Below are 46,967 nucleotides of genomic sequence, written 5' to 3'. Positions count from 1 at the left end.
ATGCAAACAATGTAGTTAAGGACTTTGAGGTGGGAGTAGACCGCATCGGTATGGGTGGCATTACTTCTAACCAAGTAAATTTGGTGAGCCAGAACGGTAATACCTTAATTCAAGTGGGTACTACTGATGTGGCTGTGTTGGAGGGGGTGAGCCAAACTGAGCTTAACCTCAGCAATGCCCAGCAGTTTGTCTTCATCTAATAGGTTGTCAGAAAGTGCAGCTTAACGACTGCCCCTTTGAGGAATCTTTGTAGAGACTTTCATGGAAAGTCTCTGCTTTCCTACAGATACCACATGACTAGAAAAAAAAGGATTTGGAGTAATTTCATTGGTACATCACCACCCTAGCTCTTGGGCAAATATTCCTCACCAATGCTCTAGAACTCGGTGAAACACTTTCCCCACTCTCAAATAATTTCTTGGTCAGGGTGAAAATGCTTACTTATGGAATATGAGTTTGTATCAAAAATCGTTGTAATTGAACTTTAATTTTTAACGTAACTAAAAATTAGAAACGACCGAAATGAGTATAAGTGCAGCAACAGAAAACATTGTCAACACAGCAGAAGCTCAAACTAGTAACATTACTGACATAGGTGTGACTGAGCCAACGGTCAACATTGACGCAATTACCGATGAAGCGATTGTCAATGCAGCAGCCACAGCCAGAAATTTGACACTCACTGGTACGGGGAAACCCAGAGCAACTGTGACCTTGGGCTTGGTCAGTGGAGTAGTCCTCACTGGCGAGAATAGCGCAATTGTCCAGGAAAACGACACTTGGTCTGTGAAGATTGACATTGCGAATATCCCCGTCTTGGCTTTGGGAGGACAGGTGCTCAAGGCTACCCAAACTGATGAACAGGGAAATGTCACCGCCGAGACTACACAAGCTATACTCAATGAGTCAGAGTTTACTAGAATCTTTGGTACTGCGGGTGAAGATGAACTGTTTGCTTATAATACAGGAAATGTTCAGGTATTTGGCTTTGCAGGCGATGATACTCTTGACGCTGCTGGTTCCCTAAGGCAGGTAATCTTATTTGCTGGACCAGGCAACGATACGCTGATCGCTAACAACAATCATACCCTCTACGGCGGTGATGGGGATGATGAGTTATTTGCCTCAGGTGGTATTGGTGGGAATAAGTTACATGGTGACGCCGATAACGATACTCTGATTGTGGTCGAAGGTAGCAACAATGAACTCTACGGCGGAGACGGTAATGATAGGCTGACAGTCTCAGATGGCGGTGGGTTTAATCGTCTGTACGGGGACGAGGGGGACGATGTTCTTGATACTTCTAGCGGTACTGGCAATAATCAACTATTGGGCGGATCTGGCAATGACCGCCTCATTGCAGGGGCAGCCACAGACCAACTCTTCGGCGGTCCAGGAAATGATTATCTGTTTGCTGCTAACGGCAGCATTTTGAGTGGGGGCGAGGGAGCGAATAGTTTTTACCTTGCCAATGCCTCGATTCCTACTGAGTCTGCCATGGTCAAGGATTTTAAACCAGGGAGCGATCGCCTAGTAGTTGCTGGTCTACCTGACCTCACTGGGATAGAGCTGTTTACAATCAATGAGAATGCAGACACCTTGGTGACTGGTTTGTTGTCTGACAGAAGGGTGAACTTAGCATATCTCGTAGGTATCCAGGCCACTGCATTGGTAGCAGGCCGTGATATATTTTCTCAGCAGCAAGATGGTCTTTTAGAGCGTATAAACATCAACATAATTGCACCAGTTGACCCAGAACCCGTTGACCCAGAACCAGTTGACCCAGAACCCGTTGACCCAGAACCAGTTGACCCAGAACCCGTTGACCCAGAACCCGTTGACCCAGACTCAATCAAGCTGATTGGCGATGGTTTTCAAATCATCGAGACTAATTTTATTGACATTCTCAATAATACAACTCTTCTGCAAAGATTGACACAGGAGGTTCCAGATGCTGAGTTATATGGACCACTGTTGTCATTCACCATTGCCCCTGATTCTGCCTCCAATCTAGACATCTTTTCTAGGAAGATTCATCGGGTAGAGCTAACCTTTGATGAAAGGCCTTCAGAAGCTACCGACTACAACACTTTTATCAAACTAATTGATAATGAGTTCTCCATCTTTGACTATAATGCCAACACAGGCCTAGGTGCGGTGCTGCGAGACCGGGATGGTAACGGTCTTGTTGACGGGGCAACCCTGTTCCTCAAAGATAATGCCCAGGGAGATTCAGATCCAACTCTTGGGGTCATCCGTGACCCTGGTGCCCCGTCTGTGATTAGGATTAATCAAAATAGTCCCCTGACTGTGACTGTTACAGATAGTCAAAACGACCCCTTGACGGCAATCTTTGGCACTACCTTTAAATTCTCCCTGGAAGGTTCAACCTCGTCATCTCAGGTGCTAGAAGCCGTCTTCCGTGACGGTACAACTCAAACCATTTTGACCACTTTGGGTGATGCTTCTGGTGTACCTCTCGGTAGCGGTTCTATCCTTGCCAATCTCCAGTCATCCCTGGGTACTGAGGACAGCGACGGCAGAACAGTACAGTTTCAACTACGAGAAATTGGGACTAATGTCATTACTGAGTTAACTGTTGGAGATGTTACTCCAACTAGCTTTAGGCTCGTAGGTGCTAGTTTCAACATTACGGCGGAGAAGATTCGGGGAGTTAATGTCAATAATTATACTCAAACACTTGAAAATAATGATGAGCGCCTGAAAGCTATTAGTTTGAGAGACCTGATTCCCAATGCTACTGCTGGTGACACCATCACTATTGAGGTTGAAGCTACCCTGTATCGGGAAGCAGCTTTTGACAATCTGGTGGGTTTTTACTTAGGGGAAAGAAGTACAGGCGCAGTTGTCGATCCACTGACGGGTCTGAGTGTAGCCGAGCTTGGTAATCGTCATGAATACTTAAGTGCTGTGCGTAATAATTCAGTGGTGACTGGTACTGTTGGCAATAACCAAACCGGAAAGTTTCTCAACAATGGTAGATTTCAATTACTCAGCACTATTGACCTATCTTCCTATGTCCTGCTGCCATTTTTGGTTACCAATGGTGATACGAACTCGGTCAAATCTGACTTTAGTAACCTCTATGTCGCCAGTATCGGTACTAACCTTGACCGCATAAACCATATAAGATCTTTGGGAAACAATATCTTCGGCTTTGAGGATTTAGCCGGAGGTGGTGACAACGATTTTGATGACATCATTATTGAGGTAAAAGGACTAAGGGTGGTATAACCTAACCCATTTGTCACTGTCCAAGGCAAAACCACGGAGATTAGACATTCAGCTTGTCACTTGTTTGTAGCCTCTCAATTAATCCTAGCGCTCGTCGGTGGCGATTGCACAAATTGCAGTACCAGGGGAAATCGCCACTTTTTAATAGGGGAATTTTTATGTTTTGATTGGAGCTTGTTTGTACCAATGCTTTCATAACAAATTCTTCAAAACTCCGATATCTAACTTTAAGAGGCTATTTATAAAGTAAATCTAAAAATGGTTTGCTTTGAGAAATTGCAAAGATAGGATAGGTTTAAAACAGTATAACTACTTAGGAAGAAATGGCTCGGAAAGCTTATTCTACCGACTTTAGGGACTCAGAATGGGAAATTCTCCCTCCCTTAATTCCACCAGCTAAATCTGGAGGTCATCCTCCCACAACTGATATGGGTGAAGTGTTTAATGCTATCTACTATCACTTGAAAACAGGGTGTAAATGACATATGCTTCCTGGGGACTTTCCGCCAAACTCAACAGTATACAACTACTACCGCAAATGCCAAGGTTAAAGGGGCTGGGAAAAACTAAACCATACATTGCGTAGTCAAGTTCGCTCAAAATTAGGTAAATCAACACAACCTACTGCCATCGCGGCAAACAGCCAGTCAGTAAAAACCGCTGAAAAAAGGGAGATGTGTACGGCTTTGATGGAGCTAAAAAGGTAAAAGGAAGAAAACGACAAACTATAGTTAATAGCCTGGGACTGTTGTTGAAAGTCGTTGTCAGCCAAGGAAATGCCCCAGAAAGAATACTTGCTGCCTATGCTTTGATAGAGTTACTAAAATAACGTCCAGAATTACCAGAAAAAGTGGAAGTTTTATGGGTAGATTCCGGTTATGACGGTGATAAATTTGCCCTTTGTGTCTGGTTGATGATTCAACCTCATATTGAGGTAATACGGCGTACTAAACAAGAATGGAAGGTTTTGCCCAAACGTTGGGTAGTAGAAAGAACATTCGGTTGGTTGAACCAGTACCGTCGTCTCACTAAGGATTATGAGCATCTGCCAGAAATGAGTGAAACTGCCATATACGTCGTCTTGTTGTCTAAAGATTTACTTTACAAATGCTCTCTAATATAGGCAATTCCATACTCCCTTAAAAATAAAAGAGGCAGAAAAATCTACCTCTGTATTGGGGGAAAATTAATTCAACTTTCCCAAGATTAATTAAGCTTTTCCAGTTTTAGTATCTGCTGGGTTTGTGAACAATAAAGCTGAGAACTTGGCACTGCTTGATGTTGTCAAAACCAACAACACGGATATAGCAGTTGCTGTATTGAGAACGGCAAGCTTGTACTTCGCTAAGTACTTCTTGAGTGGATTTAGCACCAAACAAAGGTAGTTTCCACATTGTCCAGAATAATTCTGTTGGCTCAGAAGTTTCGTTGAACTCAACAGCTGGGATGTAACCTTGATTCAAAATGTACTGAATTTGCTTGGCAATTTGAGCATCAGAAAGAGGTGGTAAGTAGGAAAGGGTTTCGTAACGACGCTCTTTTGGTAAAGTTTGCATAGCTTTTGGTAATGGGTTGCGATTGATATTACTTTGCGGTCATGAGTCAACAGTTATCAATTAAAAGTGATTACTGTTCACTATTGGGATCTAAACTTGTCTGATGTTCTGATTGTAGACTGGGGTGAGATGTATCTATTTGTGTAATGCGTTCTAGGTGCTGGCGACGTTGTTCCATATTGCCTTGCTGAATGCCTGTGAGAACCATTTCCGGAAGGAATTCGGCGACTTCTACCGCTATATGTTCTCTGACAGTCATAATCCGTAATGCCAAGTCTGGCCTTTCAAGGAACAGTTGCTCAAGATAAGCTTCTCCGTCTTGAATTTTATCGGCGGAAAAGTTATGTAGCCAAAGTGCCAATGGAGGGTTAGTTTCGCCTAGCTGTGCCAATACTGTTTTAAGCGCTTGATAAGTCAGATAGCTTTGAAGAGTCTTGGCTGTATCCTTAGCAATTTTCTTAAGATTCATGTTTGACCCCAGCCCGTAAAAAGTAAAAAGCGAAAGTAAAAAGTCAAAAGAAAGAATGAATATTTTCTTTTACTCTTTAACTTTTTACTGGTTACTTAAGGATCAGACAGTATCCATTGCCTCGAACTCGAATTTAATTTCTTTCCACAGTTCGCAAGCAACAGCTAGTTCAGGACTCCACTTAGCAGCTTCGCGGATAACATCGTTACCTTCACGAGCCAAGTTACGACCTTCGTTACGAGCTTGGATACAAGCTTCTAAAGCTACACGGTTAGCGGTTGCACCAGGTGCGTTACCCCATGGGTGACCAAGAGTACCACCACCAAATTGTAGTACCGAGTCATCACCGAAGATTTCTACTAGTGCGGGCATGTGCCATACGTGAATACCACCGGAAGCAACTGCCATTACACCAGGCATAGAAGCCCAATCTTGGGTGAAGTAAATACCACGAGACTTGTCTTGCTCAACGTAGTTTTCGCGCAACAGGTCAACGAAGCCCATAGTAATGCCACGTTCACCTTCTAATTTACCAACCACTGTACCAGTGTGGATGTGGTCACCACCAGACATACGCAGAGCTTTAGCCAATACACGGAAGTGAATACCGTGGTTTCTTTGACGGTCGATTACAGCGTGCATGGCACGGTGAATGTGCAGCAACAAACCGTTATCACGACACCAACGAGCCAAAGTGGTGTTAGCGGTGAAACCTGCTGTGAGGTAGTCGTGCATGATGATGGGCATTTTGAGTTCTTTGGCGAACTCAGCCCGCTTCAGCATTTCTTCACATGTGGGGGCGGTAACGTTGAGGTAGTGGCCTTTGATTTCACCGGTTTCTGCTTGTGCTTTGTGGATAGCTTCTGCTACAAACAAGAAGCGATCGCGCCATCTTTGGAATGGTGCGGAGTTGATGTTTTCGTCGTCTTTGGTGAAGTCCAGACCACCGCGCAAGCATTCGTATACAGCGCGTCCATAATTTTTAGCAGACAAACCTAATTTGGGTTTAATGGTACAACCCAGCAATGGACGACCATATTTGTTTAATTTGTCGCGTTCTACTTGGATACCGTGAGGAGGTCCTTGGAAGGTTTTCAGGTAAGCTACAGGAATCCGCAAATCTTCTAGACGTAGCGCACGCAGGGCTTTAAAACCAAATACGTTACCCACGATGGAGGTAAACATGTTGGTTACAGATCCTTCCTCAAACAAGTCTAGAGGATAGGCAACATAAGCGATGTACTGGTTGTCTTCACCAGGAACCGGTTCAATCTCATAGCAACGACCTTTGTAGCGGTCTAGGTCTGTGAGCAAGTCTGTCCACACAGTTGTCCAAGTACCAGTGGAAGACTCAGCAGCTACAGCAGCACCTGCTTCTTCTGGGGGAACTCCAGGTTGGGGAGTCATCCGGAAGGCGGCGAGAAGGTCTGTATCTTTAGGTGTGTAATCTGGGGTGTAGTAGGTTAGTCTGTAATCTTTAACCCCGGCTTGATACCCTGATTTGCTCTGGGTCTTCGTTTGAGCGTAAGACATAAATTCCCTTCCAAGAAGTCACTCTTTAATTACTTAATCAAATCATGTTCTGTGCAACTTTCTCTCACTTTCCCTTTTTACCCTGACTAAATTGGGGGAAAAATTGGGAAAAACTTTTTGTTAGAGGTTAGCTTTGGCGAGTCGATTTTTTTAGCAACGAACATTTGTTAACATTTAGCAACATATGTTCTCCCCAAAATGGGGTGCATGAACTTACACTTCCGCCTTTTCCTCATCCTGTGAATAAAAATTCTCTTTTATTTCTTTCTCTTGCCCCGCTAAATCTTTGGATTTCCAACCAAAACTCCGCAATTGGGGGAATGTATGAGGTTATTTCCCTACACATGGGGACATGAGGGGCTTGGGCTAGCTAACACCTATTCCCCTATCCACATTCCTGATCTGTACCTTAATGATGGTAAACAGACCAAGGAAGAATTTACTTGACAGAAATCCACTAGAGTGGTAATCGAAAGAAAAAGAAGTTGCACAGTACATAATTTGTAGCTTGTCTCACAATATATCAAGAATTTAATAAGTTATTCTTTGAAAGTTTTTAACTTATGTATTTAAATTTGTTATTACATAAAGTTTTAAACATTTTATTAAGTTTAATTTACAAAAATTATCTCTGACTGTAGGGGAGTGGGGACTAGGGAAGGATGGCTAATTGGAAAAAATTGGTCAGTGAAGTTTAAAATACCCTGACTGGGGGCGCAAGATCAGCTGGGTAGTTTGTGGGTGGGGACTTATGAGGGACTAAAGCGAGTAGACCTGAACACCAGTGCAATTACAGCCCAGAATTTATTATTGCCTTCTAAGCGAGTGTTGTCGTTGTTAGTTGATAAACCGGGTTATTTGTGGGTTCCCATGGTTGACACTCTCTTACCTAAAGGAGAGGGGATTCTACATGTACCGTCAAAACTTGCTCAACCAGGCTTGCCCCAAGGAAAGTAGAGGCTTCAACTCTTGTAACATTAATATACCTGACGGCACCCTACGCGAACGGGGATGCCCTCCACTGTTTTTTCTAGATTGAGAATATTTACTGCTGGGTTTACAAGAAATCAAGCGGAAGCGTGAAAGCCCCTGAAAAGCTGCAACATAGTTGCGCGCTTTGTGCTTTAGACAGAGGATGAAACGCGACACAGCAGGCTAACGCCTGCTTTTTCCTTGTCAACCACCAAACTATCAAACCATTTTTCCATCAACGCCGTAATAGTTTTATTTATTTCAGCAGGATATATCCCTCTTCTGTCACTTTTCGAGAATAAAGAATATAATATTTAAAAGAAAAAACCCTGAAAAGTAAGTAGCGCAATGGATGTAGAATTACAAATCCTCAAACATTTGGCAAGAGATATCCACCCAACAGTTGCAGTCGATAAATATCGTGCAGAGTACAAAGAGCTATTTAAAGAAGTAAGGAATTATGGTTCTTCCGGTATTTTTATGGTTACTAGGGAAATTTATTAACTTTTAATGACTATAATTGAGTGATGTCAATGTCTGTAATATATACTCTGCAAGCATTTAAAAAATATCTAACATACTTTAATTATTATACATATCATATATTACAAATATCCTAATTTTTTAGGCGATCGCCATGAAGTTTACTGTAGAAAAATCTTGAATCTTACCTATATGAAAGTATTAGATTTTCAAGAAATTGAAGGGGGAAAGTAATTATAACACTAGAAAAAGGGGTGAGTCATTGGACTTGTGCCTCCTGTGGACAAATTACTCATAGTGTACATCAGAACCACTGGCGGATGATCCATGATTTACCTTGGAGTAAAAAACCAGTTCTATTAAAAATAAATCGTCGCCAATTTAAATGTCACAAGTGTAAAAAAGTTTTTAGTCAAAACCTAGATTTTGTAGATAAAAGTAAAGGATATACGAAAAGATTAGCGATGGATATAGTGCAACAGGTATTAAATAGTAACATACGCAGTGTTGCCGAAAGAAATGATTTATTCCCCGTAGCAACAGTTTAGAATACCCTCGCCTTTAGGCGAGGGGAGAGGTAAAGATTGAATCCAAATACAGGATCTGTATCAGACGAAGTTACGGGGCTACCTTCTAGTTGACTTCTTCCTCTTGAGCCTGACATCGGTAATAAATTATGGATTAGCACTCATGAAGGTCTGGCTTAGTTAATGCCTAAAATGGACAGTGCAAAACCTCATCTCGCTTTTAGTCGGGCGGTGAAGTGAAGAATGAAAATCGGGGAGTGGGGACAGGGAAAAAATTAGTATCCTCATCCTTAATACCCGTTCGTGACATTCTCCTCGCTCCCTAACAACTCATTCCTACTATGCACTTTTAAAGATGGCAATTACTACTCAGCAATTAATTCAATGGAAACAACAAGGGCGAGCAATCGTAGCGTTAACAGCCTGGGATTATGTAATCGCGCAACTGATTGATGCGGCTGGGGTAGACTTAATCCTAGTGGGGGACTCGATGGCAGTTGTTTTAGGGTATAAAACAACGCTACCAATTACCCTAGAGGAAATGCTGCATCATGCTAAAGCTGTGTGTCGTGGTGTAAAACAGGCTTTAGTTGTAGTTGATTTACCGTTTTTAACTTACCAACAAAGCATCTCACAAGCGATGCAATCAGCGGGATTAGTGCTAAAGGAGACAGGCGCTCAAGCGGTGAAATTAGAAGGTGGTTATCCAGCAATGGTGGAAACTATTGGGCGGTTGGTAGAAGCAGGAATCCCGGTCATGGGTCATGTGGGTTTGACACCCCAATCAGTACATCAACTGGGACTGCGACAACAGGGAAAGACTCAAGCAACAGCAGAGAAAATTTTTAATGAAGCGATCGCTCTGGAACAAGCAGGTGTATTCTCTATAGTGCTAGAACATATTCCCGCAGATTTGGCAATGCAGATTACACAAAAATTGACTATTCCCACCATTGGCATTGGTGCGGGTATTCATTGTGATGGACAGGTGTTAGTTACCTCAGATGTGCTTGGTCTAGCAGAGAAGCACCCACCCTTTGCCAAAGCTTACACAAATCTGCGAGAAACAATTAGTGAAGCTGTACAAGATTATGCATCAGAAGTGCGCGATCGCCAGTTTCCCTAAATAGAATAAAGACCTCCTTTCCAATGGAAAGGAGACTATTTGAGTAAAGATATTTAACATGGAAGTAAGTTGGTAATTGTGGATAGATTTTATCCTGGTAATAAGACTTGCTCAAGTTGCAAAGTGAAAAAATCATCTCTGTCACTATCTCAAAGAGTGTTTAAATGTGATCACTGCAGCTTTTTTGTGGCGGAGACTTAAATGTTGCCATAAACCTGAAATAAGAAGCGGTCAGATTGACCGTGTTAACCCGTGGACTACATAGTGCCGACACTTCTGGAGTGAAGCAGGAAAACAGGTTGACAAATGCGTTAGCATTTGTCAACCTTTTTGAATCGGATTAGAATTCTTACCAAAAGAATTACTAATTCGTAATTCAAAGGCCATAAAGGCCTACTGATGACAATAATAAATACTTGACTTATGGACAAAAATATGCAATGCAAATAATAGATGTTATAACGGGAAAAGAAGAGCATCCAGCTTTGTTAACACCTCGCCAACTGACTTTGACATATGGGCAACTGCGATCAAATGTAGTTTCTTTAGTGGCAGAACTTCGCAGTTTCGGTTTAGGTCTAGGTGATCGCATTGCCATTGTCATGCCTAACGGTTCGCCGATGGCGTGTATTTTTTTAGCTGCTAGTCTGTGTGGAACTGCCGCACCCCTGAATCCTAAGTACAAACAAGAAGAATTTGCTTTTTACTACGAAGACCTGCAAGCTAAAGCAGTAATTACCTTTCCAAGGACTCCAGAGGATGCTATTGCTGCCATTAATCCCAACATGCTGCTCATCCATGCCATAACTGATACTGATGGTAAATTGAGTTTGGCATTAAGCACAGAAGTGACTCACCCACAAAGGGAATCTTCTTGGCCTGGGGTTCCCGGAGATGATGACGTGGCGATTATCTTGCACACGAGTGGAACTACTAGCCGTCCTAAACGGGTACCAATTCGCCATCGTCATCTGATCGCCTCTGCCCGAAATATTATCAGTGTCTACAACCTCACTGCTCAAGATAGAAATTTATGCCTGATGCCACTATTTCACATTCACGGATTAGTGGGGTGTTTGCTGTCTACTTTGGCATCGGGAGGGACATTTATCTGTCCCCCTGGGTTTAATGCCTTGGAATTTTGGCAGTTGGTGGATGAGTACAAACCCACTTGGTATTCTGCTGCACCTACCATACATCAAATTATTTTAGCGAGAGCTAGTCGCAACCAAGATATTGTTAAATCCCATAGCTTGCGCTTTATTCGTTCTAGCAGCGCACCTCTACCGCTGGTAATTGTTGAACAAATGGAAGCAGCTCTCAATACCCCAGTGGTGGAATCATACAGCATGACGGAAGCTGCACACATGATGACTTCTAACCAGTTACCGCCAAAAATCCGCAAACCAGGGAGCGTTGGTTATGGGGCGCATGGTGTGGAAGTAGGGATTATGGATGAAAATGGCAATTTGCTTCCCCAAGGTAGCCTAGGTGAAGTAGTGGTAAAGGGAGCAAATGTGATTGATGGCTACGAAAATAACCCCCAAGCTAACGCCACGGCCTTTGTTCATGGTTGGTTCCGTACAGGTGATCAAGGCAAATTGGACGAAGATGGTTACCTTTACCTGACGGGCAGAATTAAAGAATTAATCAACAGAGGTGGTGAAAAAATTTCGCCTTTAGAAATAGATGATTTGTTGCTGCGTCATCCTGCTGTAACTGAAGCCTTGGCTTTTGCTGTTCCTCACAAAACCCTGGGGGAAGAAATTCATGCTGCCGTTGTCCTTAAGAGCAATACCAGTGAACAGGAACTAAAATTGTACTGTGGGAAAGTGTTAGCAGCATTCAAAGTGCCCAAGGAGATTCACATTCTGGAAGCATTACCCCGTGGCGCAACTGGGAAACTACAACGGTTGAACATGGCTAAGTTCCTAAAGTTAGGTATTGAATGATGAAAATCTGTATTGTGGGTGCAGGTGCGATTGGCGGGTATTTAGGAGCTAAACTAGCTTTGGCAGGGGAAGATGTTACTTTAATTGCCCGTGGTCAGCATTTAGAAGCAATTCAAAACAAGGGATTAGAGCTAATAATGGCGGATGAGTCAAGTTATGTAGTGAATCCATCTTTAGCTACTAATAATATTCATGAGGCAGGATCTCAAGATGTGGTGATATTGACGGTGAAAGCTCAGAGTCTACCTGCCATCGCCCCTAATTTATCATCTATGTACCATTCTGATACTACAGTAGTTACTGCCCAGAATGGTATTCCTTGGTGGTACTTTCACAAGCATGGCGGTGAATATGAAGGGCAGCAAATTAAGGCTGTTGATCCAAAGGGGATAATTGCGGCTCACATTGATATAAATCGGGTAATTGGTTGTGTGATTTATCCTGCCGTAAAAATAGAGTCACCAGGAGTAATTCGTCATATTGAAGGCGAACGCTTCAGCTTAGGAGAAATTGACAACTCGAAAACCGAACGTATCCAAAAACTAACCGAGTGCTTGAAACGGGCAGGATTAAAAGCACCTGTGCGCTCTAAGATTCGCACAGAAATCTGGACTAAGTTATGGGGAAACTTGGCTTTTAATCCCATCAGTGCCCTGACTCGTGCCACTCTGGAACAGATTTCTCAATACCCCTTGACTCGCGCACTGGCAGGACAGATGATGATTGAAGCCCAAACCATTGCCGAAAAATTGGGTATTGAGTTCAGTATCAGTTTAGAACAGCGCATTAATGGGGCTGAAAAAGTCGGTGCTCACAAGACTTCTATGCTTCAAGATATCGAAGCGGGTCGTCCCACAGAGGTGGAGGCAATCTTAGGAGCAGTAATTGAACTCGGCAAACTAACCTACACCCCCACACCCTACATGGATACGGTCTATGCTAGTGTCAAACTACTAGAAAGAATTCTCATCTCTAGTCCTGAAAACACCTAAGAGGATGTTTTAAGAGTTATGGTTAATGTATCAAATATTGTTTTACCCGCCTTCCCCGTTTCCTGTTCCCTGTTCCCTAAGATAAAAGTTACCTGTTGAAAAGTTATAAAACAACCTCTAAAGCGAGGTTGTACTTTTTTTAGAAAAATATTAGGTTTTTAGCCCTAGTCATGGTTTATATTACCGAAGGGTGGCACAAATAACCACTCGTCTTACAATACCAGGAGGCAATGCCAGACTATCTCTGCAATTGATAATTTGATACTTATAACCTAACAGGTGAGTGAGGACGAGGTTGATACTAAAATACGTAATTTTTGCTCAATTGCCACAGATAAAGACTAAACTAAAAAGTCTTGTGCAGCAAAACCTGTAAATTTAAAACAAATCAAGTAATTATGTCCAAGGTTCTCGTCTCCGATCCTATCGACCAAGCTGGAATTGACATTCTTACCCAAGTTGCAAGTGTAGATGTCAAAACAGGTCTAAAACCAGCAGATCTCATCGAAATTATTGGTGAATATGACGCGCTGATGATTCGCTCTGGTACGCGGGTTACGCAAGAAATTATTGAAGCTGGCACTCAGTTAAAAATCATTGGTCGTGCTGGTGTTGGCGTTGATAATGTCGATGTGCCCGCAGCTACTCGCCGAGGAATCGTTGTTGTCAATTCCCCAGAAGGTAACACCATCGCTGCAGCAGAACATGCCTTGGCGATGATGTTATCGTTATCTCGTCATATCCCTGATGCTAATGCTTCAGTGAAACGGGGTGAGTGGGATCGCAAAACCTTTGTTGGGGCAGAAGTTTATAAAAAAACTCTCGGTGTTGTTGGCTTGGGTAAAATCGGTTCCCATGTGGCGACCGTGGCCAAGGCCATGGGAATGAAGCTCCTGGCTTACGACCCTTTTATCTCGACAGAACGAGCAGAACAAATTGGCTGTCAGTTGGTGGATCTGGATTTGCTGATGCAGCAAGCAGACTATATTACGCTGCACATCCCGAAAACACCAGAAACAACCCACTTAATTAATGCCAAAACTCTGGCAAAAATGAAGCCCACAGCCAGAATTATCAACTGCGCCCGTGGTGGAATTATTGATGAGGCTGCTTTGGCAGTAGCCATTAAAGAAGGTCGAATCCAAGGTGCAGCCTTGGATGTGTTCGAGTCAGAACCACTAGGTGAATCTGACTTGCGATCGCTCGGTAAAGAAATCATCCTTACGCCCCATTTGGGCGCTTCCACAACAGAAGCACAAGTGAATGTAGCAATTGATGTTGCTGAACAAATTCGTGATGTTCTGTTAGGACTACCAGCACGTTCAGCAGTCAATATACCTGGATTAGGCCCGGATGTACTGGAAACACTCAAGCCTTACATGCAGCTAGCGGAAACCCTTGGTAACTTGGTGGGACAACTCGCTGGTGGACGGGTAGAATCACTTAATGTGCGACTACAAGGGGAACTAGCAACCAACAAAAGTCAGCCCTTGGTTGTAGCCTCGTTAAAAGGACTACTTTACCAAGCCCTACGGGAACGGGTGAATTATGTGAATGCCACAATAGAAGCTAAAGAACGGGGGATTCGGGTGATTGAAACTCGGGATGCTTCGGCTCGCGACTATGCCGGCTCGTTACATTTGGAAGCTACCGGTACTCTAGGTACTCATTCTGTGACAGGAGCTTTGTTAGGTGACAAAGAAATTCACTTAACTGATGTTGATGGTTTCCCCATCAATGTACCTCCCAGTAAGTATATGCTGTTTACCTTACACCGTGATATGCCAGGAATTATTGGCAAACTCGGTTCGCTACTGGGCAGCTTTAATGTCAATATTGCTAGTATGCAGGTAGGGCGTAAGATTGTCCGTGGTGACGCTGTGATGGCTCTCAGTATCGATGATCCCTTACCAGATGGTATCTTAACAGAAATTGTTAAAGTACCCGGAATTAGGGACGCATACACCGTCACTCTATAAAGTGCTTCCTAGTTGAGTAAAAAGTCCTGAGTCAGGAACAATGTCAGGAGACACTCATACTTCTTAACTCAAAAATCTCTTACAGCAAATTAACTGCGGCGAGGTAGCTCCCAAATTCTGTTTATGGGGGCTATCCCCGGACGAATTTATTCGCCGTCAAGTGTGTTTTTGATTTTGAATATGCATTTTGAATATACATTTTAACTACTAGTAATCAGGACTCAGGACTAAAAAATGGCAAACACTTGGTGGGAACTAAAAGTTTTATGTGAACCAGCGCTGGAAGATTTAGTCTTTTGGCGACTGGAAGATTTTGGTAGCCGTGGTACGGCAAGTGAAAGTAAAGGTAACTCCTGTATAGTCAAAGCTTACCTACCAAGGTTTCAAGTACAGTTATTAGATTTGGCTGCCCTGTCTTTGCGGTTGCGTCAAGATGCTTTGTGTGTGGGATTGTCTATTCCTACCCTGGACTGGGATTTAATTGATGAGGAAGATTGGGCTACCAGCTGGAAACAATACTGGAAACCTGAAGAAATAGGCGATCGCTTCTTGATTAATCCGGCCTGGCTACCGTTACCAGATATCTCAGAACGCCTTGTGATTCGTCTTGACCCTGGCGTAGCATTTGGGACAGGTAACCATGCTACTACCCAATTGTGTTTGGAATCCCTAGAAATGCTTTTAAACCCGGTACCTTGGGCTTCTGTGGATAACAGTGTTAAACATCAAGCCATGATAATTGCCGATATTGGCTGTGGATCTGGGATACTTTCTATTGCAGGATTGCTATTGGGCGCTGAAAAAGTTTATGCAGTAGATACTGACCCCTTGGCGGTGGAATCAACCTTGAGCAACCGGGCTTTGAACGACATTAGCCCAGAACGTTTGGTATCAGCGGAAGGTAGTGTAGACATATTGGCCAAACTGGTGGGTCAACCAGTTGATGGAATTGTCTGTAATATTTTGGCTGATGTAATTATTCAGTTGCTTCCACAAATGAGTGCCATTGCGAAACCTAGTACTTGGGGAATCTTTAGTGGTATTCTACTGGAACAATCTCAAGCTGTTGCCGATGCCTTGGAACAAAACGGTTGGATTGTTGCTGCCCTATGCAAAAAGAAAGAATGGTGTTGCTTAAATGTACGGCGTTCTTAGTTTAAATCTCATTAATTCGATGGAGCAACAAAGAGCAAATACCAGTTTGAATGAAGTTTCTGCACCAGAAACGCAAGACGTAAATTTAGATTGTTCATTGGCAGGGTATGATTACTCATTACCGAATGAACTAATTGCCCAAAATCCTGTATTTCCCAGGGATAGCTCGCGTTTATTAGTAGTTAATTCTCCAACGACAGGGATAAAAACTGCACCCTTACACCATATTTTCCGAGATTTACCAGATTTGTTGCGTGCGAATGATTTATTGGTCATTAATGACACAAAAGTTATTCCGGCTCGGTTATATGGTCATAAATCTACAGGTGCAGAAATAGAGGTTTTGCTTTTAGAAGAAAGACAATATAACTGCTGGCTGGCTTTAGTTAAACCAGGAAAACGGTTTAAATTGGGAGCAAAGATTTTTTTTGCCCCCAGGAGATTAGAGGCGAGAACAGAACAAGATTGTCACCCACACCCCAATCGATTAACAGCTACAGTTGTAGAAACAGATACAGCAACTGGAGGGCGTTTACTACATTTTGATGTGCCGGAAGGAAAACCTTTGGTAGAGGTTTTGGATCAATTCGGTGAAATACCTCTACCGCCCTATATCACAGCATCAACTGCGGCTGATGAACAATATCAAACAGTTTATGCCCAAAAGCCAGGAGCCATCGCTGCGCCTACAGCCGGATTACACTTTAGCCCTGAGTTGCTGTCCAAGTTATGTGATGGCGGAGTTAATCAAGGTTTCATTACGCTACATGTTGGCGTAGGTACATTTCGCCCTGTAGAAATAGAAGACGTAACAAATCATCAGATGCATGAAGAGTGGATTTCTGTTCCCCCCGCAACAGTGGAGCAAATACGCGCTACTAAAGCGGCTGGAGGTCGAATTATAGCCGTGGGGACAACGGTAGTCCGCGCTTTAGAAGGAGCAGCCCAATCTGGGGATTTACAAGCATTTTGCGGGAAAACAGACTTATTTATCCATCCCGGTTACCAATGGCGGGTGATAGATGGTTTAATTACAAATTTCCACCTCCCACGTTCTAGTTTGTTGATGTTGGTCAGTGCGCTGATTGGTAGAGAACGCCTGTTAAATATATACCGAGAAGCAATCGCCTCGAAATATCGCTTTTACTCCTTCGGAGATGCTATGCTAATTCTCCCAGAAGGCAGAGGGGTAATCAGTTAGAGGATATTTTAAAAGTTGTGATTAATGTATCAAATATTGTTTTACCCGCCTTCGCCGTTCACCGTTCCCTGTTCACTAACATGAAAATTACCCCTTCAAAACTTATAAAACAACCTCTTAGAAAATTTTAAATTTTTCTTTCTTGGTTAAATGGTAAATCCTCATTAACCGCTGCCATTTCTTCCTGTTCTAGTTGATTGACTTCTTGAATGTAACGGCAAAGAATTTGTTTTAAACGACCATTGTAAAAACGGTGCAAACTGTGGTTAGGCATAGCGGGAAAACCGCGACGTTTTTTGTGTTGTCCTCCAGCACCAGGATCAAAGGTTTGGATGCCGTTAGCGATCGCCCACTCAATCGGTGTATAGTAGCAAGCGTCAAAATGTAAGCAATCTATCTCTTGAAAACTACCCCAGTAGCGTCCATAAAAGCGATCGCCTTTAAATAAACAAAAGGACATACCCACCGGTTGAAGTGGTTCTTGTTGTGGATATGCAGCAAAAAAAACCACTCGATGGCGATAGTTAGAGTGTAACCGTTCAAAAAACTGCTTAGTTAGATATTTACTACCCCACCAGCCAAACTTATCACAAGTATCAGCATAGAACTCATACATCAAAGGAAATAAAGACTGAGGAATTGCATCACCGGTCAAAGGTTGTAGACGTAAACCCACATTTTCTACAGCTTTGCGTTCTCGCCTGATATTTCGACGCTGATTAGCGTTGAATATTTTTAAGTAATCATCAAAAGTTTCAAACCCAATATTCTTCCAAATGTAGCTGTGGTGTAACCAAGCTGTAAAACCTTGCCGTTCAAGGACTGTCCGCCATTGGGGATCCACATAAAGAAAATGACAACCAGAAATCCGATGCCTAGAGCAGAAAGAATCAATTTCATGCACCATTGTCGCAGTAATTTCATCTTCATCCTCACCCGGGGCAATTAGGAAGCGATAACCTTCAGCCGGGGTAAAAGGTGTCATTCCTAGCAATTTAGGATAATACTGTACACCAATGCGATGGGCTAAATCTGCCCATTGGTGGTCAAAAACAAATTCGCCATAACTGTGTCCTTTCACGTAAAGTGGGGCAACTGCAATCAAAGTACTATCTCGCCAAAGTGTTAAATGATTTGGCAACCAGCCGGCTTTAGCTGTAGCACTTTGGGAGATTTCCAGATTATTGAGCCAATCCCATTCTAAAAACGGGGTTTGGAGTGGCATTGCTAAAGCATCCCAAGCATCTTGGGGTACTTCCGCGATTTTGTTGATCCAAAGGCTAGAGTAGCGAGGTTTGATTTCTTTCACCTGACCAATGAGTAATGACTAATGACCAGCGTAATCTAATCTGCTGGACGTTGCAGCCGATAGTGAAGAAACACTTCTTGCTCAACTTGATGAACTTCTAAAAGTTCCAACCGCGGAGCTAATTCAGATAAAAATCCTACGCCTTCCACTGGTGTTGGTGCAGAGGCACCACCTAAAATCAGTGGACAGACTGTCAGCCAGAGTTCATCAATTAAATCTGATTGCAGCATGGAAGCTACTAATTCACCCCCTCCCAATACAGCTAAACGTGTTATATGTAGAGATGCCATGTGTTGCAAAGCAGCAGACGTATCAACATTTCCCGTTGGTGTGTCAAAAGCCATAATCTGATCAAATTTGGGAGGACACTTCTGTGGCAGTGTTAACCCTGTTGAGTGAAGTATCTGATGTCGTTTTTGCCAAGAACGTGCCCCCATTGTTGTGGTCAGCAACCAACGTTCAATTGGCTGTTGAAAAAACTTAATTTCCGGATTGAGGTCAGCAAATTGTGTAATGACTATATGAACTGGCTGGGCGGACTTACCCTCTTTTATTCGATGTTGCAGCAGAATTGGTTGCGATACGGTCAGCGTTGTACCGTAGGCGCGAAGAGTGCCAGCACCTAGTAAAACGGCATCAGAGGCAGCGATTTTTTTTTCCAGGTGTGCTTTATCAGCCCCTGAGCCGAACCGAGCGGCTCCTCGCCTGAAATCTGCTATTTTGCCATCTGCACTCATTGCCAAAACTACTGTGGTATGAGGACGACGTTGCATCATTGGGTTGGTTTGATAGTCTTGAGATTTTGCTTGTTAGTGGGTTGATTGGAAAAAATATTTGCCCGTAAGCTACTATTTACCAATTTCATAAGTTTATCCATATGCAACAGCAATTACTTTCACATCTACTCTATAAAAGTTTTGGTATAGCAGATTCCTTGTTATACCCTCAATATCTATTACTTTTGGAAGTTGACAAGAAGACTCTCATAACTTAGCAGAATATCTCAAGGGAGCTGTTCTAATTGCATATCGTTACTTTTGTGGTTTACAGATGCGAAGTGAGATACTCGATGGCTAAGGCTCGTCAATCATCCTTTCGACGTATTTTAGTAACAAGAATTTTACTTGTGTTTGTCCCTGTTTTATTACTGGGGGAGGTTGTGGCTTTGAATAAGGCAAGGTCTAGCCTACTGAAAACTGCGCGTCAAAATCTCACAGAGAGCGCCATCTTAAAAGGCGAAAAAATTGCCAATGCGATCGCGAACCTCAAAACTCTGTTACTAACAGTAAGTCAAACAACGGTTACTCAGTCTGGTTCGTCTCAGGAGGTAGAACAATATCTCACTCGGTTAGCAAAACAATTACCAAAACATGTTGAGTGCCTAGAACTAACTAATCTGCAAAGGCGTAAAATTATCGCCAGTAGCTGTGGTAACCAAGAAATTAGCGAATGGAAATTATCTATTCCTGACGAGGGAGAAAAAATTGCTATCAAAAAAATATTACCTCCAAAGGCAGGAACCACAGGTAAAAAAAATCCCCATAATCAATTGCAATTGCTGCTATCTACCCCAGTTTACAGTCGCACTGGGAAACTGTTATATACGTTGAGTATTCAATCAGCAGTGTACAAACAAACTAAAAATCAGCCTGGCTCTTTAACAGGCTCTACCCTAGTAATTGCTGAAAACGGAATGATATTAGCACACCCATCAATAGAATTAGTTGGGAGTAATATTCAAGAAGATCCAGATGCTGTCGAATTGCAACGAATTATCAAAAATGCCATTACTGGAGAAAGTAATTCCATAAATCTACCTTCTCAAGAAGGGAAGGAACTAATAGTTGGTTACACAGCTATTGCCAACCCCATTACAAAAGAAAAAGGGCAAAAATGGATAGTTCTGGCTGTGACAACTGTAGATAATGCTCTGCTTGGTTTGGAAGAAATTAAATTGATTTTAATAGTTCTCACAGTTGGTTTGATTGGTGCGAGTTTGTTGGCCTCTTTATATCTGGCCCCTTACTTGGCAAGTCCTTTAGAAGAATTGCGAGACTATGCCTTAAATCTTCACAGCCACCACGCCGTTCAACCAGTACCAGGCAACTTCAAAATCCGTGAACTTAACCAACTAGCCCAAGCAATTGACCAAATGGTTGAGAGACTCAAAGCCTGGGCAGAAGAACTAGAAATTGCTTGGAAAGAGGCAAAAACCGCTAACCAGATTAAAAGTCAGTTTTTGGCTACCACTTCTCATGAATTGAGAAATCCACTAAATGTAATTATTAACTGTGTGCGCGTGGTTCATGATGGTTTGTGCGATAGCCGGGAAGAAGAAATAGAGTTTCTCAAACGTGCTGACGAAACAGCTATTCACTTGCTAAGTATTATTAATGAGCTACTTGATATTTCTAAAATTGAAGCAGGTAAGCTTTCCGTTGTTACAGTACCCATTGATTTGCGAAAAATACTGCTGGAAGTCATTAATTTACAATCAGTAAATGTGCAAAATAAAGGTTTGCAGTTAAAAACTGATTTAGGTAGTAACTTGATCCCCGTACAAGCAGACCCGGCTAAGTTAAAGCAGGTACTAATTAATATTATTGGTAATGCCACTAAGTTTACTGATGCGGGAAGTATCACAATTGCTACGACAATTTCAAAATATGGTGATAACAAATCTCAGGTATTTGTCAGCATCACAGATACAGGTTTAGGTATAGAACCTGCCCAGCAGCACAAACTATTTCGCCCCTTCGTGATGCTAGATGGCGGCACAACACGTAAGGTTGAAGGTACGGGACTAGGACTAGCGATTTCTCGAAATTTAATTGAACTGATGGGAGGTAGCATTACTCTGGAAAGTGCGGGTATCAACCAAGGTACAACTGTGAAAATTACATTGCCGATAATTGATAGCTGCTTATTAACTGCTTCAGCAGGAGAAGGGGGTTTTAATAATCGCGGGGTTGCTTCTGGCGAAGAGGGGATAAGGGCAACCAGCTCATACCCCATTAATCGGGAAGAGACGCTGGAAGAAGGACCTCATAAATCAGAATTAGACCCACAAAATTCCGAATTACCATTTGTAGAGGATAGTTACAGAGTTTTGCAATTAGGTGAGATACCTAAGCATACCCCACTCTAAAGAAACGGGGCTTTAGCCTCAGATTTGAATCATCGACAACGGAGACAATTGCCCCTCCCATGGACAACTCATCCCGCAAGTTTCTCTAAGGCTGACAGACTTCTCCAAAGCAGCAATATTAACAGCCGCTTTGACATCAGCATCACATTCAAATCCACAATGTCCACACTGAAAAACCTTGCGGGTCAAAAAAAATTTACCCCTAACTGGGTGAATATGTCGGCATCGGAACCAACTTTAAGATGTGTAGGGGGGGGTGGAATAAAAACCACAGGCACAGCGGCAATATTAGCCCTGTAACCCACAAACAAGCAGGTTCTTAGATGAAGAAATTAGAAACCCGTCAAAGAATAACAGCTTGGCCGCCCTGATTGAGCGATGTGGTCAGACCAGAGAGAATCTGTACTAAGGTAGTACCTACCCAACCAGAAGAAATATCCGGGGGAGTATTCTGAATAATACTGAGAATAAAGAGATCGCAAACTCGCTGCAATGGCTCGGCTGTGGCAAATTCCAGTACCTCTCGTTTTTGATTCACGGGCAGAAACTGATTTGCCTGACGTTCAAACTCGCCATGTAACAGAGTTAAGGGTGATGAAGGTGACATTTCATCAAAAATCAAGCAACCACGGCTACCGACAATTGCCAGTCTTCTTTGTTTATCAGGATTTCCCCAGCATAGGTGAATATATGCCTGAAAGTTATGGGGATATGTCAGTGTTACCCAGACTAAATCTGCCAAGCCTGACGGAAAGTGGTTAAATTCTCCATTGCCCACTCCTTGTAGCCACACTGTACCAGTAGCCTGTACTTTTACAGGTATTTGACCCAGCCAATTGTTAAAAATGGCAATATCATGAATAGCTAAGTCCCACAAAGCATCAACATCTTGCCGGACTGGACCTAAGTGGGTACGTGTTGCATAGCCATAGCGTAAATTGCCTAATGTACCTACCTTAACTACAGTTTGCCCTTCCTGAACAGCTGGATGAAATAAATAAGTATGGTCAACCATGAGTATTAAATGCTGTTTTTCTGCTAATTGGCAAAGTTCCAGGCATTCTAGCGGGTCTAAAGTTAAGGGTTTTTCTGCCAAAACATGGTATCCAAGATTCAGGGCTTGCTTAATTAAAGCATAGTGGGTAGTAGCTGGAGTTGCCATCGCCACTGCTGTCAGCCCTGGTACTTGCTGTAAAGCTGACCACTGAGTAGTCAATAATATATTTTCGTCTAAGTTAAACTGTTGCTTTATTGCCGCCAATCTTTCTGCTTGGGGGTCCAGAACAGCTACTACACTTGCTTGAGGATGTGCTAAAAAATTACGCAACAAATGTACTCCCCAGCGTCCTATACCAATAACAGCGATTTTCATGGAATTTAGTTATTACTTACTCAGGTATTAGTTTAATTCCTGGAAAGTTGGAAAAGAAAGAAATAAGAAATTGTTTTAAAAGTTTTGATTAATCTATTAAATATTTTCCTACCCATATTACCCGTTTTACCTGTTCCCTAAGATGAAAATTACATGTTGAAAAGTTATAAGACAACCTCTAAGAAATTATTTGAAAATATTGAGTCTAGGGATTTTCTTGGTGAGAAATTGCTAAGAATGCTATTTTAGCTGCAGCTTGTTCAGCAGCCTTAATTGAGCGTCCTTTACCTTCACCTAGTTTGTTTTCATGTAGCCAAACTTCAGCAGCAAAACGCTCCTGATTTTGATTAGTTGGATGAACTTCAGTGATGCGATATTCAGGTAAAACTTTAAATTGTGCCTGTGTCCATTCTTGAAGAGCTGCTTTGTAGTTAAGTCTAGCCGGATCACGGCGAATTTCCGTTGCTAGCTTTTTTAAGTGGAAATCTAGCCAAGGACGAATTAATTCCAGATTGTTAGTGCTGAGGTAAAGCGCACCAAGAACAGCTTCAAAAGCATCTGCCAATCGTGATTCTTGCCCAACTTTATCGCTCGTAGCACTACCTGCTACTAGTAAGTATAATTCCAAACCATATTCTCTTGCCAGTTGAGCGAGCATGCGATCGCTGACCAAAACTGAACGAATTGCGGCGAAATCACCTACTGGACAATCAGGATACGTTTCCCACAAAACCACTGCCGCGGCTATTCGTACCACTGCATCACCAACAAATTCCAATTGTTCATAATTTGCCGATTCAGAAACAGTAGGATGAGTCAGTGCCAAGTCCAACAGTTCCCACCTGATGGGTAAACCTGTTGGCAAACCTAACTTTCTCACTAAATTTTCGAGCTGTCGCTGACGGCGTGGATAAACAAGTGTCATCAAGGGAGATGGGGGAGATGAGGGGACTGGGGATTGGGGGCTGGGGACGAGCATTTTTTACTCAGTACCCAGCAATCCCTTGTAGCTAGGGGATTGAGTACGTTTATACTCAATATTTAAAAATAGGGAAGAGAGTCGGACATAAGCCGGGTTCTGTTCTCACCAGTATTTTTCAACACCTTTGAGGGCAGTCATCTATCTGGGACGTTTGTTACCAAACGCCTCTAGCGGCTCTATTTTAGGAAACTGGTAAAAGACCAACCATAGTTTCCTTTCGCCTTGCTCCCAACCGGGGTTTACCGAGCCACAACCTCTCGGTTGTGCTGGTGCGCTCTTACCGCACCTTTGCACCCTTACCATTTTCAGTTATCAGGTTTTGACTGTTGACTGAAGATGGCGGTATCTTTCTGTGGCACTATCCTCGCGATCGCTCGCACTGGGAGTTATCCAGCAAGTTTGGTCTTTCGGGAGCCCGGACTTTCCTCAAACCAGTCACTTTGACTGATCTGCAACCGCCTGCGCCTACTCCCTCCCTAACTCCAGTGTAATCTGGGATGGCATGATGTGTCTGGTTCGGATTACCTACTTTTTATTCCAAGGCAGAGCATAAGTCCAGGGTAATTTCTTGATGGTGAAGGGGCAATTGATGATGCACATAGGGGGGATGTTTACACCAGGAGCGAGACCTACACGTACTTCAGAGATGCGTAGCACCAGCTGTAGTGAAAATTGCAACTCCTTTCTTCCGTTCATAAAATCGTTATATAACTTTTTTTGTCCTTTACTTAATCCACTAATGTTAATTATGGGTTTTGTAGCTGAGTAGGTTCCGCTTGTTTGGTCACGCTCCAAAACATCTTCTGCTGTGACGGTTTCCGAAAGGGTTTTTTGGGGAGCAATCAAACTAGGACTTTGTGGTACAGCTAAGTCGCGGGTTAAGTCTGGTGATTTGCGAATCACTCGCCGTGATTGCTTACTATGTTCGACAACTAAAGAGCTATTATCCCAGTCAACATATATGGCAATATCCTTAGATTTATTCTCAATACTCAGCGATAAATATTTGAGATCGTCTACGGGATATGAGGATTGAAATTTAAAAGAAATGCCAATTTCATCTTGAAGATTTTGTGTTTTGAGTTGTTCCTCTACGACTGCTTTTTTAAATTCAAACTTAACTTTATTGTCAATAGATTCGACCATACGATTAAAGACGTAGGAAATGCCAATAATATAAATGGTCAAAATAACTAAATTTTGGTCACCATTTCTCATATATCAGAATATTAACTCCCTGTAATATTTTTTCTGTAGTATGCAAGAAATTATCATATCCTTGATGCTCGATAAAAAAAACAGTTTGCCGTAACCAGACAAACTGCATACAAAATCAAAATATTTACATGAGTAAGCAGAGGTTAGAACATACCCATGCCACCCATGCCACCCATGCCGCCCATACCACCCATACCACCCATGTCAGGGGCAGGAGCTGCGGGTTTCTTCTCTGGTTTTTCTACAACAATGGCTTCGGTGGTAATGACCATACCAGCAATAGAACCAGCGTTCTGCAAAGCTGAACGTACTACCTTAGCAGGATCGATGATGCCAGCTGCAATCAAATCTTCAAATTTTCCAGTAGCGGCGTTGTAACCAATATTGAAATCGGTTTCCTTTACTTGAGAGACAATGACGGAACCTTCGTCACCGGCATTGTCTGCTATTTGACGTAAAGGAGCTTCCAATGATCGTCTGACAATATCTGCTCCGATTTTTTCTTCTTCGCGAAGGCTGTCTTTGATTGCGTCTATTTTTTTGGTCAGGTTAATCAGGGTTGTCCCACCACCGGGAACTATGCCTTCTTCCACAGCAGCTTTGGTAGCGTTGAGTGCGTCTTCAATCCGTAGTTTGCGGTCTTTGAGTTCGGTTTCTGTAGCTGCACCCACTTTAATCACAGCGACACCGCCAGCTAGCTTGGCAATACGTTCTTGTAGTTTTTCTTGATCGTACTCTGAGTCAGTTTCTGCCAATTGCTTACGAATTTGAGCAATGCGGCTTTGTACCTCTGGTTTGGTATCGCCAGCAGCGACAATTATGGTGTTTTCCTTGTCGATGCTTATTTTCCGGGCAGTTCCCAGCATTTCTACAGTAGCGGTGTCCAAGCTCAAACCGATTTCTTCAGAAATCATTTGTCCATCGGTAAGAATGGCAATGTCTTGTAACAGTGCTTTGCGGCGATCGCCAAATCCGGGTGCTTTGATAGCAGCCACAGTGAGTACACCCCGTGCTTTGTTGACTACCAAGGTTGCTAAAGCGTCTCCTTCTACATCTTCAGCAATAATCAGTAAGGGTTGACCGAGACGGGCAACTTTTTCCAAGACTGGAACTAAATCCTGAATGCTGCTGATTTTTTTGTCGGTAATCAAGATCCGAGGGTTGTCAAATTCTACTAATTGTCTCTCCTGATTGGTAATGAAGTAGGGAGAAATATAACCTCTGTCAATCTGCATCCCTTCCACTACTTCCAGTTCGGTGGTTAGGGATTTGGATTCCTCAACAGTGATTACACCGTCTTTGGTAACTCTTTCCATAGCTTCGGCAATCATCGCCCCGACTTCTTCATCATTACCAGAGGATACAGTCGCCACTTGAGCGATCGCACTGCCTTGTACTGGCTGTGCTGCTGCGGCAATTTCTTCTACCAGCGCTTCAATGGTTTTGTCGATCCCCCGCTTTAAGCTGATGGGGTTAGTACCAGCTGCGACGTTTTTTAAACCTTCTCTAATCATCGCCTGTGCTAAAACTGTGGCAGTGGTGGTACCATCACCGGCGATATCCTTGGTTTTGGATGCCACTTCCTGAATCAGTCTTGCACCTGTGTTTTCTAAAGGATCTTCTAATTCCACTTCTTTGGCAACTGTGATCCCATCATTGACGATTTGGGGTGCGCCAAATTTTTTTTCTAAAAGGACATTACGACCTCTTGGACCCAACGTAATTTTTACCGCGTCAGCTATGGCGTTGACACCCCGTTCTAGCGATCGCCGTGAATCTTCATCAAATGAAATAATTTTTGCCATGTTTCATTTCTCTAGCGCTTCCATTAAACAATTTAGCACTCACCAGGGCAGAGTGCTAATAACCCAAATAGCTGAAACAATAAATGCAAATAAAAAAAATTGGGTAATATTACAATTGATACTCATATAGGACACTAGCAGTAATGCTTGAATTTGGGAATGAATTTATACAACTTTCTTAAATCCCTTGGCATTGCCGACCCTAGCGGCTCCGGCTGGTTGGCAGTGGTATTCACATTTGTTTTGGCTTGGCTGGTAACGTGGCGTTTGATTCCAACAGTACGCAAATTTGCCTTGCAGGTGGGTTGGGCTGACCAACCCAATGCTCGACGACTTAACCGCGAACCTTTGCCTAATGCAGGGGGTTTAGCCATCTATGCAGGAGTTATTGCCGCAATGGTATTAGCTACCCTCTTACGACCCATCGCTCTGCAAAATGTATTGGCTCAGGTGCTAACTATCCTACTAGGAGGTTCAGTCCTAGTGCTGGTTGGTTTTATTGATGATCAGTTTGGTTTACCGCCTTCTGTCCGCTTATGGGCGCAGATTGTTACCGCATTGTTGCTGTATGCTAACGGCATCACCATCGAGGTTGGTTTCCACACGCCTATTGACTCGCTTCTTTCCATGACGGTGACAGTACTTTGGGTAGTCGGTATTACTAACGCCATCAATTTGATGGATGGCATGGATGGATTAGCGGGGGGAGTCAGTTTTATTACTGCTATGAGTTTATTGGGGGTTGCAGCCCAATTTCCCAATCGAGCAGCAGCTATTTTAGTACTGGCAGCTTTAGGGGGTGCAGCACTAAGCTTTCTGCGTTACAACTTCCACCCATCCCGGATTATCATGGGCGATGCGGGGGCATACTTTTTTGGTTATGTGCTGGCTGCAACCAGTATTTTAGGTAACCTGCAACAAAATACGATCTTTGCTCTGGGACCGACAGTATTATTTCTTCTGTTGCCAGTAGTAGATACTACACAAGTGTTTATACGCAGGTTATTAGCAGGAAAAAACCCTCTCAGTACTCCAGGTAAAGACCACCTACATCACCGTTTATTGGCCTGGGGATTTTCTCAGCCCCGTGCTGCCTTTACTCTTTGGTCAGTTACTTTAGTTTTTAATTTACTAGCAATGAGAATACAAGGTGTGACTTTGGTGGTGATAGTTCCCACTGCTATTAGTATCATTCTGCTATTGGGCTTTACCGTTTGGCAAAGAACCTTTAATAATTCCTAATTGCATCACCATGCCACTATCAACGTTAAAGACTTGTCCACTATTGAATATGAGACTTAAGTGTAAACCCTACTACGAAACAAAATTTGGTGCTGCTTATCTGGGAAACAGCCTAGAGCTAATGGCTGGTGTTCCTGATGAAAGTGTAGATTTAATTTGCACATCTCCACCATTCGCATTGGTACGTAAAAAAGAATACGGAAACGTTGACGCTGATGAATATGTGGAATGGTTTAAAGACTTTGCCACGCAATTTTACCGTATTCTTAAACCAACAGGCTCATTGGTTATTGATATTGGTGGTAGTTGGGTTAAAGGAATGCCTGTGCGTTCTCTTTATCATTTTGAATTGGTAGTTGCTCTGTGCAAATTAAAAGAGAAAGGTGGATTAGGCTTTTATTTAGCTCAAGAATTATATTGGTATAATCCTGCTAAACTGCCTACTCCGGCTGAATGGGTGACTGTCCGTCGGGAAAGAGTTAAGGATGCGGTAAATACAGTTTGGTGGCTATCAAAATCACCCCATCCCAAGGCTAATAACAGAAGGGTTTTAAAGCCTTACAGTGCAGCAATGAAAAATTTATTGAAAAATGGTTATGAAGCCAAATTAAGACCTTCAGGACATAATATTTCCCACAAGTTTGGCAATGACAGAGGAGGAGCTATTCCACCAAATATTATTGACGGGCGCGAGGATGAAAATAAAGATGAGATAGGACAGCCAACAATCGTAAAAGAAATGTTTTGGGAAGATTCCATACAAGCTGTTAATACTATTTCAGCTTCGAATACTGCCTCTAACGATTATTATCAAAGGCGATGCAAAGAAGAAGCTTTTAAACCACACCCTGCAAGATTTCCTCAAGCTTTACCAGAGTTTATTATCAATCTGTGTACAGAACCAGGTGATATCATATTAGACCCTTTTGCAGGTTCTAATATGACAGGTCGGGTAGCAGAAACCTTACAAAGAAATTGGTTTGCTTTTGAGATTCATGAAGATTACATCAAAAGCTCAAAGTTGAGATTTGAAGAAGATGCTCCTTTGCTTGTTGAACCTCCATCAGATTTACCACCACTCATATCAGAAAATACTGATAATAACAATCAGGAAATAGAGTTAGGACTGTTTTAAAACAATCTCAATTTCATCAAATGTAAGAGAAAAAAATTAAGAAGGTTTACTTGTAAACATTCAGAAACGTTGAATGTTGATACAAAACTTTACATTGTTGATTATAATTAAGTCTACAAAGGGTGAAATTGTCAACATAACATCATATCCTCAAACCAATGAACTTAGCGAATTTTATCTAATAGTGTGTTTCCCCATTGTTCAGGAATACATGAAAGCTGTAAAATAAGATAATCTATCAAACTCACATATATTTGTATCGTATCAATACTGGATAATCATTTTTAGGCAGTTCCCTCAAGATATTTTTGACAATCTTGGGAAATGAGTTTATAATCACTGCTAATTAAAGTATTTTAATCCTTCGCCCAAAACTTAACATGTTTTGGGCTATTTTTATCAGCTTTTTCTTAACATTCAACACTTCTGATTGGTTGTATAGTTTGTGTAGGTGCTTGTATCTTAGTCTGGATGGGAAAATTAGTGATTACAAAATTACTAGACTTTAAACTACTCCCTTCCCGTCAAAAGATTACTTATATTTTTCTCTGTATCCTCTGGGCTTCTGTGGTTGGTTATTAAGAATGTAAGTAGTTTAACAATGGGAAGGGAGTAGTCGTTACATCACCATCCCACCATCAACGTTAAAGACTTGTCCAGTGATGTAGGCGGCCGCAGGATCTGCAGCGAGGAAGCGCACCATCCCAGCTACTTCTTCTGGTTGACCGTAGCGACCTAAAGGAATAAATTTCAAAATATCTTCGGTGTTGTTGAGATTGCTGGTCATGTCTGTGGTAATGAAGCCAGGGGCTACGGCGTTCACTGTAATACCGCGAGAAGCTAGTTCTTTGGCGACGGTTTTAGTAAAGCCGATGACTCCTGCTTTGGCTGCACTGTAGTTCGCTTGACCAGGGTTACCCATTTGTCCGGCAACGGAGGCAATATTGATAATCCGTCCAGAACGTTGTTTGAGCATGATTTTACTGACGGCACGTGTGCATAAGAAAACACCAGTCAGATTTGTGTCAATTACAGCTTGCCAATCCTCTATCTTCATGCGTAAAAGTAGTGTGTCGCGGGTAATACCTGCGTTATTGACAAAAATATCAATGTGCTGGAATTTCTCCATGACCGCTTTAATTAGTGTATCAACTTGCTCGGCTTTGGATACGTCAGCTTGTAGGGCGATCGCCTGACCTCCAGCTGCACTAATTTCTGCAACTACTGTGTCAGCAGCACCGCTAGAACTGGCATAATTAACTACTATATTTGCTCCTTGGGATGCTAGATCGAGGGCTATCGCTCGTCCTATTCCCCGTGAAGCACCTGTAATAATTGCGACTTTTTCCGCCAAAGTTTGCAAATTTTCTGGCAAAATTTCCATAAATTATTCCTCAGTTTTTAAAATAACCGCGCTAATGATCTTATGGTGATTTGTGCCTATAAGTTAAAGATTTTAGATATATATCCTTCCTGAATCAGACATCTATACCTTTGGGAATAGTGCAAAATTTAGCAACAATAAAAACAAAATGATGATGTGCCGATTCTTGGAGGTACACATTACCATTAAAAGCAATCAATAAAAATTTGGTGTGTATCACATGGCGACAAAAAAACAATTCAACAGTTTTGAAGAAATGTTATCTGGTTCTGACCTACCAGTCTTGGTAGATTTTTATGCTGATTGGTGTGGCCCTTGTCAGATGATGGTGCCAATTTTAGAGCAGGTTAATGCCCAACTGCAAAATCGTTTGCGTATTGTCAAGATTGACACCGAAAAGTACAGCGGACTAGCAACTGAGTACCAAATTAATGCCTTGCCAACCTTGGTACTATTTAAGCAGGGTCACCCAGTAGAGCGAATCGAGGGCGTGATGGAAGCAGAAAAATTGGTGCTACGTCTCAAAAATTTCATTTAAGAAATATTAAGATAGAGACGCGAAATTTTGCGTCTCTAGATTCTAAAAAATTAATTTTTAGGGGCTAAATGTTAAAAGTAATTAAAAAATTTTGCTAAAAGTTAAGTCTTAATTAAAAAACGACTTAGTTATCAACCAATAGGGTTGAGTTGAGAAAATTGTCAGTTGGGTAGAACGAAGCCAAAGTCAACAAAGTCCTCTAAATGTTGGGTTCCTCTTTGAGGAAGCTGTACCTACTTTCCTCAAGACTATGAAATTTTGAGTAAAAGATAGCTTTGCTACTTTTGTGATCAGCTAGTGACTTTATAGTTAGGGTGCTGTCATATTTTTAAATCATAAGTCCTACGGATACGCTACCGTTAAAATACTGAGATGCTGTGAATTTTATTGACAAGTTTCTCATGCAAAGCAGTGAAAGACAAGCTGTGTAGTTGGGCAAAATGCTAAAATTTCCATCCTACTGAAGTATCTTTTGCCCGATCAGGTGTACTACTGTGTGATGTTAATTAACAAGTCTGACTTTGAGCTAACAAAATAAACCTCTCGTATCACGCTTTCGCGAGGACTGCTATTGTATCAACTAACAATGAACTTAGATACAAAAAAGCTTCAAGAATAAAAATTGGGTAAACCTCCCCATAAGAAAACGGGGGCTTTTACCCTACCGGGAACAGCGATCTATTTACGAAGATAGAAATGTAGGATGGGCGTTAATCCCAAGTAGAAACTATGGAATATTTATATTACCTGGCTAATGCGAGTCTCACTGTGAGGATTGTACAACATCTGCACGCCAGACCCCACATGCCGATTTCTTTCGTCACCGTAATTCATCAAATTGATGGCTGGGTTGTGAGGATAAAGCTCAAAGATCCAGTTTCCCCCCAAGAGGATGGAGACTTTCGCGCTTTTCTCAATGAATTAGGAATTGGCTATGTGCCACCGATGCGGGTGCAAATGGCACTTTGGAGTTTAGAAGCAGGACAATGCCCCGTAGAGGTCATGCGCCGCTATCAAGTAGCCATCGTTTCCCATGGTAGCCCGGAGAGAGAAGAGATTGAAACCTTCCGGCAACAATTCGTTCGGGGGCTGGGTTACTGTCCAGAAACACTTGCGTAGTTTAGCTACCTTTAAACGCTCCAACATCAGGCCTCAATTGAAGAGTCAAAAGCTGCTGGTAGATATTCTTGCAGATAAAATTGGTATCCATCTGCTGATAAGCTAGCTACAGGTTCTGGAGTCCATGTCAGCTGAGTGCGCTGTTTTGATATTCGCTGAAAGTAGACAATAGCAACATCAAAGCGACATGGGTAATCAGCTTTTTCAGGATACTGAGCTAAAAATATTCTCGCCGTCCGCCAAATTTTTGCCTGCTTTTGTTGTGTGATGGCACTTTTACCCCCTAAATCCCAATTTCCTCGACTACGGGTTTTCACTTCGACAAATGCTACTGCGGGTAATTGGTTAACCAAGAGTTTTTTTTCACCGTCTAGCTGTTTTTGATGCAGCTGGGCGATAATGTCGATTTCTCCCCAAGGGCTGGAAAAGCGACGATGCAAAATCGTCCAGCCTTTTGAATGTAACCATTGTGCTACCAAATCTTCTCCTAGTTGACCAGTATTGAGAGATTTCATAAAAATTTGTATAATGCCGGGTTATTAAGTATCTTTGATACCATAGCTAAAATAAAGAACGTAAATTTTATTACTCCAAATTGACCAGGGGGTATTATGCGCCATTTTTGCATTGGTATTTCGTGGTTTTGATTTAGGTAGAATATTTTTGACTTGAATAACTTTTAGACAACAGGGAAACAATATCGAGATAATGAGAGGGAGGGGAATTTGCCACTGGTTAACAATATGATGAATACTACATTCAGTAATCGAATTTGGGCCAGCATACTCAGTGTATTGCTTTGGGTATTACTTGGCATTACAGCAATTTTAGGGTATAGTCCCACTGCTGTAGCCCTAGAATATAACAAAGAAATTTTGACAGAAGCTGATTTTTGCGGGCGTGATTTAAGAGACTCTAGTTTTACCAAAGCTAATCTCCGCCAAAGTAACTTTAGCCATGCTAATTTGCGCCGTGTCAGCTTTTTTGCAGCCAATTTAGAATCAGCAAATTTAGAAAGTGCTGATCTCTCATTTGCCACTTTGGATTCAGCCCGACTCATCAAAGCTAATTTGACAAACGCGATTTTAGAAGGTGCGTTTGCTGCTAACGCTCGGTTTGATGGTGCAATTATTGATGGCGCAGATTTTACTGATGTCCTCCTGCGCCCCGATGAGCAAAAGAAATTGTGTCAACTTGCTCAAGGTACTAATCCAGTGACTGGGCGAGATACAAGGGAAACTTTGTTTTGCCCCTAGGGAAAGAGGCTATTAATTTTTTTTACAAAGAAGTGGGAGTAGGAGTAATATTCCCCCTCTGTTGGTTGTCCTGTTTTCAAAAATTAAAACTTGATGGCTCGGTGGTATGAGATCATTAAAGACCGTCAGTATGTCAAAAAACGATTCATGCAGTTTTAATAAAATGACACAAGATCAGAAGTCAACTGTCGTGATCACGGGTGCTTCCTCTGGGGTGGGTTTGCAAGCCGCGAGAGCGCTTTCTCAAAAGGGATGGTACGTGGTGATGGCCTGTCGGGATTTATCGAAGGCGGAAAATGCTGCTAAATCTTTGGGAATGTCGCCGGACAGCTACACAGTCCTACATATCGATTTAGCTTCTCTAGAGAGTGTTCGGCACTTTGTCAATGATTTTAGAGCAACTGGCAAATCTCTGGATGCTTTGGTTTGCAATGCGGCAATTTATATGCCTTTAATCAAGGAGCCATTGCGAAGCCCAGAAGGATATGAGCTGACTGTGGCTACAAATCACCTTGGTCATTTCCTTCTGTGTAATCTCCTTTTGGAAGATTTGAAAAACTCACGAATGGCTACGCCAAACAAGCTACTAGAGCCAAGGCTGGTAATTTTGGGAACTGTGACCCACAACCCGAAAGAGTTGGGAGGGAAAATTCCCCCCCGTCCAGATTTAGGGAATTTGCAAGGTTTTACCGCCGGATTTAAAGAGCCGATTACGATGGTTGATGGCAAGAAGTTTGAACCTGTCAAGGCTTATAAAGATAGCAAAGTCTGTAATGTTTTGACTATGAGAGAGCTACATCGGCGCTATCACGAGTCACACGGTATCACTTTTAGCTCTCTTTATCCTGGTTGTGTGGCTACGACTGCTCTATTTAGAAATCACTATCCCTTGTTTCAGAAAATTTTCCCAATTTTCCAAAAGTACATTACTGGGGGGTTTGTGTCTGAAGAGGAGGCTGGTAATCGGGTTGCGGAGGTTGTTACTGATCCCGCATATAGCCAATCTGGTGCTTATTGGAGTTGGGGAAATAGACAGAAGAAAAATCGTAAGTCCTTTGTTCAAGAGGTTTCTAATGAAGCGAGCGATGATGATAAAGCTGAAAGTCTGTGGGAGTTGAGCGCGAAGTTGGTGGGATTAGCATAACGGCTAAATTAACTTACAACTGAATATGGGCCTCAAAGCCATATTTTCCACCGGTGGACGGTCAATAACGGAACCATCTAGACAAGGCCTGCAGCCTTTACGTTTGGGTGGTTCCCAGATTTCTAGAGAGGACGTGGATGTGTGTTTGTTAAGTTCAAGGTTTATCTGGGAAATATTTTCGATAAATTTAAAACTAAATCAGGTAAAATGGGTAGGTTAACTGTTTCGTTAGGTAACAAAATTAATTTGCAGCGATAGCCAAATTTGTTTTGTAAATCTTGATAAGGATTGCTGTAGCATTCCAAATAATTATTTACTAAATTAAATATCCAATAATTACTAATAGCTGCTTTTGCATAAATCGGTAATTTTATTTCTTGGTCATATTTTAATGAGGAATCAGCAACTTCTATTAGTAGAAATATATCCTCTGACTGAGGATGAGTTTGCAGATAGTCATCAGAACGATTTTCCACAATGACTAAATCTGGTTCTGGTTCGCTTTCATGAGAAATAAGAATTGGTTCTTGTCCTCTAATAGTTGCCTGTTCACCAACAAGATTCAATATCTCACGATACAAGCGGGTATTACAAACAGAGTGTGCTGTACCTTTAGCGACCATTTGGACTATTTCTCCTTCTATTAGCTCTACTCGGTCATCCTCTGTAAAGAAGCCGAGTTCCGCCAGACGGTGATATTCATCTATGGTGAAGCGTTTACCACGAATTAGGTTCATGATAGCTAAGGTATACAGGGTTGTTTTTATTTTAATCTTTTTGGAAGATTACCGACTTATTTAAGAATTCGGCAATCTATATTTTTCATTTAAACTATCACTAGTAATCATTGAGGAAAAATATTAAAGCAAGTCTGTAATTGAAAATTGTCGCTGGCGATCTAGTTCTTGCAGTTGCATTTTCTCGTTGTAGAAAGATTGATAATATGATTGCCATTTTTCAGGCTCCGCTTGTGCATCAGTTTTTTGCCAAAGTTCTAAAAAGTACCGATAGCGCTTTTCTCTCAACACTCTCTCCATACAGGCCATGGCGGCTTGAACAACTTGGGTTGTCCGCAGCATTTCTTTTTTCCATTTTTCGTTGAGATGAAATAAATGGGACACTGATTCTATTTCTTCTGATGATTCTAAATATCTATCTTGTAAACTCGATATAAAGTCTACTTCCTCCGCTGTTGATTCTAGAATATTTTGCCACAATAATCGATGATGGGAAAGACTAAATTCTAAGTTTCGTTCTTCTAAGGTGTTTAAAATATTTTGACGTTGTTCGGGACAATGCAAGTAAATTCTTAGCAGTAAAGCTTCTGCTGATTCTAAAAGACTGCGATCGCCTGTGAATGAAGACTCAGGTGTTGTGTTAACCGATTTTTTCTTACTTGTTAAAGGTTTAGAATACCCAACAGTAGTTGGTGTAATTTGAGTTAATAGATTTTCTGCTCGTAACGGTATCTGGCTGGCATCCCCTGAACTTAACATTTCAGCACAGTGGAAAATATAGTAATCACGTGTGTCTTTATTTTCAATTTTTTTAAGTATCTTTACAAACTCTTGAGACACTGCTTGAAAATCTGTAGCTTGTCTCAAGTCGCGGTTATTCATGATTTGCTGAATTTGCCAATCTATCCAAAGTGGAGCGCTATCAAGAAGTTCTTTACGCTCAGTCGAAGACAGCTGATCTATTCCATTATATCTATACTTACGTAGTGCCGATAACCGAGCTATTGTACTTGCTAAAACCTTATACTCGGATGAGCCATGGGTTTTCACAAAGTCATCAGCATCTTTACCTTTGGGTAAACTGAGAATTTTTAACTTGGCTTCACCTTTGTATACCAAATCGGCAATTTCCCCAATGGCTCTTTCTGCGGCGATATGACCGGCTTTGTCAGCATCAAAGTTGAGTATCAATTCTTTAGATTCGGTGTAGCGTAAGACTAACTTGACTTGTTCAATGCTTAGAGCGGTTCCCAGGGATGCTACGGCGTTAGTAATGCCCGCAGCATGGAGAGAAATGGCATCAAAATATCCTTCCACGACGATGGCTTGGTCAAGTTGAGCAATTCCACCTTTGGCTTGATCAAGGGCAAATAATGTTTTGCTTTTGGTGAATAGTTCGGTTTCTGGTGAGTTTAAATACTTGGGCTGCTCCTGGGATAAGGTTCTACCGCCAAAGGCAATTACCCGGCCTTGAGCATCCCGAATGGGAATCATCAAGCGATCGCGAAACACGTCGTAATAACCGCTTTCTTCCTTACGTGGTTTAATCAATCCAGCTTTTTCCACTAGTTGCACTGGGTAATGTTTATCTTCCACGAGATAGCGATGCAGGGTTTCCCATCCTGGAGGTGCATAACCTAGGTGAAACTGCTGAATTGTTTCTTCCTTGAGTTGGCGATCGCATTGCAAATATTGGTATGCTTTTTTTCCTTGGCTTTGTCTGAGAGCGTGTTGATAGAAATGTTCAGCGGAAGCCAGAACTTCATATAACTGCTCCCGCAAGGAAATTTGACGCTGTAATTCTTGACGCTGTTCTGGTGCGAGGGTTTGTATGGGTACTTGGTAACGTCGTGCTAAATCTAAAACTACTTCTGCAAAAGAGTGTTTTCCCAAATCCATTAAAAACTTAATGGCATTTCCCCCTGCTTGACAGCCAAAGCAATAGTACATTTGCTTGGACTGACTGACTGTAAAACTGGGAGTTTTTTCATCGTGGAAGGGACACAAACCGACAAAATCTTTACCACGCTTACGTAAAACTACGTATTCAGAAACAACATCAACAATATCAGCGCGTTGTTTAATTTCCTCAATTGTGTCTGGGTGCAAGGGGGGAATTTGCATTTTTGTTGATTGCTTCGTAGTGATAACTACTTTGTCTCTAGTAACTGAAAGCTATTATATTGTTGCACCCAAGGCAACAATCATGTATAAAATTGCTTCAGCTTAGTTTTTAGAGGAAATACTGACGATGGGACGTATTTTTATTTCGGCTGCTCACGGAGGTAAAGAAGTAGGAGGTATTGATCCAGGCTCGATAGCAGGTGGTACAAGGGAAGCTCAAGAAATGATTTTGCTTCGAGATTTGATTGTAGCAGAATTACGGGCGCGCAGTTTTGATGTTTTGTCAGTTCCCGATGACCTCAGCAGCACCGAGACTATTGCTTGGATTAATTCTCGTGGTCGTAGGGTTGATGTAGCCCTAGAAATTCATGCCGATGCAGCTAGAAGTGCTGATGTGCGGGGTGCGAGTGTCTATTATATTGTCAACAACCCAGACCGCAAGACTAACGCCGAGTTGCTACTGATGGGGCTTTTGCGTCGTGTCACTCAGTTACCACATCGGGGAGTTAAGCCAGATACAGATAGTGGCTTGGGTAGTTTAGCATTCTGTCGCCAAGTTATCATTCCTTCTTTATTAATGCAAGTAGGCTTTCTGAGCAGTCCACAAGATCGGTCTTTGCTGCAAAATCGTCGCCGTGATTTTGCTTTGGGAATTGCCGATGGATTAGCATCTTGGAGTCGGGTAATTGACCCCGATTCACTAACTCCTGTTGAACCAACTTATCCAGCAATTAATATTAATATCAATCGTCAGAAATATCCTGAACAGGGAATATTAGTTAATGGTAATTCTTACATTCCTATTGATTTGGTAGATCAGCTCAGGATTGATGTATCAAAATCACCTAAGATTAACCGAATTAGTTATCGGAGAATAGTTTATATCAAAGCTATCGATTTGAGAGATTTTAATGTTTCCATCGGTTGGGATACAGCAACTCGTACAGTTAATTTAAGCTCAATTTTATCAGTCTGTGTAGATCAACTTGACCGGATTATGTCACGGGGTAATACATCAGAAGTTGAGTTACAATTATTTCTGAGAAACAACAATGAAAGTGCTCTGCTGAATTTTCCTGATATTCCTAAATTATATCGAGAAGAAGGTAACGCAGAGGGTGTGAACTATGATATTGCTTTTTGCCAAATGTGTTTAGAAACTGGGTTTTTACGTTTTGGCGGTGATGTCAAACCTGAGCAAAACAACTTCGCTGGTTTAGGTTCTATTGGTGGCGGTGCAGAAGCTGCATCTTTTCCTAGTGCTAGAATTGGGGTGAGATCGCATATTCAACATTTAAAGGCTTACGCTAGTTTAGAACCTTTAGTAAATGAACTTGTAGACCCAAGATTTCGCTTTATCACTCGTGGAATTGCGCCATCAATTTATCAGCTTTCCGGGCGCTGGTCAGTTGATTTAGACTATGGTACGAAAATCTTAGCAATAATAAAACGATTGTATGAGTCAGCAAGACTTTTGTAATTCGTAATTGCTAATGGGCTAGGCCCCAGGCTTTACTTAAGGGTTTTACTTTTTTTTGAGGGACTAAATTAAAGTGGTTACAGCCCTGTTTAAATGTTGAACAATCCAATTCTGCACTAGGTGGTGTACTTCGTCGGCTACTTCATCTAGCCCATGATTGGCATTAGGATACAAAATTATGTGCTTGGGTTGTAAAGCGTGCTGATAAACGTATTGTGAACAGCTAGGGGGTACTAGTTGGTCAGCCATACTATGCACTAGCAGTAATGAGCATCGTGTGGCTAATTTTGGTGCAGCATTGATACTATACGCTTGAGTAGCAAGTGTGACAACAGTGTAAACTTTAGGAGATTTTGCCGCAGGTTGGATGACCACTGCACCCCCATTTGATACCCTGACTCGTAAAAAAGCCAGCCCAATTAGCACATCTAGGATAGAATTTACCAGTTGGGTTGGGTAAAGGTGGCGTATTCTTAAAGAAGCGATGGTGCCGCTTCTCATATCCTGACATAACCGGGGATAAAGTCCGGGAGCAGGTGTATCCCATTCCCCACCAACACCACCTACCCAAATCACGGCCTTGTCAGCATCTTTTACAGGGTAATAGCGGCAATAAGTTGAATCTCGGCTGGTTACTGGTTTGACAGGATAATATTCTTCTTCCTGTGGTTTGAGTAAAACATCGTGGAGTCTGATCTCGAATGATTCATCATGGATAGACCCCACAAACAAACTCCACAATCGATCTCACATTAAGTTTAGTTTCTCTGTATTTCTGAGCAGTAACCTCTATCGGAAGTAGTACCATTTTTGTGGGAATAATTATCCCCAATTGCTTTTTGGAATCCCCTGGTCTTTAGACAGGGGAGAGGTTAAATTAATGCCCCGCGGAAGTCGTTTAGAAGAAGGTGGGACTTAGAGGATTAAATAACTGTGCCAAGTTTGTTGGGAATTATAGCTATCCTGTTCAGGAACTAACAAGCGCCAACTTTTACCCTCTGGCTGAATTTGTAGATAAACTTCAAAAGGTTGTTGCAATTGAGTCAACTGTCTTTTTGGCAGATGAAAAATTAAATCATAGGTTCCCCGGACACGGAAAACTGGTAAATTTTCAATCGTCAGTGGTTGTTCTTGGCGAATTGTTAAATGTTTAATTTCAAAACTCTGAAAATCTAGATCTAGTTTTTGGTTAAGTTGTTGCTGAGTTTGCTCTACCTGGAGTGTGAGGGCTTTTTGAACTAATTCAGTATTTGGCAGCAGTCCAACAGTTCCACAACCAGTCAATAACACCAGCAAAATCATCATTAGCAATAGCCGCACAATCTTTTTTGACACAATACTCGTCAAACTTAGTCTACAACAGAATCCAAATTTTCTATTACAACATTGCGTACCTTTGGGTTTCCCTCAGCGCGCCTTTGGGTTTAAAGGAAAAAACTCACCGCAAAACCCAGAGAGAAACCGCATAAAATTAAAACTGTTCCACCCCTGCAAACTTCTTCATATTTGTATTTGCAGCTTCACCACAAGTTCGCGGCGTGGGGAATATCTTTTCAGGATTTGCCAAACCCTTGGGATTAAAAACTTGGCGTATCCATTGCATACTTTCCAAATCAGCATCACTAAACATATCTGGCATATAACATTTTTTATCTGCACCAATACCATGTTCTCCAGAAATGCTACCACCTACCTTTACACAAAGCTTGAGAATCTCCCCGCCAACTTCCTCCACTTTTTCTAAAGCACCTGGTACAGCATTATCAAAAAGAATTAATGGGTGGAGATTACCATCACCAGCGTGAAACACATTGGCAATTTTATAACCAAACTTTTGACTTAGCGCTTCAATTTCTTGCAAAACATAGGGTAATTGAGTCCGAGGAATCACACCATCCTGGACGTAATAATCCGGGCTTAAATGTCCAGCCGCAGCAAAAGCAGCTTTACGACCTTTCCAAAGTTTTAATCGCGTTTCTGGGTCACTGGCAGAAGTTACATTACGTGCCCCATTTTGCTGACAAATTTCAGCAACACGTTGTTTATTGACCTGAACTTCCACCTCCAAGCCATCAATTTCCACTAATAAAATAGCCTGAGCATCGCGAGGATAGCAATTTGTAGCCACAACATCCTCAACTGCATTGATACTTATGTTGTCCATCATTTCCATGCCACCGGGAATAATTCCCGCACTGATGATATCAGAAACACTTGCCCCAGCAGCTTCCACACTGGCAAAATCTGCTAATAAAACACAAATTGATTCTGCACTTTTGAGAATCCGCAAGGTAATCTCTGTAGCGATACCCAAAGTACCTTCAGAACCCACAAAAACACCCGTTAAATCATAACCAGGCATTTCCGGTACTTGTCCACCTAAATCGAGAATTTTCCCTTCCGGTGTGACAATTTTTAAACCTAAAACGTGGTTAGTAGTGACACCGTACTTGAGACAATGCACCCCACCGGAGTTTTCGGCAACGTTACCCCCAATTGAGCAAATAATTTGGCTAGAAGGGTCTGGAGCATAATAAAACCCAGCGCCACTAACAGTTTGTGTTACCCAGCTGTTAATTACCCCTGGCTGTACCACAATGTGCTGATTATCTAAATCCACATCTAGTATTTGCCGCATTAATGAGGTAACAATCAAAACTGAATTTTCTAAAGGTAAAGCACCCCCAGATAGACCAGTCCCAGAACCACGAGGGATAAAGCTTAAAGAGTATTTGTTACATATTTTCACCAGTTCGGCGATTTGTTCTGTAGTTCGGGGTAGTAATACCACGGCCGGACGTTGACGATAACTGGTTAAGCCATCGCACTCATAAGTAATCAGTTCTTCTCGGCGTTGCACTACGCCATTTTTACCAACTACAGCCTCAAATGCTCTGATAATAGGTTTCCAGTTGTATTGCTTTTTCTCTTGGGTAAGCATAGTTTTTTATCATGGGAGGTAGACATATCACCATTTTTACCAGAATAGCGCTTTAAAGGAATAATCAGGAATGGTCAAGCTGGATGTGTATTGGTTCTTTTTCGCTTTTTTTATTTAACAATTGTCAGTCCTGGTCTTTTTCCTGGGTGGGAATAACTGACGATGAACGCGCTGAAAAAGCCTAACAAGGCGTCCAATTACTAGCAGAAAGACTCCGGGCTATAGGTATAAGCTCTTGGTACTTTGTAGAGACTTTGTAGAGATGTTTTATTAAAGTTCTCTACACATTTTCGCTGAACTCTTGCACCCGCCGCCAAACCTTCTCTAACAAATCAGGATCATCTGCATCAAACCACTCAATTTTCGGATATGCTTTAAACCAAGTACGCTGTCGCTTGGCAAATTGTCGTGTATGCAAAACCGTTAATTCTTTTGCTGATTGCAAAGAAATTTCACCAGCTAAATATTGTTTGATTTCTTGATATCCCAAAGTATTCAATAAAGGTAAATTAGCATGGTATTTCTGACAAATATGCTCGACTTCAGCCACTAAACCATCGGCTATCATTTGTTCAGTCCGCTTGTGAATGCGTAGCCTTAATTTCTCTACATCACAATCTAAACCTATTTGCAAAATTGGATAGTCTGGTACGTTCTCTCCCTGCTGTTGGGAAATTGGAATATTTGTAATATAAAATACTTCTAATGCTCGTAAAGTACGTAGAAGATCGTGAGGGTGAATCTTCTGTGCGGCCATGGCATCTACTTGTTGTAGTATCCCATATAGTGTAGTTTGGCCTAAAGATTCCAGGTGCGATCGCAATTGTTTATCTGGTGCCACTCTGGGAATTTTCATACCTTGAACGAGAGAACGTATATATAAACCAGTACCTCCAACTAAAAACAAAGGGGCAACAGGAAGAGTCTGAATTAAGGTTTGAGCTTGTTCTTGATAATCTGCTACGGTCATGATATCCGTGGGATTGCAGATATTTATTAAATAATGTGGTACTAATTTCTGTTCTGTTAATGTTGGTTTAGCCGTACCAATATCAAATTCCCGGTACACCTGACGAGAATCTGCACTAAGGATCACAGAACTTAGCCGCATAGCTAAATTCAATGCCAAGCTTGACTTCCCGGTGGCTGTCGCACCACAAATTACAATCAATTTAGTCATTACTCATTGGTCATTGGTCAACACTTTCCATACTCCCGACTCTACAGTAAAGCTTTTGTGATAGAATTTTAGGGTTTTTATTTGACTTTTGTTTATGGGGAGTTTCAGCGCCGATGTCAGTTTAATTTTTACGATCAGGATTCGATGAAACTGTGTTGTTTAATCCAATTTTACTCTTCTTCACGCCTTACTGCTCTTATACAAAAACTTATACAGTACAGAACGAATTTAGGAAATTTGAAATTTTGAGGCAAGAAATTCAAAAAACTTATAGGGATACATCCCCTATGTAAACTTATCGCAAAATTGCTCTAAAGTCGCCAGTAAGCCTTTTGTGTTAGAATTTTGGTGTGATTTAACTTTTTTATTTTTGGGCGAGTTTAAACCCACGCATCAGGAGAATTTTCATGACGAGCAGTTACAGTGCCGATCAGATTCAAGTTCTGGAAGGTCTGGAAGCCGTCCGCAAACGGCCAGGGATGTACATCGGTACTACTGGTCCGCGAGGACTCCACCATTTAGTTTATGAGGTGGTAGATAACTCTATTGATGAAGCTTTGGCGGGTCACTGTACCCATATAGAAGTGGATCTCAATGCTGATGGTTCCGTGACTGTCACAGATGATGGTCGGGGTATTCCTACCGATACTCACTCGCGAACTGGTAAATCTGCTTTAGAAACTGTGTTAACCGTACTACACGCCGGGGGTAAGTTTGGCGGTGGTGGCTACAAGGTTTCAGGAGGATTGCATGGGGTTGGTATTTCTGTTGTTAATGCCCTTTCAGAAGTTGTGGAAGTGACAGTTTGGCGAGATAAAAAGGTTCATGTCCAGCGCTATGAACGAGGTACACCAGTTACTGAACTGCAAGTAAAACCTGAAAAGGAGGGGAAAACCGGAACTTCTGTCAGGTTCAAGCCAGATGCCCAAATCTTCACCAATGGCATTGAGTTTGATTACATTACTTTAGCAGGTCGCTTGCGGGAGTTGGCTTATTTGAATGCAGGGGTCCAAATTACCTTTAGCGATCACCGTCTGGAACTGCTCAAAAGCGATACACCGAAGGTAGAAACCTACGAATATAAAGGTGGGATAAAAGAGTATGTTGCTTACATGAACCGCGAAAAGCAACCACTGCACGAAGAAATTATTTATGTGCAGGGGGAACGCAATAATGTGCAAGTGGAAGTTTCTTTGCAGTGGTGTACTGACGCTTACACAGATAACGTGCTGGGTTTTGCTAATAATATTCGTACCGTTGATGGTGGTACTCACCTCGAAGGTTTGAAAGCAGTTCTGACTCGGACATTAAATGCGATCGCTCGCAAGCGCAATAAAATTAAAGAGCATGAATCTAACCTCAGTGGGGAACATGTCCGGGAAGGTTTAACAGCAGTAATTTCTGTTAAAGTACCAGATCCAGAATTTGAAGGACAAACCAAAACTAAACTCGGTAACACGGAAGTTAGGGGTATTGTTGATTCCCTGGTGGGAGAAGTTCTGACTGAGTACTTAGAATTTCATCCTGGTATCGCCGACTCAATTTTAGATAAAGCTATTCAAGCTTTTAAAGCCGCAGAAGCAGCCCGCCATGCGAGGGAGTTAGTACGGCGCAAATCTGTGTTGGAATCTTCGCCGTTACCCGGTAAATTGGCAGATTGCAGTTCCCGTGACCCCAGGGAGTCGGAAATTTTTATTGTGGAAGGTGACTCAGCAGGTGGAAGTGCTAAACAAGGACGCGATCGCCGTACCCAAGCTATCCTGCCTCTACGTGGTAAAATCCTCAACATTGAGAAGACTGACGACGCGAAAATCTACAAAAATAACGAAGTCCAATCCTTGATTACAGCCCTTGGTTTAGGGGTAAAAGGTGATGAATTTGACCCTTCCCAACTGCGTTATCACCGGATTGTTATTATGACTGATGCTGACGTAGATGGATCCCATATCCGTACACTTTTGTTAACTTTCTTCTATCGTTATCAGCGCTCGCTCATTGAAGAAGGTTTTATATATATTGCTTGTCCCCCATTATTTAAATTGGAACGGGGACGCAATCATGAATACTGCTATAGCGAACGGGAATTACAACAGAAAATCGCACAATTCCCCAGCAACGCCAACTACACTATCCAACGCTTCAAGGGTTTGGGTGAAATGATGCCGGAACAGCTCTGGGATACAACAATGAACCCAGAAACTCGGAAAATGAAACAAGTAGAAATTGAAGATGCCGCCGAAGCTGATCGTATTTTCACAATTCTAATGGGTGATCGTGTTGCACCTAGACGTGAATTCATCGAAACCTACGGTTCTAAACTCAATTTCACCGATTTAGATATCTAAATATCAAGCTAATAAGTAGTCAAATTAAATTAGTGAACGGTACACAGGTATTCAAGTAACCTATCAATTCGCCTTTTCACCTCACCTCAGCTTTAACTTTCCTGAAACGATCTCCTCTCCTCACTCAGGAGAGGCCTTGCTCACAAAGGTAGGTTTTTTACATTGTCGTCAGGGCTAGACTTGGAAGACAAGGAGGTATCGTAGACAACTAAGTTATACCTCTTATGGAAAAATACCCCTTTAAGATCTATTAAAAGCAGATGGAGAAAAAGGAGGCGGGAATGGGAATAAGCCATTTAAACAAATGCCTTTGCCATTAAGTAAATCAGCGATAATGGTGAGTAATCCTTGCAGAAAACAAAAAATTTGACGGACACTTTCCCCGACAAAAGAGGGTTTTGGGGCCTGATAAAGAGCAGGAATTTGTTCTCCGAAGCTTTAGGGATGGTGTTAATTGATATCACTACCAACTGAGAGAGTCCGAGGTTTCCAAGAGCCTTTTTCTGTTCCTTTGACAATTTTCCAAGCCAGGGGAATAGCACATCCACCATAAAGAAGGTGAACAGAAAGAACTGTAAAATTCTGCCGGATATTGGTGGTATCTATCTTTAGTGACAGGGATTTTTCTTCACTATGCCACATGCTCAAAATCCATTTTAGTAAAGGCAAAAGACATTCAGGAACATCTAACTCACTTCGTTTTTATCCTTTTTTGCTATTGGCATCTTGATACCATTCTTTTAGTCTTTGTCTGACTGTATTACTTTTTTCCTGATTTAGTTCACTAATAAATTGCGATACTCTTGTTATACTAGTTGAGTCGGTCATTACCATTCCAAAACTCCAAGTTGCCAAACCTGTCACCTCGCGTAAAGACAAACGGGGCAGGTGATGGCTCACAATTGTTGCCCATTTTTTGAGATGTTTATTCTTAAACATTATTCTAAATTTTTTATTGAGAACAATGGTTAATTGCTACTCATTAACCAACTTTCTGGATGATTGATCATTCTTACTAATCCACTTAAAACTTGATTATATTTACTATATGAATATCTTCCTTACTCTAGGAAAATATGTTGACATTTCACTGGAAATTTCAGATCCATTTGGGTTTCTGCTGCTTCTGATTCACAATTATTTAATTTAGCTATAAATGGGGCTTTATTACACAAGTGTTGAATGTTAAGAAAGAGGTGATAAAAATAGCCCAAAATATGGTAAATTCTGGGCGAAGTATTAAAATAGAATAATTGATAATGATTATAAATTCATTTCCCAAGATTGTCAAAGACATCCTCAGACCGT

General features: G+C 41.9%; 39 protein-coding genes, 1 other RNA gene and 4 pseudogenes. 23 read left to right on the top strand and 21 right to left on the bottom strand.

What is annotated here, in order from left to right; translation table 11 throughout:
* The 3 genes and pseudogenes from NWP25_RS10270 to NWP25_RS10260 all read left to right on the top strand — a co-directional run.
* Positions 1-200, top strand: a 200-nt coding sequence (locus NWP25_RS10270) for a hypothetical protein (protein WP_280652754.1), incomplete at its 5' end; no start/stop codon positions are given.
* 322 nt (positions 201-522) lie between these two features.
* Positions 523-3,255: a DUF4114 domain-containing protein gene (locus NWP25_RS10265; RefSeq protein WP_280699317.1), complete on the top strand. Its 2,733-nt coding sequence runs from the start codon at positions 523-525 to the stop codon at positions 3,253-3,255.
* Positions 3,256-3,578: 323 nt separating this feature from the next.
* Positions 3,579-4,378 (top strand): annotated as a pseudogene (locus NWP25_RS10260) (IS5 family transposase).
* Between the two features lie 103 nt (positions 4,379-4,481).
* On the opposite strand, the gene NWP25_RS10255 reads toward NWP25_RS10260, so the two are convergent.
* From NWP25_RS10255 to NWP25_RS10245, 3 genes are all read right to left on the bottom strand, one after another.
* Positions 4,482-4,811 carry a ribulose bisphosphate carboxylase small subunit gene (locus tag NWP25_RS10255; protein WP_280652752.1) on the bottom strand — a complete coding sequence of 110 codons (330 nt, stop codon included), beginning with the start codon at positions 4,809-4,811 and terminating at the stop codon, positions 4,482-4,484.
* A 70-nt stretch (positions 4,812-4,881) separates the two neighbouring features.
* Entirely contained in the window at positions 4,882-5,280 is a 399-nt protein-coding gene (gene rcbX / locus NWP25_RS10250; protein ID WP_280652751.1) for a RuBisCO chaperone RbcX, read from the bottom strand.
* Positions 5,281-5,382: 102 nt separating this feature from the next.
* A complete protein-coding gene (locus NWP25_RS10245; protein ID WP_280652750.1) occupies positions 5,383-6,813 on the bottom strand; it encodes a form I ribulose bisphosphate carboxylase large subunit in 1,431 nt (476 codons plus the stop codon).
* Positions 6,814-7,527: 714 nt separating this feature from the next.
* On the opposite strand from NWP25_RS10245, the pseudogene NWP25_RS10240 reads away from it, so the two are divergent.
* The 11 genes and pseudogenes from NWP25_RS10240 to queA all read left to right on the top strand — a co-directional run.
* Positions 7,528-7,677, top strand: a pseudogene (locus NWP25_RS10240) (transcriptional regulator); the annotation flags it as partial.
* A 456-nt stretch (positions 7,678-8,133) separates the two neighbouring features.
* Entirely contained in the window at positions 8,134-8,289 is a 156-nt protein-coding gene (locus NWP25_RS10235; protein WP_280652755.1) for a hypothetical protein, read from the top strand.
* Positions 8,290-8,422: 133 nt separating this feature from the next.
* Positions 8,423-8,795, top strand: a pseudogene (locus tag NWP25_RS10230) (transposase family protein); the annotation flags it as partial.
* Between the two features lie 54 nt (positions 8,796-8,849).
* A pseudogene (locus NWP25_RS10225) lies at positions 8,850-8,975 on the top strand (transcriptional regulator); the annotation flags it as partial.
* A gap of 175 nt (positions 8,976-9,150) precedes the next feature.
* The gene (gene panB, locus NWP25_RS10220; RefSeq protein ID WP_280651901.1) at positions 9,151-9,921 is read left to right on the top strand and encodes a 3-methyl-2-oxobutanoate hydroxymethyltransferase; all 771 of its coding nucleotides are present in this window, start codon (positions 9,151-9,153) and stop codon (positions 9,919-9,921) included.
* Positions 9,922-9,999: 78 nt separating this feature from the next.
* Entirely contained in the window at positions 10,000-10,122 is a 123-nt protein-coding gene (locus tag NWP25_RS18690; protein ID WP_374913248.1) for a hypothetical protein, read from the top strand.
* Positions 10,123-10,361: 239 nt separating this feature from the next.
* On the top strand, positions 10,362-11,873 hold the full coding sequence (locus NWP25_RS10215) for an acyl--CoA ligase (RefSeq protein WP_280657674.1): 1,512 nt from the start codon (positions 10,362-10,364) through the stop codon (positions 11,871-11,873).
* Entirely contained in the window at positions 11,870-12,865 is a 996-nt protein-coding gene (locus NWP25_RS10210; RefSeq protein WP_280651899.1) for a 2-dehydropantoate 2-reductase, read from the top strand. The genes NWP25_RS10215 and NWP25_RS10210 overlap by 4 nt, the downstream gene beginning before the upstream one ends.
* Positions 12,866-13,263: 398 nt before the next feature.
* Entirely contained in the window at positions 13,264-14,844 is a 1,581-nt protein-coding gene (serA, locus tag NWP25_RS10205) for a phosphoglycerate dehydrogenase (RefSeq protein WP_280651898.1), read from the top strand.
* Between the two features lie 234 nt (positions 14,845-15,078).
* Positions 15,079-15,999 (top strand): 50S ribosomal protein L11 methyltransferase, encoded by a 921-nt coding sequence (prmA, locus tag NWP25_RS10200; RefSeq protein ID WP_280651897.1) that lies wholly within the window; start codon positions 15,079-15,081, stop codon positions 15,997-15,999.
* 19 nt (positions 16,000-16,018) lie between these two features.
* Positions 16,019-17,200 carry a tRNA preQ1(34) S-adenosylmethionine ribosyltransferase-isomerase QueA gene (gene queA, locus NWP25_RS10195; RefSeq protein WP_280651896.1) on the top strand — a complete coding sequence of 394 codons (1,182 nt, stop codon included), beginning with the start codon at positions 16,019-16,021 and terminating at the stop codon, positions 17,198-17,200.
* A gap of 127 nt (positions 17,201-17,327) precedes the next feature.
* On the opposite strand, the gene NWP25_RS10190 is transcribed toward queA, so the two are convergent.
* Together NWP25_RS10190 and NWP25_RS10185 are read right to left on the bottom strand one after the other, a co-directional pair.
* On the bottom strand, positions 17,328-18,509 hold the full coding sequence (locus tag NWP25_RS10190) for a GNAT family N-acetyltransferase (protein ID WP_280651895.1): 1,182 nt from the start codon (positions 18,507-18,509) through the stop codon (positions 17,328-17,330).
* 35 nt (positions 18,510-18,544) lie between these two features.
* Positions 18,545-19,285 (bottom strand): RibD family protein, encoded by a 741-nt coding sequence (locus NWP25_RS10185; RefSeq protein ID WP_280651894.1) that lies wholly within the window; start codon positions 19,283-19,285, stop codon positions 18,545-18,547.
* A gap of 293 nt (positions 19,286-19,578) precedes the next feature.
* On the opposite strand from NWP25_RS10185, the gene NWP25_RS10180 reads away from it, so the two are divergent.
* Positions 19,579-21,657, top strand: coding sequence for a sensor histidine kinase (locus NWP25_RS10180; protein WP_280651893.1), 2,079 nt, complete (start codon positions 19,579-19,581; stop codon positions 21,655-21,657).
* Positions 21,658-21,675: 18 nt separating this feature from the next.
* Here the strand turns inward: NWP25_RS10180 and NWP25_RS10175 are convergent, their stop codons facing one another.
* From NWP25_RS10175 to groL, 6 genes are all read right to left on the bottom strand, one after another.
* Complete coding sequence (locus tag NWP25_RS10175) at positions 21,676-21,846, bottom strand: zinc ribbon domain-containing protein (RefSeq protein ID WP_280651892.1); 171 nt, start codon at positions 21,844-21,846, stop codon at positions 21,676-21,678.
* Between the two features lie 154 nt (positions 21,847-22,000).
* A complete protein-coding gene (locus tag NWP25_RS10170; RefSeq protein ID WP_280651891.1) occupies positions 22,001-23,029 on the bottom strand; it encodes a Gfo/Idh/MocA family protein in 1,029 nt (342 codons plus the stop codon).
* Positions 23,030-23,234: 205 nt separating this feature from the next.
* A complete protein-coding gene (gene rnc / locus NWP25_RS10165) occupies positions 23,235-23,954 on the bottom strand; it encodes a ribonuclease III (RefSeq protein WP_280651907.1) in 720 nt (239 codons plus the stop codon).
* Between the two features lie 127 nt (positions 23,955-24,081).
* An RNA gene (rnpB, locus tag NWP25_RS10160) (RNase P RNA component class A) lies at positions 24,082-24,483 on the bottom strand.
* A gap of 53 nt (positions 24,484-24,536) precedes the next feature.
* A complete protein-coding gene (locus tag NWP25_RS10155; protein WP_280651890.1) occupies positions 24,537-25,229 on the bottom strand; it encodes a hypothetical protein in 693 nt (230 codons plus the stop codon).
* Positions 25,230-25,372: 143 nt separating this feature from the next.
* Positions 25,373-27,034, bottom strand: a complete 1,662-nt coding sequence (gene groL / locus NWP25_RS10150) for a chaperonin GroEL (protein WP_280651889.1) — start codon at positions 27,032-27,034, stop codon at positions 25,373-25,375.
* Positions 27,035-27,193: 159 nt separating this feature from the next.
* Between groL and NWP25_RS10145 the strand changes: the two genes are divergently transcribed.
* Both NWP25_RS10145 and NWP25_RS10140 read left to right on the top strand, forming a co-directional pair.
* Complete coding sequence (locus tag NWP25_RS10145; protein WP_280651888.1) at positions 27,194-28,276, top strand: MraY family glycosyltransferase; 1,083 nt, start codon at positions 27,194-27,196, stop codon at positions 28,274-28,276.
* Positions 28,277-28,325: 49 nt separating this feature from the next.
* Positions 28,326-29,411: a DNA-methyltransferase gene (locus tag NWP25_RS10140; protein ID WP_280651887.1), complete on the top strand. Its 1,086-nt coding sequence runs from the start codon at positions 28,326-28,328 to the stop codon at positions 29,409-29,411.
* A gap of 619 nt (positions 29,412-30,030) precedes the next feature.
* Here the strand turns inward: NWP25_RS10140 and fabG are convergent.
* Positions 30,031-30,795, bottom strand: a complete 765-nt coding sequence (fabG, locus tag NWP25_RS10135) for a 3-oxoacyl-[acyl-carrier-protein] reductase (protein WP_280656378.1) — start codon at positions 30,793-30,795, stop codon at positions 30,031-30,033.
* 220 nt (positions 30,796-31,015) lie between these two features.
* On the opposite strand from fabG, the gene trxA reads away from it, so the two are divergent.
* Positions 31,016-31,333 (top strand): thioredoxin, encoded by a 318-nt coding sequence (gene trxA, locus NWP25_RS10130; RefSeq protein WP_280651885.1) that lies wholly within the window; start codon positions 31,016-31,018, stop codon positions 31,331-31,333.
* A gap of 729 nt (positions 31,334-32,062) precedes the next feature.
* Positions 32,063-32,452, top strand: a complete 390-nt coding sequence (locus NWP25_RS10125) for a hypothetical protein (RefSeq protein WP_280651884.1) — start codon at positions 32,063-32,065, stop codon at positions 32,450-32,452.
* 26 nt (positions 32,453-32,478) lie between these two features.
* Here NWP25_RS10125 and NWP25_RS10120 read toward each other — a convergent pair whose 3' ends face one another.
* On the bottom strand, positions 32,479-32,967 hold the full coding sequence (locus NWP25_RS10120) for a YraN family protein (protein WP_280699315.1): 489 nt from the start codon (positions 32,965-32,967) through the stop codon (positions 32,479-32,481).
* A gap of 228 nt (positions 32,968-33,195) precedes the next feature.
* On the opposite strand from NWP25_RS10120, the gene NWP25_RS10115 reads away from it, so the two are divergent.
* Together NWP25_RS10115 and NWP25_RS10110 are read left to right on the top strand one after the other, a co-directional pair.
* Positions 33,196-33,708 carry a pentapeptide repeat-containing protein gene (locus NWP25_RS10115; RefSeq protein ID WP_390904309.1) on the top strand — a complete coding sequence of 171 codons (513 nt, stop codon included), beginning with the start codon at positions 33,196-33,198 and terminating at the stop codon, positions 33,706-33,708.
* Positions 33,709-33,871: 163 nt separating this feature from the next.
* A complete protein-coding gene (locus NWP25_RS10110; protein ID WP_280651882.1) occupies positions 33,872-34,852 on the top strand; it encodes a protochlorophyllide reductase in 981 nt (326 codons plus the stop codon).
* 161 nt (positions 34,853-35,013) lie between these two features.
* On the opposite strand, the gene NWP25_RS10105 is transcribed toward NWP25_RS10110, so the two are convergent.
* Together NWP25_RS10105 and dnaG are read right to left on the bottom strand one after the other, a co-directional pair.
* Positions 35,014-35,589 carry a Uma2 family endonuclease gene (locus NWP25_RS10105; RefSeq protein ID WP_280699313.1) on the bottom strand — a complete coding sequence of 192 codons (576 nt, stop codon included), beginning with the start codon at positions 35,587-35,589 and terminating at the stop codon, positions 35,014-35,016.
* A 123-nt stretch (positions 35,590-35,712) separates the two neighbouring features.
* Entirely contained in the window at positions 35,713-37,713 is a 2,001-nt protein-coding gene (gene dnaG / locus NWP25_RS10100; RefSeq protein WP_280651880.1) for a DNA primase, read from the bottom strand.
* 127 nt (positions 37,714-37,840) lie between these two features.
* Here dnaG and tftA point away from each other — a divergent pair, with 127 nt between their 5' ends.
* A complete protein-coding gene (gene tftA / locus NWP25_RS10095; RefSeq protein WP_280651879.1) occupies positions 37,841-39,193 on the top strand; it encodes a hormogonium tapered terminus morphoprotein TftA in 1,353 nt (450 codons plus the stop codon).
* Between the two features lie 63 nt (positions 39,194-39,256).
* Here the strand turns inward: tftA and NWP25_RS10090 are convergent, their stop codons facing one another.
* From NWP25_RS10090 to miaA, 4 genes are all read right to left on the bottom strand, one after another.
* On the bottom strand, positions 39,257-39,919 hold the full coding sequence (locus NWP25_RS10090; RefSeq protein WP_280651878.1) for an alpha/beta hydrolase family protein: 663 nt from the start codon (positions 39,917-39,919) through the stop codon (positions 39,257-39,259).
* 189 nt (positions 39,920-40,108) lie between these two features.
* A complete protein-coding gene (locus NWP25_RS10085) occupies positions 40,109-40,498 on the bottom strand; it encodes a hypothetical protein (protein WP_280651905.1) in 390 nt (129 codons plus the stop codon).
* A 166-nt stretch (positions 40,499-40,664) separates the two neighbouring features.
* Positions 40,665-42,134 (bottom strand): glycolate oxidase subunit GlcD, encoded by a 1,470-nt coding sequence (glcD, locus tag NWP25_RS10080; protein WP_280699311.1) that lies wholly within the window; start codon positions 42,132-42,134, stop codon positions 40,665-40,667.
* Positions 42,135-42,414: 280 nt separating this feature from the next.
* Positions 42,415-43,314 carry a tRNA (adenosine(37)-N6)-dimethylallyltransferase MiaA gene (gene miaA / locus NWP25_RS10075; protein WP_280656375.1) on the bottom strand — a complete coding sequence of 300 codons (900 nt, stop codon included), beginning with the start codon at positions 43,312-43,314 and terminating at the stop codon, positions 42,415-42,417.
* Between the two features lie 407 nt (positions 43,315-43,721).
* Between miaA and gyrB the strand changes: the two genes are divergently transcribed.
* The gene (gene gyrB, locus NWP25_RS10070; RefSeq protein WP_280651875.1) at positions 43,722-45,659 is read left to right on the top strand and encodes a DNA topoisomerase (ATP-hydrolyzing) subunit B; all 1,938 of its coding nucleotides are present in this window, start codon (positions 43,722-43,724) and stop codon (positions 45,657-45,659) included.
* 450 nt (positions 45,660-46,109) lie between these two features.
* On the opposite strand, the gene NWP25_RS10065 is transcribed toward gyrB, so the two are convergent.
* Complete coding sequence (locus tag NWP25_RS10065) at positions 46,110-46,301, bottom strand: hypothetical protein (protein WP_280651874.1); 192 nt, start codon at positions 46,299-46,301, stop codon at positions 46,110-46,112.
* Positions 46,302-46,361: 60 nt separating this feature from the next.
* Entirely contained in the window at positions 46,362-46,598 is a 237-nt protein-coding gene (locus tag NWP25_RS10060; protein WP_280651873.1) for a hypothetical protein, read from the bottom strand.
* Positions 46,599-46,967 lie beyond the last annotated feature (369 nt).

The organism is Umezakia ovalisporum Ak1311, assembly GCF_029891685.1.
In the GTDB taxonomy this organism is placed as follows: domain Bacteria; phylum Cyanobacteriota; class Cyanobacteriia; order Cyanobacteriales; family Nostocaceae; genus Umezakia; species Umezakia ovalisporum.
Note: the sequence above shows the minus strand (reverse complement) of the source record. Positions and strands in the feature narration are given on the sequence as shown.

Bases quoted from the DNA above. Each gene is read 5' to 3' on its own strand.
- NWP25_RS10235 (WP_280652755.1), top strand. From the start codon at position 8,134: ATGGATGTAGAATTACAAATCCTCAAACATTTGGCAAGAGATATCCAC.
- serA (WP_280651898.1), top strand. From the start codon at position 13,264: ATGTCCAAGGTTCTCGTCTCCGATCCTATCGACCAAGCTGGAATTGAC.
- miaA (WP_280656375.1), bottom strand. From the start codon at position 43,314: ATGACTAAATTGATTGTAATTTGTGGTGCGACAGCCACCGGGAAGTCA.
- NWP25_RS10060 (WP_280651873.1), bottom strand. From the start codon at position 46,598: ATGTTTAAGAATAAACATCTCAAAAAATGGGCAACAATTGTGAGCCAT.
- NWP25_RS10265 (WP_280699317.1), top strand. From the start codon at position 523: ATGAGTATAAGTGCAGCAACAGAAAACATTGTCAACACAGCAGAAGCT.
- rcbX (WP_280652751.1), bottom strand. From the start codon at position 5,280: ATGAATCTTAAGAAAATTGCTAAGGATACAGCCAAGACTCTTCAAAGC.
- NWP25_RS10245 (WP_280652750.1), bottom strand. From the start codon at position 6,813: ATGTCTTACGCTCAAACGAAGACCCAGAGCAAATCAGGGTATCAAGCC.
- panB (WP_280651901.1), top strand. From the start codon at position 9,151: ATGGCAATTACTACTCAGCAATTAATTCAATGGAAACAACAAGGGCGA.
- rnc (WP_280651907.1), bottom strand. From the start codon at position 23,954: ATGACACTTGTTTATCCACGCCGTCAGCGACAGCTCGAAAATTTAGTG.
- dnaG (WP_280651880.1), bottom strand. From the start codon at position 37,713: ATGCAAATTCCCCCCTTGCACCCAGACACAATTGAGGAAATTAAACAA.
- prmA (WP_280651897.1), top strand. From the start codon at position 15,079: ATGGCAAACACTTGGTGGGAACTAAAAGTTTTATGTGAACCAGCGCTG.
- NWP25_RS10145 (WP_280651888.1), top strand. From the start codon at position 27,194: ATGAATTTATACAACTTTCTTAAATCCCTTGGCATTGCCGACCCTAGC.
- NWP25_RS10125 (WP_280651884.1), top strand. From the start codon at position 32,063: ATGGAATATTTATATTACCTGGCTAATGCGAGTCTCACTGTGAGGATT.
- NWP25_RS10105 (WP_280699313.1), bottom strand. From the start codon at position 35,589: ATGAACCTAATTCGTGGTAAACGCTTCACCATAGATGAATATCACCGT.
- NWP25_RS10140 (WP_280651887.1), top strand. From the start codon at position 28,326: ATGAGACTTAAGTGTAAACCCTACTACGAAACAAAATTTGGTGCTGCT.
- NWP25_RS10115 (WP_390904309.1), top strand. From the start codon at position 33,196: ATGATGAATACTACATTCAGTAATCGAATTTGGGCCAGCATACTCAGT.
- NWP25_RS10185 (WP_280651894.1), bottom strand. From the start codon at position 19,285: ATGATGCAACGTCGTCCTCATACCACAGTAGTTTTGGCAATGAGTGCA.
- NWP25_RS10120 (WP_280699315.1), bottom strand. From the start codon at position 32,967: ATGAAATCTCTCAATACTGGTCAACTAGGAGAAGATTTGGTAGCACAA.
- NWP25_RS10210 (WP_280651899.1), top strand. From the start codon at position 11,870: ATGATGAAAATCTGTATTGTGGGTGCAGGTGCGATTGGCGGGTATTTA.
- gyrB (WP_280651875.1), top strand. From the start codon at position 43,722: ATGACGAGCAGTTACAGTGCCGATCAGATTCAAGTTCTGGAAGGTCTG.
- NWP25_RS10155 (WP_280651890.1), bottom strand. From the start codon at position 25,229: ATGAGAAATGGTGACCAAAATTTAGTTATTTTGACCATTTATATTATT.
- NWP25_RS10065 (WP_280651874.1), bottom strand. From the start codon at position 46,301: ATGTGGCATAGTGAAGAAAAATCCCTGTCACTAAAGATAGATACCACC.
- groL (WP_280651889.1), bottom strand. From the start codon at position 27,034: ATGGCAAAAATTATTTCATTTGATGAAGATTCACGGCGATCGCTAGAA.
- trxA (WP_280651885.1), top strand. From the start codon at position 31,016: ATGGCGACAAAAAAACAATTCAACAGTTTTGAAGAAATGTTATCTGGT.
- fabG (WP_280656378.1), bottom strand. From the start codon at position 30,795: ATGGAAATTTTGCCAGAAAATTTGCAAACTTTGGCGGAAAAAGTCGCA.
- NWP25_RS10215 (WP_280657674.1), top strand. From the start codon at position 10,362: ATGCAAATAATAGATGTTATAACGGGAAAAGAAGAGCATCCAGCTTTG.
- NWP25_RS10085 (WP_280651905.1), bottom strand. From the start codon at position 40,498: ATGATGATTTTGCTGGTGTTATTGACTGGTTGTGGAACTGTTGGACTG.
- NWP25_RS10255 (WP_280652752.1), bottom strand. From the start codon at position 4,811: ATGCAAACTTTACCAAAAGAGCGTCGTTACGAAACCCTTTCCTACTTA.
- queA (WP_280651896.1), top strand. From the start codon at position 16,019: ATGGAGCAACAAAGAGCAAATACCAGTTTGAATGAAGTTTCTGCACCA.
- NWP25_RS10170 (WP_280651891.1), bottom strand. From the start codon at position 23,029: ATGAAAATCGCTGTTATTGGTATAGGACGCTGGGGAGTACATTTGTTG.
- glcD (WP_280699311.1), bottom strand. From the start codon at position 42,134: ATGCTTACCCAAGAGAAAAAGCAATACAACTGGAAACCTATTATCAGA.
- NWP25_RS10110 (WP_280651882.1), top strand. From the start codon at position 33,872: ATGACACAAGATCAGAAGTCAACTGTCGTGATCACGGGTGCTTCCTCT.
- tftA (WP_280651879.1), top strand. From the start codon at position 37,841: ATGGGACGTATTTTTATTTCGGCTGCTCACGGAGGTAAAGAAGTAGGA.
- NWP25_RS10180 (WP_280651893.1), top strand. From the start codon at position 19,579: ATGGCTAAGGCTCGTCAATCATCCTTTCGACGTATTTTAGTAACAAGA.